45 protein-coding genes and 1 rRNA gene are annotated in these 40,993 nt (G+C 71.0%); 30 read left to right on the plus strand and 16 right to left on the minus strand.

The features are described 5' to 3' along the window. The 4 genes from ABZ562_RS37615 to ABZ562_RS37630 all read left to right on the plus strand — a co-directional run. The coding region (locus ABZ562_RS37615) for a hypothetical protein (RefSeq protein WP_361489025.1) at positions 1–300 on the plus strand (300 nt) is incomplete at its 5' end. A 51-nt stretch (positions 301–351) separates the two neighbouring features. Next, positions 352–915, plus strand: coding sequence for an FABP family protein (locus ABZ562_RS37620; protein ID WP_055557284.1), 564 nt, complete (start codon positions 352–354; stop codon positions 913–915). Positions 916–985: 70 nt separating this feature from the next. Then, the gene (locus ABZ562_RS37625; RefSeq protein ID WP_361488932.1) at positions 986–1,447 is read left to right on the plus strand and encodes a transcriptional repressor; all 462 of its coding nucleotides are present in this window, start codon (positions 986–988) and stop codon (positions 1,445–1,447) included. A 10-nt stretch (positions 1,448–1,457) separates the two neighbouring features. Then, a complete protein-coding gene (locus tag ABZ562_RS37630) occupies positions 1,458–2,423 on the plus strand; it encodes a glycine cleavage T C-terminal barrel domain-containing protein (protein ID WP_361488934.1) in 966 nt (321 codons plus the stop codon). A gap of 10 nt (positions 2,424–2,433) precedes the next feature. On the opposite strand, the gene dtd is transcribed toward ABZ562_RS37630, so the two are convergent. Then, a complete protein-coding gene (gene dtd / locus ABZ562_RS37635; protein WP_358631985.1) occupies positions 2,434–2,859 on the minus strand; it encodes a D-aminoacyl-tRNA deacylase in 426 nt (141 codons plus the stop codon). Positions 2,860–3,004: 145 nt separating this feature from the next. On the opposite strand from dtd, the gene ABZ562_RS37640 reads away from it, so the two are divergent. Both ABZ562_RS37640 and ABZ562_RS37645 read left to right on the plus strand, forming a co-directional pair. Then, a complete protein-coding gene (locus tag ABZ562_RS37640; RefSeq protein ID WP_361488937.1) occupies positions 3,005–3,670 on the plus strand; it encodes an ABC transporter substrate-binding protein in 666 nt (221 codons plus the stop codon). 89 nt (positions 3,671–3,759) lie between these two features. Continuing rightward, positions 3,760–5,010 carry a GNAT family N-acetyltransferase gene (locus ABZ562_RS37645; protein WP_361488939.1) on the plus strand — a complete coding sequence of 417 codons (1,251 nt, stop codon included), beginning with the start codon at positions 3,760–3,762 and terminating at the stop codon, positions 5,008–5,010. A 4-nt stretch (positions 5,011–5,014) separates the two neighbouring features. Here the strand turns inward: ABZ562_RS37645 and ABZ562_RS37650 are convergent, their stop codons facing one another. Then, positions 5,015–5,596, minus strand: coding sequence for a TetR/AcrR family transcriptional regulator (locus ABZ562_RS37650; protein WP_361488942.1), 582 nt, complete (start codon positions 5,594–5,596; stop codon positions 5,015–5,017). Positions 5,597–5,697: 101 nt separating this feature from the next. Between ABZ562_RS37650 and ABZ562_RS37655 the strand changes: the two genes are divergently transcribed. From ABZ562_RS37655 to ABZ562_RS37665, 3 genes are read left to right on the plus strand one after another with little or no spacing between them, the layout of a single operon-like run. After that, a complete protein-coding gene (locus ABZ562_RS37655) occupies positions 5,698–6,630 on the plus strand; it encodes a zinc-binding dehydrogenase (RefSeq protein WP_361488944.1) in 933 nt (310 codons plus the stop codon). Positions 6,631–6,635: 5 nt separating this feature from the next. Then, positions 6,636–6,869, plus strand: a complete 234-nt coding sequence (locus ABZ562_RS37660; protein ID WP_361489027.1) for a hypothetical protein — start codon at positions 6,636–6,638, stop codon at positions 6,867–6,869. Beyond that, complete coding sequence (locus tag ABZ562_RS37665) at positions 6,866–7,543, plus strand: LLM class flavin-dependent oxidoreductase (RefSeq protein ID WP_361489020.1); 678 nt, start codon at positions 6,866–6,868, stop codon at positions 7,541–7,543. The genes ABZ562_RS37660 and ABZ562_RS37665 overlap by 4 nt, the downstream gene beginning before the upstream one ends. On the opposite strand, the gene soxR is transcribed toward ABZ562_RS37665, so the two are convergent. Continuing rightward, the gene (soxR, locus tag ABZ562_RS37670; RefSeq protein WP_361488947.1) at positions 7,527–7,988 is read right to left on the minus strand and encodes a redox-sensitive transcriptional activator SoxR; all 462 of its coding nucleotides are present in this window, start codon (positions 7,986–7,988) and stop codon (positions 7,527–7,529) included. The two genes, ABZ562_RS37665 and soxR, sit on opposite strands and share 17 nt — an antisense overlap. A gap of 52 nt (positions 7,989–8,040) precedes the next feature. On the opposite strand from soxR, the gene ABZ562_RS37675 reads away from it, so the two are divergent. Both ABZ562_RS37675 and ABZ562_RS37680 read left to right on the plus strand, forming a co-directional pair. Beyond that, positions 8,041–8,646, plus strand: coding sequence for an NAD(P)H-dependent oxidoreductase (locus tag ABZ562_RS37675; protein WP_361488949.1), 606 nt, complete (start codon positions 8,041–8,043; stop codon positions 8,644–8,646). 98 nt (positions 8,647–8,744) lie between these two features. After that, positions 8,745–9,536 (plus strand): NAD(P)H-dependent oxidoreductase, encoded by a 792-nt coding sequence (locus ABZ562_RS37680; protein ID WP_361488951.1) that lies wholly within the window; start codon positions 8,745–8,747, stop codon positions 9,534–9,536. On the opposite strand, the gene ABZ562_RS37685 is transcribed toward ABZ562_RS37680, so the two are convergent. The 3 genes from ABZ562_RS37685 to ABZ562_RS37695 all read right to left on the minus strand — a co-directional run bounded on the left by ABZ562_RS37685 (position 9,469) and on the right by ABZ562_RS37695 (position 11,600). Further along, positions 9,469–9,984 carry a GNAT family N-acetyltransferase gene (locus tag ABZ562_RS37685; RefSeq protein WP_361489022.1) on the minus strand — a complete coding sequence of 172 codons (516 nt, stop codon included), beginning with the start codon at positions 9,982–9,984 and terminating at the stop codon, positions 9,469–9,471. The genes ABZ562_RS37680 and ABZ562_RS37685 overlap by 68 nt on opposite strands. Positions 9,985–10,377: 393 nt before the next feature. Next, entirely contained in the window at positions 10,378–10,977 is a 600-nt protein-coding gene (locus tag ABZ562_RS37690) for a carboxymuconolactone decarboxylase (protein WP_361488954.1), read from the minus strand. Positions 10,978–11,009: 32 nt separating this feature from the next. Further along, positions 11,010–11,600 (minus strand): hypothetical protein, encoded by a 591-nt coding sequence (locus ABZ562_RS37695; RefSeq protein ID WP_361488956.1) that lies wholly within the window; start codon positions 11,598–11,600, stop codon positions 11,010–11,012. Between the two features lie 248 nt (positions 11,601–11,848). On the opposite strand from ABZ562_RS37695, the gene ABZ562_RS37700 reads away from it, so the two are divergent. Beyond that, positions 11,849–12,820 (plus strand): MBL fold metallo-hydrolase, encoded by a 972-nt coding sequence (locus ABZ562_RS37700; protein WP_361488959.1) that lies wholly within the window; start codon positions 11,849–11,851, stop codon positions 12,818–12,820. 118 nt (positions 12,821–12,938) lie between these two features. Continuing rightward, entirely contained in the window at positions 12,939–14,606 is a 1,668-nt protein-coding gene (locus ABZ562_RS37705; protein ID WP_361488961.1) for a thiamine pyrophosphate-binding protein, read from the plus strand. Positions 14,607–14,989: 383 nt separating this feature from the next. Here ABZ562_RS37705 and ABZ562_RS37710 read toward each other — a convergent pair whose 3' ends face one another. Further along, positions 14,990–15,580, minus strand: coding sequence for a TetR/AcrR family transcriptional regulator (locus ABZ562_RS37710; protein WP_361488963.1), 591 nt, complete (start codon positions 15,578–15,580; stop codon positions 14,990–14,992). A 275-nt stretch (positions 15,581–15,855) separates the two neighbouring features. Here ABZ562_RS37710 and ABZ562_RS37715 point away from each other — a divergent pair, with 275 nt between their 5' ends. The 3 genes from ABZ562_RS37715 (at position 15,856) to ABZ562_RS37725 (ending at position 17,369) form a co-directional block, all read left to right on the plus strand. Next, positions 15,856–16,275, plus strand: a complete 420-nt coding sequence (locus tag ABZ562_RS37715) for a helix-turn-helix transcriptional regulator (protein ID WP_361488965.1) — start codon at positions 15,856–15,858, stop codon at positions 16,273–16,275. Positions 16,276–16,294: 19 nt separating this feature from the next. Continuing rightward, positions 16,295–16,894, plus strand: coding sequence for a hypothetical protein (locus tag ABZ562_RS37720; RefSeq protein WP_361488967.1), 600 nt, complete (start codon positions 16,295–16,297; stop codon positions 16,892–16,894). A 127-nt stretch (positions 16,895–17,021) separates the two neighbouring features. Next, positions 17,022–17,369 (plus strand): DUF2516 family protein, encoded by a 348-nt coding sequence (locus ABZ562_RS37725; protein WP_361488970.1) that lies wholly within the window; start codon positions 17,022–17,024, stop codon positions 17,367–17,369. A 46-nt stretch (positions 17,370–17,415) separates the two neighbouring features. On the opposite strand, the gene ABZ562_RS37730 is transcribed toward ABZ562_RS37725, so the two are convergent. Then, positions 17,416–18,648 carry a fused response regulator/phosphatase gene (locus ABZ562_RS37730; RefSeq protein WP_361488973.1) on the minus strand — a complete coding sequence of 411 codons (1,233 nt, stop codon included), beginning with the start codon at positions 18,646–18,648 and terminating at the stop codon, positions 17,416–17,418. A 356-nt stretch (positions 18,649–19,004) separates the two neighbouring features. Next, a complete protein-coding gene (locus ABZ562_RS37735; RefSeq protein ID WP_361488976.1) occupies positions 19,005–20,096 on the minus strand; it encodes an NlpC/P60 family protein in 1,092 nt (363 codons plus the stop codon). Positions 20,097–20,522: 426 nt separating this feature from the next. Between ABZ562_RS37735 and pstS the strand changes: the two genes are divergently transcribed. The 4 genes from pstS to pstB all read left to right on the plus strand — a co-directional run bounded on the left by pstS (position 20,523) and on the right by pstB (position 24,610). Further along, on the plus strand, positions 20,523–21,638 hold the full coding sequence (gene pstS / locus ABZ562_RS37740) for a phosphate ABC transporter substrate-binding protein PstS (protein ID WP_361488978.1): 1,116 nt from the start codon (positions 20,523–20,525) through the stop codon (positions 21,636–21,638). A 118-nt stretch (positions 21,639–21,756) separates the two neighbouring features. Then, entirely contained in the window at positions 21,757–22,746 is a 990-nt protein-coding gene (gene pstC / locus ABZ562_RS37745; protein ID WP_361488981.1) for a phosphate ABC transporter permease subunit PstC, read from the plus strand. After that, positions 22,743–23,807, plus strand: coding sequence for a phosphate ABC transporter permease PstA (pstA, locus tag ABZ562_RS37750; RefSeq protein ID WP_361488984.1), 1,065 nt, complete (start codon positions 22,743–22,745; stop codon positions 23,805–23,807). The genes pstC and pstA overlap by 4 nt, the downstream gene beginning before the upstream one ends. A gap of 26 nt (positions 23,808–23,833) precedes the next feature. After that, on the plus strand, positions 23,834–24,610 hold the full coding sequence (gene pstB / locus ABZ562_RS37755; RefSeq protein WP_055557300.1) for a phosphate ABC transporter ATP-binding protein PstB: 777 nt from the start codon (positions 23,834–23,836) through the stop codon (positions 24,608–24,610). A gap of 131 nt (positions 24,611–24,741) precedes the next feature. Here the strand turns inward: pstB and ABZ562_RS37760 are convergent, their stop codons facing one another. Next, complete coding sequence (locus ABZ562_RS37760) at positions 24,742–25,740, minus strand: inorganic phosphate transporter (protein ID WP_361488987.1); 999 nt, start codon at positions 25,738–25,740, stop codon at positions 24,742–24,744. A gap of 8 nt (positions 25,741–25,748) precedes the next feature. Continuing rightward, positions 25,749–26,369 (minus strand): DUF47 family protein, encoded by a 621-nt coding sequence (locus tag ABZ562_RS37765; RefSeq protein WP_055557302.1) that lies wholly within the window; start codon positions 26,367–26,369, stop codon positions 25,749–25,751. Positions 26,370–26,561: 192 nt separating this feature from the next. Here ABZ562_RS37765 and ABZ562_RS37770 point away from each other — a divergent pair, with 192 nt between their 5' ends. Continuing rightward, positions 26,562–26,951 (plus strand): metal-sensitive transcriptional regulator, encoded by a 390-nt coding sequence (locus tag ABZ562_RS37770; RefSeq protein WP_361488990.1) that lies wholly within the window; start codon positions 26,562–26,564, stop codon positions 26,949–26,951. Between the two features lie 57 nt (positions 26,952–27,008). Here the strand turns inward: ABZ562_RS37770 and ABZ562_RS37775 are convergent, their stop codons facing one another. Both ABZ562_RS37775 and ABZ562_RS37780 read right to left on the minus strand, forming a co-directional pair. Further along, positions 27,009–27,248: a hypothetical protein gene (locus ABZ562_RS37775; protein ID WP_361489029.1), complete on the minus strand. Its 240-nt coding sequence runs from the start codon at positions 27,246–27,248 to the stop codon at positions 27,009–27,011. 153 nt (positions 27,249–27,401) lie between these two features. Then, the gene (locus tag ABZ562_RS37780; RefSeq protein WP_361488992.1) at positions 27,402–28,304 is read right to left on the minus strand and encodes a hypothetical protein; all 903 of its coding nucleotides are present in this window, start codon (positions 28,302–28,304) and stop codon (positions 27,402–27,404) included. Between the two features lie 97 nt (positions 28,305–28,401). Here ABZ562_RS37780 and ABZ562_RS37785 point away from each other — a divergent pair, with 97 nt between their 5' ends. Further along, positions 28,402–28,635 (plus strand): hypothetical protein, encoded by a 234-nt coding sequence (locus ABZ562_RS37785; RefSeq protein WP_361488994.1) that lies wholly within the window; start codon positions 28,402–28,404, stop codon positions 28,633–28,635. Positions 28,636–28,689: 54 nt separating this feature from the next. Next, positions 28,690–30,279 (plus strand): FAD-binding oxidoreductase, encoded by a 1,590-nt coding sequence (locus ABZ562_RS37790; RefSeq protein ID WP_361488997.1) that lies wholly within the window; start codon positions 28,690–28,692, stop codon positions 30,277–30,279. A gap of 119 nt (positions 30,280–30,398) precedes the next feature. Here the strand turns inward: ABZ562_RS37790 and ABZ562_RS37795 are convergent, their stop codons facing one another. After that, positions 30,399–31,112, minus strand: a complete 714-nt coding sequence (locus ABZ562_RS37795; RefSeq protein WP_361489000.1) for a phosphatase PAP2 family protein — start codon at positions 31,110–31,112, stop codon at positions 30,399–30,401. Positions 31,113–31,326: 214 nt separating this feature from the next. Beyond that, positions 31,327–32,334 carry a bifunctional lytic transglycosylase/C40 family peptidase gene (locus ABZ562_RS37800; RefSeq protein WP_361489002.1) on the minus strand — a complete coding sequence of 336 codons (1,008 nt, stop codon included), beginning with the start codon at positions 32,332–32,334 and terminating at the stop codon, positions 31,327–31,329. Positions 32,335–32,528: 194 nt separating this feature from the next. Here ABZ562_RS37800 and ABZ562_RS37805 point away from each other — a divergent pair, with 194 nt between their 5' ends. From ABZ562_RS37805 to ABZ562_RS37835, 7 genes are all read left to right on the plus strand, one after another. Beyond that, positions 32,529–32,747 (plus strand): DUF397 domain-containing protein, encoded by a 219-nt coding sequence (locus ABZ562_RS37805; RefSeq protein ID WP_361489005.1) that lies wholly within the window; start codon positions 32,529–32,531, stop codon positions 32,745–32,747. A 240-nt stretch (positions 32,748–32,987) separates the two neighbouring features. Then, complete coding sequence (locus ABZ562_RS37810) at positions 32,988–33,296, plus strand: hypothetical protein (RefSeq protein WP_009716148.1); 309 nt, start codon at positions 32,988–32,990, stop codon at positions 33,294–33,296. Positions 33,297–33,597: 301 nt separating this feature from the next. Continuing rightward, positions 33,598–34,494 carry a hypothetical protein gene (locus ABZ562_RS37815; protein ID WP_361489008.1) on the plus strand — a complete coding sequence of 299 codons (897 nt, stop codon included), beginning with the start codon at positions 33,598–33,600 and terminating at the stop codon, positions 34,492–34,494. After that, positions 34,484–35,827: a hypothetical protein gene (locus ABZ562_RS37820; protein WP_361489009.1), complete on the plus strand. Its 1,344-nt coding sequence runs from the start codon at positions 34,484–34,486 to the stop codon at positions 35,825–35,827. The genes ABZ562_RS37815 and ABZ562_RS37820 overlap by 11 nt, the downstream gene beginning before the upstream one ends. Then, on the plus strand, positions 35,824–37,386 hold the full coding sequence (locus ABZ562_RS37825; RefSeq protein ID WP_361489011.1) for an SCO6880 family protein: 1,563 nt from the start codon (positions 35,824–35,826) through the stop codon (positions 37,384–37,386). The genes ABZ562_RS37820 and ABZ562_RS37825 overlap by 4 nt, the downstream gene beginning before the upstream one ends. A gap of 73 nt (positions 37,387–37,459) precedes the next feature. Next, entirely contained in the window at positions 37,460–38,878 is a 1,419-nt protein-coding gene (locus ABZ562_RS37830; RefSeq protein WP_361489014.1) for an ATP-binding protein, read from the plus strand. A 1-nt stretch (position 38,879) separates the two neighbouring features. Next, positions 38,880–40,787, plus strand: a complete 1,908-nt coding sequence (locus ABZ562_RS37835) for a hypothetical protein (RefSeq protein ID WP_361489017.1) — start codon at positions 38,880–38,882, stop codon at positions 40,785–40,787. Positions 40,788–40,905: 118 nt separating this feature from the next. On the opposite strand, the gene rrf is transcribed toward ABZ562_RS37835, so the two are convergent. Further along, positions 40,906–40,993 (minus strand): 5S ribosomal RNA (gene rrf, locus ABZ562_RS37840); the annotation flags it as partial.

Genomic DNA, 40,993 nt, shown 5'->3' on the forward strand with positions numbered 1-40,993 from the left:
GACGAGCGCGGGGCCGCGAGGTGCCGCCCGCCGCGGCAGCGGCTGATGTCACAGCGGCGTCGGGAGCCCGGCATGATCGGCAAGACACCCCCTGGGCATGCCGCCGCGCCGAACGACGCGGAGCCGCCCGCCGGACCGGCGGCCGGGACCGGCTACTACACTCGGGTGCGGTCCGTCATCCTTTACGAGGAGCAGCTCGTGCTTGAGGCAGTCTTCACCACCCTGTTGATCCTGGTCATCGTGGCCAGCCTCGGTTTCGTCGGGCTGACCTGGAAGAAGCTCTACCAGGGCCAGCGCTGAGCGCTCCCGCCCCCTCGCCCCAGCCCGCCTAGCGACGGATCGTCTGAACCCATGATCGAGATTCCCTCCGACCTCCACCCGGACCTGGTGCCGCTGGCCTTCCTCCTGGGCAACTGGGAAGGCGCCGGCGTATCGGACTTCCCCGGCGCCGAGAAGTGCAACTTCGGGCAGGAAGCGACCTTCACCCACGACGGCCGCGACTTCATCGAGTACATCTCGCACACCTGGGTGCTGGACTCCGAGGGCAAGAAGGTCCGCCCGCTGGAATCCGAGTCCGGATACTGGCGGATCGACAAGGACCGCAAGGTCGAGGTCGTGATGATCCGCGACCAGGGCGTCGTCGAGGTCTGGTACGGCGAGCTGGCCGACGGCAAGCCGCAGATCGACCTGGCGACCGACGCCGTGGCGCGCACCTCCGCCTCGGGCCCGTACTCGGGCGGCAAGCGGCTGTACGGCTACGTCAACAGCGACCTGATGTGGGTCGGCGAGAAGGCCACCCCCGAGGTCGAGCTGCGCCCGTACATGTCCGCGCACCTGAAGAAGGTCGTCGACCCGCGCGAGTGGGCCAAGGACCTCAAGGACCTGCCGGACGACGGGATCGCCTTCTTCCGCTGAGGCCCCCGCTCCCCGGCCGCTCCGGCCGAGCACGACCGCGCCCCGGTGCCGCGCCGCCTACACTGGCACCGTGGCGACCACCGACTGGAAGACCGATCTGCGGGAGCGCGGCTACCGACTGACCCCGCAGCGCCAGCTCGTGCTCGAAGCCGTCGACCGCCTGGAGCACGCCACTCCGGACGACATCCTCACCGAGGTGCGCCGCACCGCGAGCGGGGTGAACATCTCCACCGTCTACCGCACGCTGGAGCTGCTGGAGGAGCTGGGCCTGGTCAGCCATGCCCATCTCGGGCACGGCGCCCCCACGTACCACCTGGCCGACCGGCACCACCACCTCCATCTGGTGTGCCGGGACTGCACGGAGGTCATCGAGGCCGACGTCTCGGTCGCCGAGTCCTTCACCCGGCAGCTGCGGGCGTCCTTCGGCTTCGACACCGACATGAAGCATTTCGCCATCTTCGGCCGCTGCGCCCGGTGTTCCGCCGCCGACTCCGCGGAGGACGCCGCCGGGGGCCGGGCGGCCACGTCGTAGGGTGAAGCGCATGAAGAGCCCTTTGCTGTCGCTGCCCGGCGCCGTCCCCGGCGAGGGCCCCGACGAAGGTGTCGCCGCCCACTACGGCGACCTGTTCCGCGAGCAGCGCGCGCTCGCCGACGGCACCGGATTCGTGGACCTCTCGCACCGCGGAGTGGTCACGGTCACCGGTGCCGACCGGCTGAGCTGGCTGCATCTATTGCTCACCCAGCACGTCAGCGAGCTTCCCGCCGGTGAGGCCACCGAGGCGCTGATCCTGTCCGCGCACGGCCACATCGAACACGCGCTCTACCTCGTCGACGACGGCGAGACCACCTGGGCCCATGTGGAGCCCGGCAGCCAGGGCGATCTGATCGCGTACCTGGAGAGCATGAAGTTCTTCTACCGGGTCGAGATCGCCGACCGCACCGAGGAGTACGCGGTCGTCCACCTCCCGGCCGGCAGCATCGCCGAGACCCCCGAGGGCGCCGTCGCCCGCGAGACCGCGCACGGCCGCGACCTGTTCCTGCCGCGCGCCGACCTGGAGTCCTTCGCGGCGGCGAGCGGCCCGCCGATCGGCGTCCTGGCGTACGAGGCACTGCGCGTCGAGGCGCACCGGCCGCGGCTCGGCCTGGAGACCGACCACCGGACGATCCCGCACGAGCTGGGCTGGATCGGTACCGCCGTCCATCTGCAGAAGGGGTGCTACCGCGGCCAGGAGACGGTCGCCCGGGTGCACAACCTGGGCAAGCCGCCGCGGCGGCTGGTCTTCCTGCACCTCGACGGCAGCGAGGTGAAGCTGCCGGGCCACGGCGCGCCCATACGGCTCGCGGCGGACGGCGAGGAGGGCCGCCAGCTCGGCTTCGTCACCTCCTCGGCCCGCCACCACGAGCTGGGCCCGATCGCGCTCGCGCTGGTCAAGCGCAACGTACCGGTGGACGCGGCGCTGATCGCGGACACCACGGCCGCCTCGCAGGAGACGGTCGTCGAGCCGTAGGGCGTGTCCCTCAGACCTCGACGATCACCGTGAACGGGCCGTCGTTCGTGAGCGAGACCTTCATGTCCGCTCCGAACCGGCCCGTCTCCACCTGGGCGCCCAGCTCCCGCAGCCGCGCCACCACCTCGTCCACCAGCGGTTCGGCGACATCGCCGGGCGCCGCCGCGTTCCAGGTGGGGCGGCGGCCCTTGCGGGCGTCCCCGTACAGCGTGAACTGGCTGATGACGAGCAGCGGGGCGCCCAGGTCCGAGCAGGACTTCTCGCCGGGCAGGATGCGCACCGACCACAGCTTGCGGGCCAGCTGGGCCGCCTTCTCCGGGGTGTCGTCGTGCGTCACCCCTACCAGGACGCACAGCCCCTGACCGACGATCTCCCCCGTCGTCTCGCCGTCCACGACGACGCTCGCCCCGTCCACTCTCTGTACCACAGCACGCATACGCACCATCATGCCCTGCGCCCATCGGGGCCGATCGGGTGGACGGCCGCTGCACAGGGGCCATTCGGGGTGGCACGATGCGTGCAGGCGGTGCAGGTGGGCAGGAACTGCGGGAATGACGCATCGCTGGAGGGGACGGACAAGCATGATCACACCGGGCACCGAGCGGCCCATGGCCACCGAGAGCCCGCTGCCGGCGCGGCCGCCGAGCCAGCGCGGCGGCCGGCTGGCCGACGCCGAGGCCGTGCCGTCGGCGGCGGGGGCGGCGGCAGGGGCGGGAGCGGGGACGGGGGCGGCTCCGGCCGCGATGGGCGGGCTGCGGCTGGCGGAGCTGCGCGCGCTGCGCCGCTCCGCGCAGCGCGAGGAGGCGGACCTGAGCTACGTACGCAGACTGCTGCACGGCCGGATCGACATCCTCCGCGCCGAGCTGGCCCGCCGCCGCGCGCCGGGCCCCCCGATGACGCCGGGCGGCCCGTCGGCGGAGCCCGTGGAGCTGGTGGAGCTGCTGCCCGAGATCCTGGCGGACGTACCGTCCCGGCACCGCACCTCCGCCCGCCATGTGACGCTCGGCACCCCGCACAGCGCGGAGTGCGAGCGGCTGGCCGAGGAGATGCTGGCCGAGGTCGGCCTGTCGGACCTTCCGGCGCGTACGGACGAGGAGCTGCACGGCGCGATGGGCCGCCTGGAGGGGTTCGAGCAGCAGGTGTCCCGGCGGCGGCAGGGACTCCAGCGCACCGCCGACCGGTGCAGTGCCGAGATCGCCCGCCGGTACCGCGAGGGCGAGGCCCAGGTCGACGACCTGCTCTCGTAGAACACTTCCTGGAACGCGCGCCGGATATCCACAGGCTGGGGATAAATATTCGCGTGCACCCGGTGTCCGCGGCCGCCTAGCGTGGCCGCATGACCGCCCACATCCGCACTTCCCTCGACGCCTCCGACGTCCCCGCCTGGATCCGCGCGAAGCACGTGGGCTTCCTGATGTCGCCGGACGTCTCCAAGGAAGAGCTGGAGGTGCGGCGGGCGAGCATCGACCTGGACCGCACCCAGGGGGCGTTCGAGGGAGACCGCTGCGTCGCCACCTTCCGCAGCTTCGCGCAGCGGCTGACGGCGGTCGGCGGGGCCGACGTACCGGCCGATGCGATCACCAATGTCACCGTCTCGCCCACCCACCGCCGCCGGGGCCTGCTCAGCCGGATGATGGAGCACGACCTGCGGGCGGCCAAGGAGCGGGGGGACGCGGTGGCCTCGCTGCTCGCCGCCGAGTACCCGATCTACGGGCGGTACGGCTTCGGCCCGGCCACCTGGGTCACCGAGTGGATGGTGGACGTCGCCCGCGCCGGTCTCGACCCGCGCTACGCCGGACCCACGGACGGCGGCCGGGTCGACTACGCCGACGCCGACGAGATACGGGAGCTGGGCCCCGCCCTGCACGAGCGGCTGCGCGCCCGGCAACACGGCGTCGTCGACCGCACCGAGCGCTGGTGGCGGCTCAACACCGGCCAGCTCCGCTTCCCGGGCGACGGCTGGACCGCCGAACCGTTCCACGCCCTCTACCGCTCCCCCGAGGGCTCGGTCGACGGCCTGCTCTCCTTCACCGTCGACGACCGCTGGGAGGGCAACAAGCGGCCGCACAACACCGCCACCGTCCTCAGCCTCTTCGGCGTCAGCCCGGCCGCCGAGCGGGCGCTGTGGCACTTCCTGTGCTCCATCGACTGGGTCCTGCACATCGCCGCCGGCCGACGCGCCCCGGACGATCTGCTCCCCCTGCTCCTCGCCGACCCGCGGGCGGCCCGCCCCACCACGTACGCCGACTTCCTGTGGCTGCGCCCGCTCGACGTACCCGTCCTGCTGGAGACCCGTACGTACCCGGCGTCCGGCTCCCTCGTCCTCGATCTGCGCGACCCGGCCGGGCTGGCGGGCGGCCGCTTCCTGCTGGACGCGAGCCCGGACGGCGCCACCTGCGGCCCCACCACCCGCCCGGCCGATCTGGCCATGGACATCGGCGCGTTGGGCACCGTGTGGCTGGGCGACGAGTCCATGGTCCGTCTCACCGCCCTGGGCCGCGCCGAGGAGGAGCGCCCCGGAGCCGCCGCCCTGGCCGACACCCTGCTGCGCACCCCGCGCCGCCCGTGGTGCCCCGACATGTTCTGAGGCGTCACGGGTCCCGCGGGCCCAGCATCAGTTCCGCCATGCCCCGCACCGACTGCCGGTAGCGCGGCCAGTCCCCGTCCGCCGTCAGCTGCCGCACCAGCTCTCCGTAGAAAGCGGCCAGCAGCATGTGGGCCAGGAAGTCGGCGTCCAGGCCGGGCCGGATCTGCCGCATGAGATCGCGCACATGGGCGTGCCACCCCTGGTAGGTGGGGTCGTCGAACTTGCCCTCGCCGCAGGCGCGTTCATGCGCGGCGATCAGGGACAGATGACGGTGGGAGAGGTCGGCGAGGGCGTCGAGGAAGGCCATCAGCCGTTCGTACGGCGGCAGGTCGGTACCCAGCGGAGGTCCGGGCTGGTCGATGTCGTGGAGCAACTGGGCCGCGCGCTCGGCCAGCAGCGCCTGAAACAGCCCTGTACGGCTGCCGAATCGGCGGAAGACGGTCCCCTTGCCGACCCCGGCGGCAGCCGCGACCCGGTCCAGTGAGACGGGTTCGGCGCCGCAGGTCGTCAGCAACTCCTCGGCGGCGCGCAGGATCGCCCGGCGATTGCGCGCGGCGTCGGCACGCTCTGCTCCGGCCTCCGTCACGACACCTCCCTGCGGGGGTTGTAAGCGGACCAGGAGTCCCCATAGTATCCGTCCACGGAAGCGGACTATCAGTCCGCTTGTCTTCTCGTGGGGAGTCAGCAATGAGTGCCGTACGCGCGCTGCTCGTCGATCCGGAAGCGCCCAGGTCACTGCGGTTCGGGGAGGTCCTCGAACCCGAGCCCGGCCCCGGCGAGGCCCTGGTCGAGGTGCGCCACGCCTCGATGAACTACGGAGAGCTGCGCTGGGCCCTGCACCGGCCGATCGGTGCCGTGCTCGGCTACGACGTGGCGGGAGTCGTGCTGCGCGCGGCGGCCGACGGCTCCGGCCCCGCCGCCGGAACACGCGTCGTCGCCTTCTCCAACGGCACCTGGGCCGAACGCATCGCCGTCGCCACCGACGCCCTCGCCGAGGTGCCCGACGCCGTCCCCCTGGCCGACGCCGCCGCGCTCCCGGTGGTCGGCATCACCGCCCTGCGGACGCTGCGCGCGGCGGGCAGCGTGCTGGGGAAGCGGGTACTGATCACGGGTGCGTCCGGCGGGGTGGGCCGGGCGGCGATCCAACTGGCGCGGCGCGGCGGTGCGTACGTCATCGCCTCGGTGGGCGGAGCCGCCCGCGGCGAGGGGCTGAAGGAGCTGGGCGCGGACGAGGTGGTGATCGGCCTGGACACGGTCGACCAGCCCGTGGACGTCGTCCTGGAGAACGTGGGCGGGCCGCACCTCGTGGCCTCCTGGAACCTCCTCGCCCCCGGCGGCACGCTCCAGCAGATCGGCTGGGCAGCCCATGACCAGCCCGCCGTCTTCCCGCCCAACAGCATCTACTCCCCGGGTCCCGCGAGGTCGCTGCACTCGTTCGCGGACATGTCGCACCCCGGCCCGGACCTGGCGGTCCTCGTCTCCCTCGCCGCCCGCGGCGAGCTGTCGGCCGAGGTCGGCTGGCGCGGATCCTGGGAACGGGTGGAGGAAGCGGCGGACGCCCTGCTCGGCCGCCGGATCCCGGGCAAGGCCGTCCTCGACATCGCCCCGGAAGGCCGTTGAGGAGCATGCGGATCGGGCTGCTGCTGAACGCTTTCGGCACCCGCCTGGACACGGTCGCGGAGGAGGCCCGCGAGGCCGTGCGCACGGGCCTGACCACCGGCTGGCTGTCCGAACAGGGCGGCCGGGACGCACCGACCACGGCCGCGGCTCTCGGCCCCCAGGTGCCCGGCCTGGCCCGGGGCACCTCCGTGGTCCCCACGTACTCCGCCACCCGCTGGCCCTGGCCGCGCAGGCGCTGACCGTCCAGGCGGCGACCGGCAACTGCCTGACGCTTTGGGTCGGGGTGAGCCACCGCCACGTCGTCGAGGACCAGTTCGGCTACTCCTTCGACCGGCCCGCCCGTCATCCGCGCTCCTACCTGTCCGTTCTCGTTCCGCTCCTGCGCGGCGAGAGCGTCCGTCACGAGGGCGAGACCCTGAGGGCGGTCGGCTCGGTGACGGCCCCGGGTGCCGAAGCGCCGCCGGTGCTGGTCGGCGCGCTGGGACCGTCGATGCTGCGGGTCGCGGGAGAGCTGGCCGACGGCACCGTCTCGGTCTGGGCGGGCCCGACCGCAGTCGCCCGCCACATCGTGCCCACCCTCACCCGGGCCGCCGAGGGGGCGGGACGGCCCGCGCCGCGCGTCGTCGCCTTCTTCCTCGCAGGAGTGACCGCGGAGCCCGAGGCCCGGCGGACAGAGCTGAGCGAGCGGTTCACCCAGGTCCAGCGGATTCCCAGCTATCGGGCGGTACTCGACCGCGATGGCGCGGCGGGACCGGCGGACACCGCCGTGCTCGGCGAGGAGGCGACCGTGGAGCGCGCGCTGCGGGCGCTGGCCGAGGCCGGGGCCACCGAGCTGGTCACCTCGCCGGTCGGCACCCCCGAGGAGCAGAGCCGTACGAAAGAGCTGCCGGCCGCGCTCAGCAGGAGGACTTGAGCAGCCGCCGGGCGCCCGCGCCCTGCTCGCCCAGCTTGTCGTAGGGGTTGGCCAGCGCGCACTTGTCGATCGACAGACAGCCGCAGCCGATGCAGTCGGTCAGATGGTCACGGAGGTTCTCCAGCTGCTCGATGCGCTCGCTGAGGTCCGTGCGCCAGCACTCGGAGATCCGCGCCCAGTCCTCCTTGGTCAGGACGTGGTCCTCGGGGAAGAGCGACAGCACCTCCCGGATCCTTGACAGCGGGATGCCGACCCGCTGCGAGGAGCGCACGAAGGCCACCCGGCGGAGCGTGTCGCGGGTGTACCGGCGCTGGTTGCCGGAGGTGCGGCGGCTGTGGATGAGCCCCTCGCGCTCGTAGAACCGCAGCGCGGAGGCGGGGACTCCGCTGCGCTGGGCCAGCTCGCCGACCGTCAGTTCATGGGTCTTCCAGGTGAGGTGCGTCATGCTGCCGAGGGTAGCTTGACTTCAACCTTTGTTTAAGTCCGAGTCTCTTCCCATGACTACCGCAACCGCCGTCTCCACCGGCGCCCCCATCCGTCTCGCCGTCATCGTCGGCAGCACCCGCGAGGGCCGCTTCGGACCCAAGGTCGCCAACTGGTTCACCGGCCGCGCCGCGCTGCGCGAGGACATGAGCGTGGACGTCGTCGACCTGGCCGACACCCCGCTCCCGGCCTCCCTCACCCACCGGCCCGGCCCCGAGGAGGCCAAGGCCCTGGAGGCCGTGACGCCCCGCCTGGACGCGGCGGACGCGTTCGCCGTCGTCACCCCCGAGTACAACCACAGCTACCCCGCCCCGCTGAAGAACGCGATCGACTGGCACCACAGCCAGTGGCAGGCGAAGCCCGTCGGCTTCGTCTCCTACGGCGGCATCTCGGGCGGCCTGCGCGCGGTCGAGCACCTGCGGCCCGTCTTCGCCGAGGTCCACGCGGTCACCGTGCGCGACACGGTCAGCTTCCACGGCGCCTGGGACGCCTTCGGCCCGGACGGCCGCCCCACCGACCCCACGGGCCCCGACACCGCCGCCACGGCCATGCTCGACCAGCTCTCCTGGTGGGCCGAAGCCCTCCGCGCCGCCCGCGCGGCCCGCCCGTACGGAACCTGAGCCCACCCTGGGCCCCCGGAGCGCGGTGGCCAGATCCTCACACATCCTGGCCATCCGGCCACTCGTCGCCCGGCGGGCACGTTGCGACGCTGGCCGGTATGAACGTGCTGTGGATATTCGCCCACCCCGAACCGCGCTCGCTGAGCGGCTCCCTGCGCGACGAGGGCCTGCGCGCCCTGCGGGAGCTGGGCCATGAGTGCCGGGTGTCCGACCTCTACGCCATGCGCTGGAACCCGGTCGTGGACGGCGCCGACTTCCGGCATGACGGCGGCGAACGCCTGGTCGTCGGCGCCTCCTCGCACGACGCCTACGCCGCCGGGACGCTGAGCGAGGACATCCGCGCCGAGCAGGAGAAGATCGCCTGGGCCGATGCGCTGATCGTCCAGTTCCCGCTGTGGTGGTACGGGATGCCCGCCATCCTCAAGGGCTGGTTCGACCGCGTCTTCGTGAAGGGCTTCGCCTTCGGCGTCACCGGCCCCGACGGCCGCACCCTGCGCTACGGGGACGGCAAGCTGGCCGGAAAGCGCGCCATGGTCCTGCTCACCGCCGGCACCCCCGAGGCCGCGGCCGGTCCGCGCGGCGTCAACGGCGACATCGAGCATCTGCTGTTCCCCCTCCAGCACGGGACGCTCTGGTACAGCGGCATGTCCGTCCTGCCGCCGCACGTCGTCTACGGCGCGGACCGGCTCTCCGCCGAGGAGTACCGGGGCTACGCCGCCGCGCTGCGGGAGCGGCTCGCCGCCCTGCCGACCGCCGACCCGATCCCCTTCCGCCGCCAGAACGGCGGGGACTACGACGAGAATCTGGTGCTGCGCCCCGACGTCATGCCGGGCCACTCCGGCCTGGCGGTGCACTACGCAGCTCCAGCCGCCAGTCGTTGCACCGCATGAGGGAGCCGGGTGGATACTCGACGTCACACTCGCCGAGCAGCGTGAACCCGGCCTTGCGGCACACCCCGTTCGACGCGGGGTGGCCGACGGACGGATAGGCGTGCAGCCTTCGGTGGACGCCCTCAGCGGCCGCGGCCCGCGCCACCTCCCGGGCGGCCGCGACCGTGATCCCCCGGTCCTGATACGGCGGCAGCACGCCCCAGCCCGTCTCGTACACGGTCTCCCCGCGCCACTCCCGCTCCCAGAAGCCGATCGCGCCCACCACCTCGGCCTCCCGCGCCGGCACGATCCGGTACATCCGGCCCTCACCCCGCCCGGGCAGCCCCGCATAGCGCCGATGCCGCGCCAGCAGCTGCTCCTCGGTCTCCGGCCCGCCCAGGTGCTTCATCATCTCCGGGCGGTTGTTGCGCCGCAGCAGCTGAATGCGGGGCGGGGTGCCCTGGACCAGTCCGACGGCTGGGCGGACCGGTGGGCTGCGGCGTGGAGGTACACCGGGGACGAGCTGACGGGCCCGGTTCGTCACCTGGGACGGATTCCGGTGGCGAGTCGCGGCCCGATGCGGGGTTTCACCTGGCGGCGGGGGCAGCGGCACCGGCCTGGTTCGGGCCCGTTGCCGGCGACGGTGCGGCTGCATGGGCTCGAGAGCCTCGAAAGGGTCCCACAGGTGACAGGCGCAACCTTGAAGCTTCCCGCGATGTCGGCCAGTGCGCTCACATGCGCCGAGCGCACCTCCGCCGCCAGTCCGCGGTGCCCGGCCAGCACGACCGGACTGCCCAGCCGGACGGCATCCAGTTCCAGCATTTCGGCGACGGTGGGAACCATGGAAAAGCCTTGCTGCGGCCTACTGCTTCAGGCCGACCGCGTTCGACGGAACGTCGAACGCGGCCAGGGTCAGCGACACGCCGGTGAACCAGCCCATCAGCACGGTCAGGTCGACGATGCCCTTGTCGCCGATGGTCTCCTGGGCTCGCTTGAAGAGGCCGACCGGAACCACGCGAGGCTGGGCGAGGGTTGACGCGAGTTCGTAGACGAGTTGCTGCCGAGGGTCATCGAAGGAGGTCGGCAGGCCGGCGATCAGGGCTTCGACCTTGCACGGCTCAAGACCGCCCAGCGCCACACCGATCTTCTCGTGCTCGTAGTTGGCGTAGGCCGCGAGCCAGCGACCGGTGATGACGTTCGTGACGATCTCGATCTCCGCCTTCGACAGCGACGAGTCCTTCTGGAAGTACGCTCCCGTCGGCACGATCGCCTTGAGCAGGGCCGGGTTGGCCAGCCAGATCTTGTGCGGACCCGGCACCAGACCGCGCAGTTTCAGGGTGCACTCGTAGGCGCTGCGCATCTCCGGAGGCATCTCGTCGACCGGGACCTCTACGTATCGGCCGAAGGTCCCGAAGTCCTCAGGGTCGTCGAACATGGCAAGCTCCTTCTTCTCGTTGCTCACTTCACGTCCCGCCATCTCCAGACCGCGGCACTTCAGGCGGCGTGGGTGACCGGCGCGACCGGACCTCCGGCCGGCACGTCGTAGGCGTTGAGGATGGTGCTGATCGCCAGGTAGTGGATGGTCACGAACACCATCGTGTCGAAGGCTTCCTGCCCGAGCTTCTCGACGACGGCGGTGTACAGCGGTCCCGGCAACGGACCTCCGTCGAGCAGGGCGCCGGCGACGTCCGCCGCGAGCACCTCCTCCTCGGTGAGGTCGCTCGGGCGCCTGCCCGCGCACAGCGCCGCCACCTGGTCCGGTCGCAGCCCGGCCCGTGAGGCCAGTGCGGCGTGCGCGTACATCTCGTAGGCGACGTTGAAGCGCCCTCCGAGGGTCAGGATGACGACCTGCCGGGCCCGCTCGGAGAGCCCGGACATCTGCTGGGCAAGGTCGATGAACCGGCCGAGAGGCTGGGCCAGGTCGGGGAAGTGGAGCATCACACCCCACGGCCCGACGAAGGCACCGTCGGCGTTGCGCACTTCGAAGCCGGTGTATTCGTCGGCCTGCACCATCGCATCGAAGGCGTCGTAGAGGGCTCGCTGCCTGGGAGTCAGTTCGTCCGGAGGGATCAACGGGAGTCGCATAGGGTCACCCCAATAAAAGCGAACGATGGATCGTTTTCTTGGCCAGAGTAGATCGACTCCACCGACCGCGCAAGCAGAAAAGCGATCGATCGCTCTCCTTGACAGCCTCCCTGCACGGGTGGACCATAAAAGCAACGATCGTTCGCTTTTTATATAGGTCGCGGGAGACCTGCCTCAGCGCCCCCTCAAGCGGCCGCTCCCTCCTTGAGCGGCCACCACACAGCAACGACAGCCAAGGAGTCCGCATCGTGAAGAAATGGCCCCTCGTGGCCGCGGCCGCGGTGCCCGCCGTGCGCCTGGTCCGCCGGCTCGGCTCACCGGCGCTTCCGCCGCCCGCCCCACTGCCCCCGTCGACTCCGGTCCCTGAGGCGAAACCACCGGCGGACATGGACCTGGTCGCGGTCCCCACCGGCGTCAACAACAGGGTCGCCGCGTACGCGTACAGCGGCGGATCCCTCTTCGACCGGCGGGACTTCTACATCGGCGCCGCGCTCATCAAGCACCCCCAGGGTGACCTTCTGGTCGACTCCGGCTTCGGACGCGACATCGCCCGGCAGTTCGCCACGATGCCCCGCCTGTTCCAGAGGATGACCAAGTACCAGGTCTGGAAGCCCGCCGTCGAGCAACTCGAGGCGGCCGACTACGACTTCGGCCGGCTGTCCGGCATCCTGCTCACCCACGCGCACTGGGACCACATGAGCGGCATCCCCGACTTCCCCGACCTGCCGGTCCTGGTCTCCGCGCGCGACCGCGCCGCGTTCTACAGCCCGGAGATGTTCGGCAACTTCCGCGGCTACTTCCGGGACACGCCGTTCAACTGGCAGGAGTTCGGCTTCGAGGGCGGCCCCTACCTCGGCTTCCCGCGCCACCACGACGTGTACGGGGACGGCTCGATCGTCTGCGTACCCGCTCCCGGACACACGCCGGGCAGCGTCATCGTCTTCGTGACTCTGCCGAACCAGGTGCGCTACGCCCTGGTAGGTGATCTGGTGTGGCAGCGCGAGGGACTCACCCGCCGCCTGGAGCGCCCCTTCCTCATCAGGCGCCTGGGCGACTTCGACGCCGAGGGCAACCGCCAGAACATCCTGCGCATGGCGGCCGTCATGCAGCGCATCCCCGATCTGATCGTCGTCCCCGCGCACGACCAGCGCGCGTTCGCCGAAATGAGCCAACTCCCGAACGTCACGACCCGGGGCCTGACCCTCTCCCCCAGCCTCTGACGCGACAACGAGCCGACACCGCGCGCACCACAAGAAAGGGACGATTGTGACTGAAGTGAAGACGGGTACGGCGTCAGGCCAACCCCCCGCGTCCGCCACCGTCAGAGCCGCATACGCGGTGGCCCGAGCTCTGAAGGACAACGGCATCGACCGCATCTTCCTCGTCACCGGCGGCGACCTGCTGCTGTGGCGGGCGCTGCGGGATCACGGCATCGCCATGCACCTCGTCCGCAGCGAAGCCGCGTCGGTCGTGATGGCCGACGCCTACGCCCGCGTGACCGGCAAGCCCGCGGTCGTGTACGGGCAGTGGGGGCCCGGCGCGGCGAACGTCGCGGCGGCGCTGGCGGACGCCTGGTGGGCGCGCAGCCCGGTGGTCGCCCTCACCAGCACCGTATCGACGAAAGTGGAGTACAAGTTCGAGTACCAGGAACTGGACCAGCCTCCGATGTTCCAGCCGGTCACGAAGTGGCAGGCTCGCGTCACTCGCGCCGAGCGGGCCGGCGAACTCGTCGCCCAGGCCTTGCGGAACGCGGCCGCGGGCCCGCCCGGCCCCGTGCACCTCGACATCCCGAGCGACATCCTGCTGGAGGAGACCGCGGGAACCCCGGCCGGACGCATGCCCGCCGTCACACCGGCACCCCCGGCTCCGTCGGCCGCAGCCGTGGACGATGTCGTCAGCCGCCTGGCGCGCAGCCGGCAACCGGTGATCCTCGCCGGAAACGGGGTGCTGCTCGCCGGTGCCGCGCCCGACCTCACCACGCTCGCGGAGACCGCGGCCGTGCCCGTCCTGACGACGCTCGGCGGCAAAGGCTCGATCGCCGAGAACCATCCATTGTCGGTGGGCGTGGCCGGGCGGTACTCGACCAAGGTCGCCAACGAGATCGCGCGCGACTCGGACTTCGTGCTGGCGATCGGCACGGACCTCGGCGCGCTCGCCACCGACACCTACACACTGCCCTCGCCCCACGCCGAGGTGGTCCAGATCGACCTCGCGGCCGAGCGCATCGGTGCGACCGTGCCTGTCCAGGCGGGCGTGGTCGCAGATGCCGGCGAGGCGTGCCGGGCCCTGACGGCGGCGCTGGCCGCGGAACCGGACAATCCGGACCGCGGCACGCGCCGCGCGTGGTGCGAGGGGGTCCGGACGCGGTGCGACACCTGGCAGGCAGCGTTTCAGGTGCTGGCGCGCCGCCCCGCAGCCGGCCATGTGCGGCCCGAGGCCATCGTCGCGATCCTGCGCGAACTCGCCGACGACCGCGACCTGCTCGTGGCGGACACGGGGTTCATGGGGGCCTGGGGCGGCGCCCTGTTCCCCGTGCACGCTCCGGGCCGGACCTTCCTGCGGGCCGCCGGCACGCTCGGCTGGGCCTTCCCCGCCGTTCTCGGTGCCCAACTCGCGGCGCCGGCCGGCCGGCGCGCGTTCGCGCTCGTCGGCGACGGCGGCTTCGGCTACAACGTCGGAGACCTGGAGACCGCGATGCGGCTGGACATACCGGCCGTGACCATCGTCCTGAACAACGCGAGCCTCGCCTACGAGCACGTCGGGTTCAAGCACGCGCTCGGCGGCGACGTGGTGAAGGAGGTCTGCGACTTCATCGACGTTGACCACGCCGGTGTCGCAAGCACCTATGGCCTGTTCACCGCCCGGGTCGACTCCGCGGACGACTTCCGGAACGCGCTCAAGGGCGCGATCGCCGGCGAACGCCCGGCCTTGATCGACGTCGTCGTCAGCAAGGAACGGGTCGCCCCGGTCACCACGTTCGACGCATGCCTCGACCGCGATGTGTGAGGCCATGCCGAATCTCGCCGCCGATCTCGCGGCAGCCGCCCGCATCCACGGCGTCCGGCCCGCGGTCCGACTGGACGACCAGGTGCTCGACCATCCCACATGGACTCGGCGGCACGGGCTGTGGCCCCTGGCCTACGGCTGGGACGGCGGTGGCAGCGCCGTGCACGGGGCTGCCACCGCGATCGGCATCCCCAGCGTGACCGTGAGAGCGACGGGGCCGGAAGGGCTCGCGGGCGAGCCGCCGACCGCACCGGCTGCGCGCGGCATTACGGACACCGCCGTCATCCTCTCCACGTCGGGGACGACGGGAGCCCCGAAGGTGCCGGCTGACGCACCGCAACCTCGACAGCAACGCGCGCACCGTGGCCGAGGCTGCTGTGCTGTCAGTCCGGCCACAGAGCGCGGACGGCGCCCGGAAGCCCTTCCACCACCGCAGGGCCGAGCGTGGCCAGTTGCAGGATGTAGCCCGGGACACTCGCGACGATCACCTGGGTCAGCTGACCGGCGGGGATCTCGGCGGGGAGGCCGCCGCTCTCCTGGCGCTCCCGGACTATGCCCGCCAGTTCCGCGGTCACGTCGGTGAGCGTGCCCTTGATCCGCTCGGCGAGGGCCGGGTCGCGCAGGCACTCCGCCCACACCAGCAGGGCGATGGCGGCGAAGCCGTCTTCCTCGTGCTTCGCCTTGATCATCTGGAAGATGCGGGCGAGCAGCTCGCCGATGCTGACGGCGGGCTCGGCTGCGGTCATCCGGCGGACCTCGCCTGTCACCTCCGCGAGGTTCTCCTCGGCGATGGCGATGATCATGTCCTGCTTGCCGGGAAAGTACCGGTAGACCGCCCCCGAGGACAGGCCCACCTCGGCCAGCAGATCCTGCATGGACGTGCCATGGAAGCCGTCACGCACGAAGCAGCGCCTGGCGGCGGCGAGGATCTCGGCGCGGCGGGCGTCCCGGTACTGCTGACTCACTTTCGGCATACCTCCAAGATACACCAAAAACGATTAATCGTTCTCCTTTTTCCGCGTCGCCTCCCGCACCGGAGCGCACCCAGGGTGACTCACCGGCGCGGGCGGGCGCCTCGACGGCGGACCGCCGCCAGAGTTCCACTGGAGGGCCGGGACGCAACTCGCACGACAGACGTCCCGCACATACGACACCTATCGCGCTCAGCTCATCGAGCATGGGTGGCACGCGCCACTCCTGCAAGCACCTTGCTTGCAAAAGTTAGCACTCCTGGTGCAGCATCGAAGGCATGGCATCACTGAACGTCGGCAACCTCGGCGACTTCCTGCGGGAGCAGCGGCGCAGCGCCCAGCTCTCGCTGCGGCAGCTGGCCGACGCCGCCGGGGTGTCCAATCCGTACCTCAGCCAGATCGAGCGCGGGCTGCGCAAGCCGAGCGCCGAGATCCTGCAGCAGCTCGCGAAGGCGCTGCGGATATCCGCCGAGACCCTGTACGTCCAGGCGGGGATCCTCGATGAGCGCGATCGGGACGAAACCGAGGTGCGCAGCGTGATACTCGCCGATCCCACGATCAACGAGCGGCAGAAGCAGGTGCTGCTCCAGATCTACGAGTCCTTCCGCAAGGAGAACGGACACGGGACCGACGCGGACGGGACCGCCTCGGACGACACCCCCACCGCCGACGCCGACGTCGCCACACCCTCGAACTGATCCGGGAGGACCAGCAGCCATGGCCATCACCGACGACGTACGCAAGACCCTCACCGACCCGACCCCGCTCTACTTCGTGGCGGGCACGGCCGACCTCGCGGCCCAGAAGCTCAAGGAGGTGCCGACGCTGGTCGAGAAGATCGTCGCGGAGGCCCCCGAGCGCTTCAACGCGGTGCGCAACACCGACCCGAAGGCCGTCCAGGACCGGGTCACCCAGCAGGCGAAGGGCGCCCAGGGCAAGCTCAACGAGGTGCTGGGTTCCCTGGACACCGACCTCAAGCGGCTCCGTGACTCGGCGCAGGACCTCGCCCTGCAGGGCGTCGGCCGCGCCGCCGAGCTGGCCGTCAAGGCGCGGGAGCGGTACGACGAGGTCGCCGAGCACGGCCAGGAGGTCGTGAAGACCTGGCGCGGCGAGGCGGCCGACGAGGTCGTCGACATCGCCTCCGCGATCGAGCCCCACGAGGAGAAGAGCGCGCCGAAGGCGCCGGCGCGGCCGGTCGCGGTGGACTCCGCCAAGGAGACGCCGAAGGCCTCGGCCAAGCCGGCCACCCCGGCGAAGAAGGCCCCGGCCCGCAAGCCCGCCCCCGTGAAGAAGCCCGACTCGAAGCCGAACAGCTGACGGACGGGCGCCACCGCGAGCGCAGGGGCCGGGTACGCGACGGCGTGCCCGGCCCCGTCAGCGGGTACGGTGGCCCGTAACGCTCATCCCTCTACTCTCTTAGTGTCTCTTCTAGGCGGTGGACAGCGTGCTGGTGCAAGGTTTCGGCGAGTTGCTGTACTGGGTCTCCTGGGGCCTTCTCCTCTTCAGCCTGTTCGCCTTCGTCGACTCCGCGATCCGCCGCGAGGACGCCTACCGGGCCGCGGACAAGCAGAACAAGTGGTTCTGGATGATCATCCTGGGGCTCGCGGCCCTGGTGAACTTCTTCATGGGCATCATGAGCTTCCTGCCGATCATCGGGCTGATCGCGACGATCGTGTACATGGTCGACGTACGCCCGGCGGTGCGGCAGATCTCCGGCGGCGGCCGTGGCTGGCCACGGGGGCGCGGCTCCAGCTCCGACGGTCCGTACGGGCCCTACAACGGCGGCCGGTAGCGCGCTCGGGGGCGCGAGCGGCACCCCTTAAGCGGCCTCAGCGGCCTCAGCAGCGGTCGAGCAGGAGCACCGCGAGGTCGTCGGTCAGCTCGCCGCCGTTCAGCGCCCGCACCTCGGTGACCGTGGCGTCCAGCAGCTCCTCGCCGCGCAGCCCGGTCGCCATCTGGCGGGCGACGATCTCGACCATCCCCTCCTGACCGAGCCGCTGCACCCCGGCCCCGACGCGGCCCTCGATCAGCCCGTCGGTGTACATCATCAGGCTCCAGGCGCCGCCCAGCTCGACCTGGCGGCGCGGCCAGCGGGCGTTCGGCAGCAGGCCGAGCGCGGGGCCGTTCTCGTCCGTGGGCAGCAGCCGGGGCGCCATTCCGGGCCGCACCGCCAGCGGCGAGGGGTGCCCGGCGAGGCAGACCCCGGCCCGGCGGCCGTCCGGGGCGATGTCGACGGTGCACAGGGTCGCGAAGATCTCGTCGTCCGGGCGTTCGTTCTCCAGCACCTGCTGGAGGGTGCCGAGCAGCTGGTCGCCGCAGAGCCCGGCGAAGGTCAGGGCGCGCCAGGCGATCCGCAGCTCCACGCCGAGGGCGGCCTCGTCGGGGCCGTGGCCGCAGACGTCGCCGATCATCGCGTGCACGGTGCCGTCCGGGGTGCGGACGGTGTCGTAGAAGTCGCCGCCGAGCAGGGCCCGGCTGCGGCCGGGCCGGTAGCGGGCGGCGAAGTGCAGTCCGGAACCCTGGAGCAGCGGGGTGGGCAGGAGCCCGCGCTCCAGCCGGGCGTTCTCCTGGGCGCGCAGCCGGGACTCGGTGAGCTGGCGCTGGGCGAGGTCGGAGCGTTTTCGCTCGACCGCGTACCGGATGGCGCGGCTGAGGATGCGGCCGTCCAGCTCGTCGCGGAAGAGGAAGTCCTGCGCCCCGACCCGGACCGCCTCGGCGGCGCGCTCGGCGTCGTCCTCGGCGGTGAGGACGAGGACGGCCTGGGTGGGCGCGAGCTTCAGTACGGAGCGCAGCGTGTCGAGCGCGTCCTCCGCCTCGTGCTCGGGGCCGGGCAGGGCCAGGTCGAGCAGGATGCACTGCACCCCGTCGGTGAGCAGCCGGGCGGCCTCGGTGAGGTTACGGGCCGTACGGATACGGACCCGGTTGCCCTCGGTGTCCAGCATCTCGGGGATGTTGAAGGCGCCGGCCGGATCGTCCTCGATCACCAGCAGGGTGAGCCCGCTGTCGGGCAGGGCGGCCGGCCGGGCCTCGGTGGCCAGTGCCTCCCGCTGCCTCGGCACGGGTACGGACATCGCTCGATTCCTTCCCTCCCCCCGAGGGCGCGGCGCCCGCCGCCGACCGGCGGACCGCACGAACCGGCTCACACACCGACTGGTCGGTTTCAGGGCGTGGAAGCCGGATACTGCCAGCCGACTTTAGCGCTCGGTCCGGGCCCCGTGGAATGACCTCTCGGACTCCACTTTTGTCATATGCCCTACGCCCTGGGCGACTTGGCGGAATCCGGACAGGGGACCGAATGACAAAGGTCACGCGAACTCGTCGCCCATTTGTGGAACCGAACACGGATGGTGCGATTCACGCCCCAACCACACCGGGGCGAGGCGGACATACCAGCCGAATCGCGCCCTTGGCGTGAAATCGGCCCGAATCAGGTGGCGTCCGGGCGCACCACGCCCAGGATCGGCATCGAACCCGCCCCGGCCAAGGTGATCTGACGGCCCGGGCGCGGGGCGTGGACGATCGCGCCGTCGCCCACGTAGATCCCCACATGGCTGGCGTCCTTGAAGTAGATGACCAGGTCACCGGGGCGCATGCGCGCGGTGTCCACCTTCGGCAGCAGCCGCCACTGCTCCTGCGAGGTCCGCGGGATGACTCGCCCGGCCGAGGCCCAGGCCCGCTGGGTCAGCCCCGAGCAGTCGTAGGCGTCCGGGCCCACGGCGCCCCAAACGTACGCCTTGCCGATCTGGGCCGTCGCGAAGTCGATCGCGCGCCGCCCCACCGAGCTGGAGCGTCCGCCGACCTCCCGCAGTATGCCGGTCTTGAGCCACTTCGCCTGGGACGCCCGGTCCCGCTCCTCCTGGAGCTGCCGCAGCCGGTCCCGCTCCGTGGCCTCCAGCCGCGATTCCAGCCGCCGGGCCCGGGCGAGCTTTTCGGTGATCTCCTTCTTGGCGGCCGCCTTGCGCGCCCGGCTGCGGTCGAGCCGTTCCCACTCGCGGGAGGCGGAGTCGGCGTAGCGGTCGAGCGCCGTCCGGGTGTGCTCCAGCCGGTTCATCAGCCCGCGGGCCGCCTTCTCGCCCTTGCGCGCGAGAGCGAAGTCGTCGAGGAAGCCGCCGGGGTCGCCGCCCAGCAGCAGCCGTGCCTCGGCCGGCATCCCGCCGCCGCGGTACTGGGCCCGCGCCAGCGCCCCGGCGCGCTCCCGCAGCCCGGCCATCTCCTTCCGTGTCCTCACCACGGCCCGCGCGATCCCCAGGATCGACTTCTCCTGGCGCGTCTGTTTCTCCCGCGCGAGGTTGTACGCGTCGGTGGCTGATTCCGCTTGCCGGTAGAGGCGGTCCACGTGCGAGCGGACCTCCTCCAGCCGCCCGGCGCCGGACGCGGTGCCGCCGGCGCGGCCCCGGGCCGGCTCCGGTTCGCCGGGCGCCGCGTACGCCGGGCCGGGCGCGGCCGACGTTCCCAGCGCGCAGACGAGCGCGGCGGCCGCGGCGACGCCCGTACCCCTCCCTCTTCCGTCCCGCCTCACCCGACCGGCCTCCTCTCCTCGAAGTAGGGACGGATAGTGACATGCCGTACCGCAATCCGACAGAGCCACGCGCCGGTCGGCCGTACACCCGACGCGATCCGGGGTCATGAGAGGACAGAAGTAGACGAGAGCGAGCGGGAACGGCCGGAAGCGGACGCAAGGCGCGGTAAAGGGGAGAAGCGGGCGGAAACCGGACCGCGACCGCGCTGTGACCCGGCCGTTATGCGGCCACCACACTGACGGCCGAGGTTCACCACTCGTTAACTCGCGCCCATTGGTCGCTTCACCTGATCTGCCTAATTTCAGCCCTACTGAGGCGCAGACCGAGCCCCCATGCCCGGACTCGCGCCCGGCGTACATCCATCCCTGCGCACCACTAGTTCGCGCGCCGTCCCCACCGGCGGCTTCTGGAAGGAATCCCCGAAAGTGAAGCTTCAGCGCAACAACCGGCTTCGCGCCATCGCCGCCGGTGCCCTCGCCCTGTCCGGCGCCTTCGCCCTCACCGCCTGCGGTTCGGACAACAACTCCGGCGGCGGCAGCGCCAAAGCCACCGGCGACATCAAGTGCGAAGGCAAGGGTCAGCTCCTGGCCTCCGGCTCGTCCGCGCAGAAGAACGCCATGGACCTGTGGACGAAGAACTACGGCGGCGCGTGCAAGGACGTCAAGCTCAACTACAAGGCCACCGGTTCGGGCGCGGGCATCCAGGAGTGGCTGCAGGGCAAGACCGCCTTCGCGGGCTCCGACTCGGCGCTCAAGCCCGAGGAGGTCGCCTCCTCGAAGAAGATGTGCAAGGGCGGCCAGGGCATCAACCTGCCGATGGTCGGCGGCCCGATCGCGGTCGGCTTCAACGTCCCCGGCGTGGACAAGCTGACCCTCAACGCCGATGTCCTCGCCAAGATCTTCAACTCGGACATCACCAAGTGGGACGACCCCGCGATCAAGGCGCTCAACAAGGGCGTGAAGCTTCCGAGCCTCAAGATCCAGGCGTTCCACCGCTCGGACGAGTCCGGCACCACCGACAACTTCACCAAGTACCTCAAGGCCGCCGCCCCGAAGGCGTGGCCGCACGAGCCGGGCAAGGCGTGGGAGGGCAAGGGCGGCCAGTCCGCCGACGGTTCCTCCGGCGTCTCCTCGCAGGTCAAGCAGGTCTCCGGCGCGATCTCGTACTTCGAGCTGTCGTACGCGACCGCCAACAGCATCAAGACCGTCGACCTGGACACCGGCGCCTCGGCCCCGGTCCAGGCCACCGTCGAGAACGCCTCCAAGGCCATCGCCGAGGCCAAGCCCGCGGGCACCGGCAAGGACCAGGCCCTGGACCTTGCCTACGACACCAAGGCGGCCGGCGCCTACCCGATCACGCTGGTCACCTACGAGATCGCCTGCGACAAGGGCAACAAGCCCAGCACGCTCAAGGCCACCAAGTCCTTCCTGAACTACGCGGCGAGCGAGGGCGGCCAGTCCGCTCTGAAGGAGCTGGGCTACGCCCCGCTGCCCGACTCGATCGCCAAGAAGGTCCGCGAGAGCATTTCCAGCCTCTCCTGACCTGACCTGTGCGGCCTGTTCCGCTCCGGCCGACCGCCGGGGCGGAGCAGGCCGCACGTCCGGTGCACCGCCGCACCAGGAGCCTCACCCCCATCCGGCTCCGCAGACCGGAGAACCCATGAAAACGGATATAGAACCCACTTCCACATCCGCCGGGTCACAGCCCTTGGTCTCGACCCGCTCCACCGGCCGGGCCGGTGACAAGATCTTCCTCGGCCTCTCCCGGGGCTCCGGGATCGCCCTCCTGGTGATCATGGCGGCCATCGCGGTCTTCCTCGCGTACCGCGCCGCCATCGCGATCTCCAAGGACGAGGCCAACTTCCTCACCGCCTTCGAGTGGAGCACCGGCTCGACCCCGATGCGCTTCGGCATCGCGGTCCTCGCCTTCGGCACGGTCGTCAGCTCGATCATCGCGATGGTGCTCGCGGTCCCGATCGCCGTCGGCATCGCGCTCTTCATCTCGCACTACGCCCCGCGGCGGCTGGCCACCCCGGTCGCGTACGTGATCGACCTGCTCGCCGCGGTCCCCAGCATCGTCTACGGCCTGTGGGGCGCGCTCTTCCTGGTGCCGCACCTGACGGGTCTGTACACCTGGATGGACGACACCCTGGGCTGGACCAAGGTCCTGTCGTACCAGGGCGGCGCCGCGCGCTCGCTGTTCACCGTCGGCATCCTGCTGGCGATCATGATCCTGCCGATCGTCACCAGCGTGACCCGCGAGGTGTTCCGGCAGGTCCCGAAGATGCACGAGGAGGCCGCGCTGGCGCTCGGCGCGACCCGCTGGGAAGTCGTCCGGATGTCGGTCCTCCCCTTCGGCCGCTCCGGCATCATCAGCGCCTCGATGCTGGGCCTCGGCCGCGCGCTGGGCGAGACCATGGCGGTCGCCACCGTGCTGTCCCCCAGCTACCTGATCAACGCCAGCCTGCTGGACCCGGGCGGCGGCACCTTCGCGCAGAACATCGCCAGCCACTTCAAGGAGGCCAACGGCAACGGGCGTGACGCGCTCATCGCCTCCGGTCTGGTCCTGTTCGTCATCACCCTGCTGGTGAACGGCGCCGCGCGAATGATCATCGCCCGCCGCAAGGAGTACTCGGGGACCGCAGCATGAGCGACACGACCATCGACACCAGCACGCCGCGCGCGTCCGCCCTCGCCCAGGCACGACTGCCCCGCTGGGCCCCGCTGGGGCTGGCCGCCGTCTCGATCGCCGCGGGCGTCGGCATCGGCAGCGCGGCGGGCCTGGGCAACCCCTTCCAGTGGGGGCTGATCGCGGCCCTGCTCTTCGTCGTCCTCTCCTACGGCGTCACGGCCGCGGTCGAGGGCGGCCGGCAGGCCAAGAACCAGCTGGCCACCAGCCTGGTGTGGCTCTGCTTCCTGATCGCGGTCGTCCCGCTGTTCTCGCTGCTCTTCGAGACCATCAACCGCGGCAAGACCGTGCTCGACGGCTACTTCCTCAGCCACTCCATGGACGGCGTCCAGACCATCCTGCCCGGCGGCGGCGCGTACCACGCGATCCTCGGCACCCTGGAGCAGGTCGGCATCGCCACCGTCATCGCGGCCCCCATCGGCCTGCTGACCGCCATCTACCTGGTCGAGTACGGGCGCGGGCGGCTCGCGAAGGCCGTGACCTTCTTCGTCGACGTCATGACCGGCATCCCGTCCATCGTGGCCGGTCTGTTCATCCTCAGCTTCTGGATCATCATCCTGGGCTTCGACTACTCCGGATTCGCCGGTGCCATGGCGCTGGCCATCCTGATGATGCCGGTCGTGGTCCGTTCCACCGAGGAGATGCTCAAGCTCGTCCCGGACGAGCTGCGCGAGGCATCGCTCGCGCTGGGCGTGCCCAAGTGGCGCACCATCCTCAAGGTGGTGCTGCCCACCTCGATCGGCGGGATCACCACGGGTGTGATGCTCGCGGTCGCCCGTATCGCCGGTGAGTCCGCCCCCATCGTGCTGCTGGTCTTCGGCTCCCAGGCGATCAACCCGAACCCCTTCGAAGGCGCCCAGTCGTCGCTGCCGTACTACATCTACGAGCAGTGGCAGCTCGGCAACGAGGCGTCGTTCAACCGCGCCTGGGCCGCGGCGCTCGTACTCATCGCCTTCGTCATGATCCTGAACCTGGTGGCCCGCGGCATCGCCCGCTGGAAGGCCCCGAAGACCGGCCGCTGAGGCCAAGAAGAAGAGAAGTGATTCACATGGCCAAGCGCATCGACGTCAGCGGGCTGACCGCCTACTACGGCAGCCACAAGGCCATCGAGGACATCTCGATGACCGTCGAGCCCCGCTCGGTGACCGCCTTCATCGGCCCCTCCGGCTGCGGCAAGTCGACCTTCCTGCGCACCCTCAACCGGATGCACGAGGTCACCCCCGGCGGCCGGGTAGAGGGCAAGGTGATGCTCGACGACGAGAACCTGTACGCCTCCGGCATCGACCCCGTCTCCGTACGGCGCACGGTCGGCATGGTCTTCCAGCGCCCCAACCCGTTCCCGACGATGTCCATCTTCGAGAACGTCGCGGCCGGGCTGAAGCTCAACGGCTCGTACAAGAAGAGCGAGCTGCAGGACGTCGTCGAGAAGTCCCTCAAGGGCGCCAACCTGTGGAACGAGGTCAAGGACCGGCTGAACAAGCCGGGTGCCGGGCTCTCCGGCGGTCAGCAGCAGCGGCTGTGCATCGCCCGCGCCATCGCGGTCGCGCCCGACGTGCTGCTGATGGACGAGCCCTGCTCGGCGCTGGACCCGATCTCGACCCTCGCCATCGAGGACCTGATCGGTGAGCTGAAGGAGCGGTTCACGATCGTCATCGTGACCCACAACATGCAGCAGGCGGCGCGCGTCTCGGACCGTACGGCCTTCTTCAACCTGGCCGGCGTCGGCCAGCCCGGCAAGCTCATCGAGATCGACGAGACCGAGCGGATCTTCTCCAACCCGTCCGTCCAGGCCACCGAGGACTACATCTCCGGCCGCTTCGGCTGACGGATCAAGCCCCTCGCCCCCGGGCGAGGACCGGCGTCCTGCGGTGCTGCATGGCGGTGCCACCGCACGACGAAAGGGCCCGCCCCTGGCTCCCGGGGGCGGGCCCGCTTTTCGTATCCGTGCCGCGTGGGTCAGCCGAAGGCCAGGTCGACGATCCAGTAGCTGAGGGCGGCGACTCCGGCCGCCGCGGGCATGGTGATGAACCAGCCGAGGATGATGTTCTTCGCGACCCCCCAGCGCACGGCGTTCACGCGCTTGGTCGCCCCCACACCCATGATCGCCGAGGTGATGACATGGGTCGTCGAGATCGGCGCCTGGAACATGAACGACGCGGTGTACATGACCGAGGCCGCCGTCGTCTCGGCGGCGAAGCCCTGCGGCGGGTCCAGTTCGATGATCCGGCGGCCCAGGGTGCGCATGATGCGCCAGCCACCCGCGTACGTGCCGAGCGAGAGCATCGCGGCGCAGGCGATCTTCACCCACACCGGGATCGCGTCCCCCTGATCCTCGACACCGCCGATGACCAGGGCCATCACGACCACACCCATGGTCTTCTGGGCATCTTGCAGACCGTGTCCGAGCGCCATGGCGGCGGCCGACACGGTCTGTGCTATCCGGAAGCCGCGCTTGGCCTTGTGCGGGTTGGACTTACGGAACATCCAGAGGATGACCACCATGACGAAGTAGCCCAGCACCAGGCCGATGACGGGCGAGATGACCATGGGGAGGACGACCTTCTCCACCACCCCGCTCCAGTGAACGGTGCTGGCACCGGCGAGCGCGGCGCCCACCAGGCCGCCGAACAGGGCGTGCGAGGAGGAGGACGGCAGGCCGTAGTACCAGGTGATCATGTTCCAGGCGATCGCGCCGATCAGCGCGGAAAACAGGATGATCATGCCCTGTTTGCCGGTCGGGGTGGCGATCAGTCCCTCACTGACCGTCTTGGCGACCCCGCTGCCCAGGAAGGCACCCGCGAGGTTCATCACCGCGGCCATCGCGAGCGCGGCCCGCGGGGTCAGGGCCCGGGTGGAGACCGAGGTGGCGATGGCGTTCGCCGAGTCGTGGAAGCCGTTGGTGTAGGTGAAGAAGAGCGCGACCGCGATGGTCACGACGAGCGCGAAGGTGTCCATGCCGGGGCTCAGGACTCCTTGACGGCGATGGTCTCGACCGTGTTGGCCACATGCTCGAAGGCGTCGGCCGCCTCTTCCAGCACATCCACGATCTGCTTGAGCTTGAGCACCTCCATCGCGTCGTACTTGCCGTTGAAGAGGTGGGCCAGCAGCTTGCGGTGGATCTGGTCGGCCTGGTTCTCCAGCCGGTTGACCTCGATCCAGTACTCCGTGAGGTTCGTCATGGTGCGCAGGTTCGGCATGGCCTCGGCGGTCAGCTCGGCCGCCCGCGCCAGCACCTCGATCTGCTGCTCGACGCCCTTGGGCAGCTCGTCGACCTGATAGAGGACGACCAGGTCGACGGCCTCCTCCATGAAGTCCATGATGTCGTCCAGGGACGAAGCGAGGGAGTAGATGTCCTCGCGGTCGAACGGCGTGATGAAGGAGGAGTTCAGCTGATGGAAGATCGCGTGCGTGGCGTCGTCCCCCGCATGCTCCGCGGCCCTCATCCGCTCGGCGATCTCGGAACGAGCGGCGGAGTCCGCCCCGAGCAGTTCCATCAGGAGCTTGGAGCCGGTCACGATGTTGTCCGCGGAGGCGGCGAACATGTCGTAGAAGCTCGTCTCCCTGGGGGTCAGACGAAAGCGCACTGGGGATCCTCGGGATGCGGCGGATGGGGACTCGACGATGCTAGGCGCATCTTCCGGCCACGGTAACCGGCGTCCCCAGTGTCGCCCATCGGGCAGGGTGCTCTTCACAGGGGCCCTGTTTGGCCGGAAAAGCCGTTACCATATACCCACTGGGGGTATATGTGCACCGATAGTGAACAACGGGAGGACGCCATGACCACCACGGCAGCCGGCACCACCGCGCCCACCGGCGACCAGCGGGGCCAGGCGTCCGGCCAGGCTTCGTCTACCCACGGCGGCCACGGGTACGCCCACCAGAAGGACCAGCACCTGAAGCGGCTGCGCCGGATCGAGGGCCAGATCCGGGGTCTGCAGCGGATGGTCGAGGAGGATGTCTACTGCATCGACATACTCACCCAGGTCTCCGCGAGCACCAAGGCCCTGCAGTCCTTCGCCCTTCAGCTGCTCGAAGAGCACCTGCGGCACTGCGTCGCCAGCGCGGCCGTCGAGAGCGCCGCCAAGGAGGGCGGCGAAGGAGGGGACGAGGTGGACGCCAAGGTCGCCGAGGCGACGGCGGCCATCGCCCGGCTGCTGCGCACCTGAGGACGTCCGCGGATCCGAGGTCACCCCCCGGACCTGACGCCGCCCCGGGGGGCGGGCCTATCGGGCGTCCGGACCGCCGGTTCCGGGCAGTTCGGTTTCCGGACGGTCGGCCTTCCGCGCCGTCGAGCGGTCGGCCGAATCTGATCGCTCTGATGACCGGCCGGATGACCGGCCGGCGGATCGGTCGGCCTCCACCCGGAGCACTTCGTCGATGCGGTCCGGACTGAGCCTGTCCTCGTCCGCGCTCGCTGCAGCGATCATCAATTCACCGTAGAGATCGATCTCGACGAGGGCCACGGGGTCCGGGCCCGGAGAGCCGCGACGCGCAACCACGTGTTTCACCTCCTCCTGCGAGCACCTTCGAGCAGCAGCTTCCCAGGGTAGGGATCGGTACACACTCCGCGCATGGCACGGATGGGCCATTTCGAAGGGCAGAGCGGGCCCCTCCGACTACTTCTGAGGCGATCCGACCTTTCCTGCGTAGATATCCGCGGGCTTGGGGAGCTGGACGGCGGCCGCCACCCCGAAGTCGTACAGCTCCGTCGTCGAGGCGACCCCCACCGCCCGCCGCCCGTCCGCGCTCCCGGGAGGCCGCGTACCGCTCGCCCTGCTGGTCACCGTGAAACGGTGCCGCACCTCGCGCAGCCGCCCCAGCCCGTCCAGATACGCGTCGAAGGGCACCAGCGGATCGGTGAACCCCTTCGCCGCGGCCCGCAACGGCCCCCGTACACCGCGGGAGGCCACCTGGGCCGCCCGGCCGATGTCCGTGGTGCCGCGGTAGTGCCGCACCAGGGCGCCGTCCAGCCCCTCCCGCCCGACCAGGCTCGCCCGCCGTACGCCGCGCAGCAGTTCGGCGGCGGTCAGCGGATCGGTCGCCCCGCCGGTGACCAGATTGCCGTCCGGAATGCCCGCCGTGTCCACCTGCACCCATTTGTCGCTGGGGATGCCCGCGCCGCGGTTGCGCATGAAGAGCGCACCGGACGCCAGCAGTTCGGTGATCGGCCCGTGCTCGGCCGCGCCCGTCGCGTCCCTCGGCAGCACCAGCCGCAGCCGCCCCCGCCGCTGCTCGAAGTCGTACGCCCCGCGGCCCTCGATCGACACCCGGGTGCCGCCGGTCGCCGTCTCCAGGGTCGTCCGCACCCGTGAACTCCCCGAGCTCACCAGCACATCCGCGGCCTGCCGCAGCACGGCGACCGCGGCCGCCGCCCCGGGGGCACCGCCCGGGCGCTCGTCCGTCACCGTCTGGGACGAGCAGCCGCTGACGGTCGCCAGCAGCCCGGCCAGCAGACCACCCGCCACGCACCCGGCGACCGCCCTCGCCCGTCTCCTTCCACCGCGCCGCTGAACCACCATCGACCGTCGACCCCCTGGCCACGCTCGTCCACGCCTTGATACTTGTTCGTTTAACGACCCGTTCCGGCCGCCCGTCACGGCCCGGTAGCGTGGTCATGTGCTCGACTCAGGTGACACAGGCCCCGGCCAAGCCCGCACCACCACCGTGGAGAAGGGGGCCTTCTGCCTCGCCCGATGCACCTGCGGCTGGACCGGTCCGGCCCGCCGCGCCCGGTCCATGGCCCGCGACGACGCCAGTGCTCATACGACGGACCGTCATTCTTCCGCCACAAACGGAACCCCGCCGCCCGGCATGCCCTCTGACCAGGAGACCGGGCGGCGAACGCGGTAACGGCGGTGGCCCGGTCGACCGGAGGGGCAAGGTCGACAGGGAGGGGACACCGTCATGGACCGGCGGAAACTGCTGGCAGCGAGCGCGGGGCTGGCGTCCACGGCCACCTGGGCCGCGGCATGCAGCAGCAGCAACACGACGGGACACGCCGCCGGCGGCGTGACGTCCCTCGACGCCGTCTCGACCAGCCGGTTCACGGCGCGCGACGGCAAGCCGAGGGCCGCGGACTGGACCGCGCTCGGCAAGGCGCTGCACGGCGACCTGGTGCGCCCCGGCGACGCCGACTACACCTCCGCGAGCCGCCTGTACAACACCCGCTTCGACCGTCTGCGGCCCGCCGGTGTCGCCTATATAGGCAATACATCTGACATCACCGCATGTCTGGACTTCGCCCGGCGCCATGGCACCCCCGTCGCCATCCGCAACGGCGGCCACAGCTACGCGGGTTATTCCAGCGGCGACGGCCGCCTGGTCATCGACGTCTCAGCGCTCGACTCCATCCGCACCACCACGGGCGAGGCCCGCATCGGCGGCGGCGCCAAGCTCATCGACGTCTACACCCGGCTCGGCGCCCACGGCGTCACCGTCCCCGGCGGCTCCTGCCCGACCGTCGGCATCTCCGGGCTCACCCTGGGCGGCGGCCACGGCGTGGTCTCCCGGGCGTACGGGCTCACCTCCGACCACCTCACCGGCGCGACCCTCGTCACCGCCGCGGGCAAGACCCTCCAGGTCTCCGAGGACAGCGAACCCGACCTCTTCTGGGCGCTGCGCGGCGCGGGCGGCGGCAACTTCGGCGTCGTCACCGAGCTGCGCTTCCGTACCCGCAAGCCCGGCGACGGCGTGACCGCCTATATGTCCTGGCCCTGGTCGAAGGCGGCCAAGGTGCTTCAGTCCTGGCAGAAGTGGGGCCCCGACCAGCCCGACGAGATCTGGTCGGCGCTGCACCTGTCGGCCGCCCCCGGCCACACCCCCACCGTCTCCATCAGCTGCTTCTCGCTCGGCACCTACGGCGACCTGCAGAACGCGGTGGACCGGCTCGCCGACGGCCCCGGCGGCCCCGGCCCCGCTTCCCGGGTGACCCTGCGCCGCCGGGGATACGTCGACGCGATGCGCATGTACGCGGGATGCGGCGACACCTCGACCACCCGCTGCCATCTGCCCGGCGACAAGCCCGGCCGCAGCGCCGACGGGGCGCTGAAGCGGGAGACGTACGCGGCGCGGTCCGACTTCTTCGACCGCTCGCTGAGCCAGGCGGGGGTGCGCGCGATGCTCGACCAGGTCGAGCGCTTCGGGCGGCGCACCAGCGGCGGCGGCGCGGTCAGCGTCGCGCTCACCGCGCTCGGCGGCGCCGTGAACCGCGTCGACCCGAAGGCCACCGCGTTCGTCCACCGCCGCTCGCGGTTCCTCGCGCAGTACACCGCGTCCTGGGCGGCGGGCGGCGCGGGCGCCCCGCAGAACGCCTGGCTGGACCAGGCGCACACGGCGATGCGGCGCTACGCCTCCGGGGCGGCGTACCAGAACTACACCGACGCCACGCTCAAGAACTGGCGCTCGGCGTACTACGGATCCGGCGCGGACCGGCTGGCGGCGCTGAAGAAGCGTTACGACCCGAACCGGCTCTTCGACTTCCCACAGGCACTGTGACCGGGCGGGCCCGGTAGCCCCCCGTCCCCTTTTACGCCCCGTTTTACGCCCCCGCTTTCGCACCCCCTATGACCGACGGGCGGCCCGGCCTGATGCCGTGCCGCCCGTCGACAGGTGTGTCAGGCCGCGAGGTCCTTGCTGCCGCGCCCCGAGCCCGGCGACCGGGCCTCGGGGAACTCCGGGACCTCCTCGCCCGCCGTGGCGGCCGGAGCGGGGCGCCCGGCCCGTATCAGCCAGGAGGCCCGCGACCCGGCGATGGTGGTGGTGAGCGGCGTCAGCAGCATCATCGCGAGCGGCGCGAGCAGCAGCGCGACCGCGGTTCCCAGCGCGAACCCGCCGACCACGTCGGTCGGATAGTGCACGCCCATGTAGACGCGGCAGAAGCCCTCGAGCAGCGCGAGCCCGATCGCGGCCAGCCCGTACCGCCGGTGGGCCATGAAGATGCCCACGGCGAGCCCCATGGTCAGCGTCGCGTGGTCGCTGACGAAGGAGAAGTCGGTCTTGCCCGCCACCAGGACGTCGAGCCCCTGATGGTCCCGGAACGGCCGCGGGCGCTGGACGAAGCCGCGGATCGGGATGTTGGCGATCAGCGCGAGCCCGGCTGCCAGCGGCGCCCACATCAGCCCGGCGACGGCCGACGGCGCGTCCTGCGAGCGCTTGCGCACGCTCCACCAGGCGCCGAGGCCCACCAGGGCGAGCCCGATGATGATCCCGTACTCGCCGACGAACTCCATCACGCGGTCGAACCAGTGCGGGGCGTCCTTGGCGAGCCCGTTGATGTCGTAGAGAAGGCTGACATCGGGGTTCGACCCGTCCAGTGCGAGTCCAGCCATGTGCCGCGGCCCCTTATCTCTCACCTGTCGCTACGTACAGCTGCCGACCCCCGTGATTCCCCACGACCGGCGGTCCCGGCGTGCGATTGCCGAGCGGTGTGCGCCGATCCACTTCCAGGAAACGCCCTTATTCCGCCAGGCGTTCCGTTCGCTACCCAACGATCACCGGGACGTTATCGAAGGGTGACCCATCGCCGCAGCTCAGAGGGAATCCTCAGGCCGTGCCGGGCTCGGGCAGCGCTTTTGCGCCATCCTGCGTCACCCGCGTCGCCCCGATGTAGTCCGGGGAGTCGATGGGGTCGAAACGGATCACCGCACCAGTGTAGGGCGCGTTGATCATCTTCCCGCCGCCCACATAGATCCCCACGTGGTGAATGGATCTCGGGTCGTTCAGGTCGTACGCGAAGAAGACCAGATCCCCCGGGAGCAGCTCGTCGCGCTTGGGATGCGGCCCGGCGTTCCACTGGTCGTTGGCGACGCGCGGCAGCTCGATCCCCACCGTCTTGTACGCCGCCTTCGTCAGCCCCGAGCAGTCGAACCGCCCGTCCTGGTCCGGGGTGCCGTTACCGCCCCACAGATAGGGCTTCCCGAGCTGCTTCTGCGCGAAGTAGATCGCCGCGGCCGACTGCCGCGACGGCTGCACGGTCCGCGTGGGCGCCTCGAAGCTCTTGGCCAGGGTGGTGATGGTCTTCACGTAGTTCTGGGTCTCGCGGTACGGCGGCACGCCGTTGTACTTGATCACGGCGTACGCGCCCGCGTTGTAGGACGCCAGCATGTTGTGCGTCAGATTGCCCGGTACGTCCTTCACGTACTTCGCGAGGGAGCAGTCGTAGGCGGCCGCGGACGGAATCGCGTCGTTCGGATTCCAGATGTCCCGCTTGCCGTCCTTGTCGCCGTCCACCCCGTGCGACGCCCAGGTGGCGGGAATGAACTGGGCCAGCCCCTTGGCGTTGGCCGGGCTCTGCGCCTTCGCGTTCCAGCCGCTCTCCTGGTAGAGCTGCGCGGCGAGCAGGGCCGGGTTGAGCGCCGGGCAGGAGTTCCCGTACCGCTGGATCAGCGGCGCATACGAGGCCGGGACGGCGCCCTTCGCCAGACCGACGCTGGTGCCGCCGCCACCGCCCGCGAGATTCGCGGCGACCAAGTAGGTGCCGAGAACGAGCAGGACGACGAAGGAAAAACAGACTCCGATACCGACACTGACACCCAGCCAGACCTTACGCACCCGGCCATCCTCCCCCATCAGCCCGCGGTACGAACGCGTTTCCGTACGCACGGCGAAAATCAGCCGCTCGCCAGCCGAAACCCTACGGCCGACCGCCGCCGCGTGCTCCCTGCGCCCCCTCCGCGCGCCCCGTGGAACGCGTAAAGTCCGGCCCGTCCGAGCACCTGACACCCCATGAACCCCGAGGAACACGGATGACGCAGCTGGACTGGCAGCGGGCCTCGACCGACGAGGACGAGGAGGCGGGCGCCTACCTGGAGGTGGCCGCGGGCCCCGACGGCCGGATCTACATGCGCGAGAGCAACGACCCGGAGACCGTCGTCGTCACCACCCAGGCCAAGTGGGAGGCGTTCCTCAAGGGGGTCAAGGCGGGCGAGTTCGACGACTTCGCGGAGGAGCCCGCGGAGGAATGAAGGGTTTGGCTACCGATCGTTGCCCGGCGCCCACCCGCGTGATACACAGAGTAACCAAAGGGCGCCTGATGGACACGACTCGTCCTCCTGCCAGGTCACCGTGGTCCACAACACGTACGAGATCCGCCAAGAAATGCCGCCCAGTCGACATGCGGAAGCGGGTTCGTCAGCGAAGATAGAGACTGACCCACGCCGGCTCGGCGGGGCACACAACTACCCATAAGGGGCGGTGAGTTCACTATGTTTCTAGCGGCCGAAAAGGGCGACATCAACACCATCATCGGCGGAATCGCCCCAGACTGGGGCCCCTTCGGAAGCCTGGGCAGCGAGGCCCGCGTCATGATCGAGGTCGTCATGGCCGTCGCGCTGCTGCTGTGCTTCGGCATCGCGATCTGGGGGGCGGCCAAGCAGCGCATCGGCGCGACCGCGCTGCGCGACACCTTCAGCGCGGAGCAGGGCAAGGGCCTGATCGTCGCGGGACTGACCGGCGTGTTCATCATCGGCTCGCTGGGCACGCTCTTCACGATCGTGTACGGCATGGCCATCTAGCCACGCCCCCGCACCACCCCGGCCCGCGCCCCCGCGCACCGGAGCCGCCCCCCGCGCGCGGCGCGCGCCCCCGCCCCCGAGCCTCCGCCCCCGATCCCCCCTACCGGCCCCACCCTCCGTACCCGAGGCTGCTTCCTGATGCCCGCACCCGCCGCTCCCGTCGCCGAGGTCGTGTCAGTCTGATGTCCACTCACACCACCACGCCCACACGTCGGTCCACGCCGCTACCGTCGTACCAGCGTGGCGGAACAGCGGCCACGGACGGCGGCAGTGTCGGCACGGTTGAAGGGGCGAGCACGCGATGAGTCTCGGCGGCGACGGCGGCTACGGCGGTGACTACGACTACGACGGCCACGACACCGGCCGCACCCGCGGCACGGCCTCCGGCGGCCACCTGACGCGCACGCGCCTACCGGAAGGCGACGAGGACCCCTACGGCCCGCCCCGCCGCGGCCCCGGCCGGGCGGGCAAGCCGAGCCGCAACCTGATCACGGTCGTCGGGGTCGTCGTCCTGCTCCTCGCCGCCATCGCCTTCGTCAACCGCGGCGGCCAGGGCGACGGCGGCTCGTCCGACGCGGACTCCGGCGGCACCAACGCCGACGCCCAGCCCACCGCCCCCACCGGCACCCGCCCGGTCACCGGCAAGAACGGCACGACGGGCATCGCGTCGGGCTTCGCGAGGTCCCAGCAGGGGGCGCAGAGCGCGGCGGCGAACTACGCGGTGGCGCTGGGGTCCGCCGACATGCTCAGCCGCGAGCAGCGCCACGAGATCGTTCCGCAGATTTTCACGGCCACGGCCGCAAACCCGCTCCAGACCAAGCTCGACAAGGCATACTCCGCCAATTCTCTGGAGAAGATCGGGCTGGACGCGAACGGCAAGGCGCCCGACGGCATGACCTACATCTCGCGTACCGCCCCTTTGGGCACCAAGATCGCAAAGTTCACGAACACCACGGCGACGGTGGCGGTGTGGTGCACCGGAGTATTCGGTACGGCGGGCGAGGGTTCCAAGAATCCGGTCACCAACGACTGGTTCACCATGACGCTCAAGCTGCGGTGGGCGGACAACGACTGGAAGGCCGAGAGCTACTCCCAGAAGAGCGGTCCCGCCCCCGTCAACAGCGACAACACCGCCTCCACGGCCGATGAGATCGCCAAGGCAGTCGAGCAGTACGGAGGGTTCACCTATGCCCGCTAGCCCGAGCCGTCGCGCTCTCACGCTCACGGGCGTTCTGGCGGCCGTTCAAACGGCCGCCGTCCTTCTTGCGACCCGAGCGGCCGCTGCCCCTTCGCCCACACCGAGCCCGTCCGGCAGCGAGGACGATTGCAGCGCGCTCCTCGGCCAGGTCCGCGAAAACTGTGAAAAGGGCGGTGGCGGTGGCGGCTCAGGCGCCCCCTCCGACCCGTCGAACCCCCTCGACCCCGCCGCCTCCCTCGCCCGCGGCTGCGCCGACGCCGCCTCATGGCTCGTCGGCAAGCTCTCGAAGCTCGTCAAGGAGACGGCGAACGTCGACTTCACCAACGAGGCCTTTCTCCGCCAGTACGCCGTCGTCTTCGCCGCCTCGACCGTCCTGACCCTCGTCCTCTGGCTCCTCGCCGTCGCCAAGCGCGCCATCCGCGGCGTCCCGCTCGGCGAGGCGCTCTCCGAGGCCATCGGCTTCCTGTGGCTGACGGTCCTGGCCTCCGCCTTCACCCCGCTCATCCTCTATACGGTCGTCACCGCCACCGACGCCGTCACGGACGCCATCGCCTCCGGCACCGGTGCCGACAACGACGCCTTCTTCGGATCGTTCGCCCAGGCCCTCAAGCGGGACGAGGACATCGGCGGCGGCCCCATCATGCTCATCGTCGTGTCGCTCGTGACGATCCTCGCCGCCGGTGTGCTCTGCCTGGAACTGGTCATCCGCGCGGCCCTGCTCTACGTCGGCGCCCTGCTCGGCACGGCCGTCTACGCGGGCCTGGTCGACAAGAACATGTGGGGGCACGTCCGCCGCTGGGCCGGGATCATGATCGCGGTGATTCTCGTCAAGCCGGTCATCGTGATAGTCCTCGCCCTGGCCGGCGCGCTCTCGACCTCCGGTAACGAGCCCGGAGCCTTCTCGGCCGTCGTCTCGGGCCTCTCGATCATCATCCTCGCCATCTTCGCCAGCGCGATGATCTACCGCTTCGTGCCCGGTTTCGGCGACGAGATCGTCAAGGCCCGCAGCGCCAGCGCCGACCCCGCCTCCCGCCAGGCCGCCGCGGTCATCAGCTCGCCCGCGGCCCTGGTGAAGCAGGGCATCAACACCCACAGCGCCCGCGGCGGGGGCGACGGCGGAGGCGGCGGCGGTGCCCGCCCGGGCCAGGCCAAGCCCGCCAACCCCGTATCGGGCGGCGTCGCCGCGCACAGCTCCCGCGGCGGCGGGGGCGGCAGCGGCGGGGGTGCCTCCGGCGCCAGCCGCACCGGCAACTCCGGAGGCGGCGGGTCCGCTCCCGCCCCCCGTTCGCAGAACAACAGCTCAGGCAACAACCCGGGAGGTGACCGGCGGTGACGGTCGATGCCCAGTCCCACGCCATCGCACCGCGCCGCACATATCTGATCGGCCGTGCCCGTCCCAACGCGATCGTCGGCAAGAACCGCGAGACCGGTGAGATCGCGCTGATCATCGCGGGCGCGTTCATCGGGATGATGTGCGGGCTGCTGGTGCCGATGCTGACGCTGCGCATCGTCGCCCTGGTCGGCTTCCCGACCCTCGCGCTGGCCGCCGTGTACGTGCCGTACAACGGGCGCACGTTCTACCGCTGGTTCGAGATCAACCGTTCGTACCGGCGCAGCGTCCGCAAGGGCACCACCGGCTACCGCTCCGCCGCCGCCGAGGCCGGCACCCGGCTCGACGGCCGCGAGGTGGAGGTCGGCCCGCCCCCCGGCATCGGCCGGATCAACTGGCTGGCCGCGCCGTTCGGCCCGGACGAGATCGCCGTCCTGCTGCACGCCGACCGCCGCACGGTCACCGCCGCGATCGAGATCGAGGGCCCGGGCGTGGGCCTGCGGGACAGCGAGGACCAGGAGGCCCTGGTCGACCGGTTCGGCACGCTGCTCAAGCATGTGGCCAACGGCGACGGCTTCGTGACCCGGCTGCAGATGCTGGCCCGCACCCTCCCCGCCGACCCGGACGCGCACGCCAAGGACGTCGAGCGGCGCGGCGACAACGGCGCCCCGGGCTGGCTCAAGGACTCGTACGACCAGCTGCAGTCGATGGTGTCCACCTCCTCCGAGCAGCACCGCGCCTACCTCGTCGCCTGCATGCACTACACCCGCGACCTGGCCGCCGAGGCGCAGGCCATCGCACGCGCCACCCGGCGCAGCGGCGGCGGCCGCCGGATCGACAAGGACGCGGGCCTGGCCGTGATCATGGCGCGCGAGCTGACCGACATCTGCGCGCGGCTCGCCGAGGCCGACATCCGGGTGCGCCAGCCCCTCGGGCAGGGCCGGCTGGCCTCGCTCATCCACTCCATGTACGACCCGGACCACCCCATCGACCACATCCAGGCGATGACCAAGCGCAACGCCTGGCCCGCCGAGCTGGACGCGATGGAGCCCACCTACCTCCAGGCGAAGACCCGCGAGTCCAGCACCCGCGAGCCCTGGTGCCACGCCACCGCATGGGTGAAGGAATGGCCCATGACGCCGGTCGGGGTGAACTTCCTCGCCCCGCTGCTCGTCCACACCCCCGATGTCATTCGTACGGTCGCCGTCTGCATGGACCTGGAGCCCACGGAGATCGCGATCGAGCGGATGCTGACCGAAAAGGTCAACGACGAGGCCGAGGCCAGCCGCGCCGCGAAGATGAACCGTACGGTGGACCCGCGCGACATCGCCGCGCACGGCCGGCTCGACCAGCGGGGCGAGGACCTGGCCAGCGGCGCCGCGGGCGTCAACCTGGTCGGCTACATCACCGTCTCCTCCCGCTCACCGGAGGGGCTCGCCCGCGACAAGCGGACCATCCGGGCCTCGGCGGGGAAGAGCTATCTCAAGCTGGAGTGGTGCGACCGTGAGCACCACCGGGCGTTTGTGAACACGCTGCCGTTCGCGACCGGTATCCGCCGTTAGCCGACCGCATCTGATCGATAGCCGTCAGAGACGACCTTGAGACGACTGGGACTGGGACGATAGGGGCTCCGCCGTGGCCGATCCGATGACCGCCGTCACCGACGCGTTCACCAGCTTTCTGTTCGGGAAGGTGGAGACGACTCGGCTGCCGGTCCGTACGTCCACGGGGCAGGCGCAGGCCGTCTACCTCCCGACCGCGGCCCCCGGCCTCGGCGACTCGGGCGTCATTATCGGGCGCGAGGTGTACTCCGGGAAGGGCTACATCTACGACCCGTTCCAGCTGTACGGCCAGCAGCTGCCCGCCCCGCACTGGCTGGTGCTCGGGGAGTCCGGCAACGGCAAGTCGGCCCTGGAGAAGACATACGTACTGCGTCAGCTCCGGTTCCGCGACCGCCAGGTGGTCGTGCTGGACGCGCAGGGCGAGGACGGCGTCGGCGAGTGGAACCTGATCGCCCAGGAGCTGGGGATAACGCCCATCCGGCTCGACCCGATGGCGGCCCTGGACGGCGGCATCCGGCTCAACCCCCTGGACCCGTCGATCACGACGACCGGTCAGCTGGCCCTGCTCCGCACGATCATCGAGGTCGCGATGGGGCACGGGCTCGACGAGCGCTCCGGATTCGCCCTCAAGGTCGCGCACGCCTACGTCAACGAGACCATCACCGACCGCCAGCCGGTGCTGACCGACATCGTCGAACAGCTGCGCCACCCGGAGCCGGAGTCGGCGGAGGCGATGAACGTCGACCTGGACGACGTACGGGCCTGGGGCCTGGACGTCGCCCTGGTGCTGGACCGGCTGGTCGACGGTGACCTGCGCGGCATGTTCGACGGTCCGACCACGGCCGGAATCGATCTCGACGCGCCGCTCATCGTCTTCGACCTGTCCCACATCGACCGCAACTCGATCGCGATGCCGATCCTCATGGCCATCGTGGGCGTCTGGCTGGAGCACACCTGGATCCGGCCCGACCGCAAGAAGCGCATCTTCCTGGTCGAAGAGGCCTGGCACATCATCAACTCGCCCTTCGTCGCCCAGCTCTTCCAGCGGCTGCTGAAGTTCGGCCGGCGGCTCGGACTGTCCTTCGTCGCCGTCGTCCACCATCTGTCCGACGTGGTCGACGGCGCCGCGGCACGCGAGGCCGCGGCGATCCTCAAGATGGCCTCGACCCGGACGATCTACGCCCAGAAGGCGGACGAGGCCCGGGCCACCGGGCGGGTGCTGGGCCTGCCCCGCTGGGCGGTGGAGATCATTCCGACGCTCTCGCCCGGTATCGCGGTCTGGGACGTCAACGGCAACGTACAGGTCGTCAAACACCTGATCACCGAGGCCGAGCGTCCTCTCGTCTACACCGACCGGGCGATGACCGAGGACGGGATCGCCGTCCAGCTGGCCGCCGAGGCGGAGGCCGAGGAGCGAGCGGCGGCGGCGGTCGAGGCCGCGGCGGAGGCGGAGCCCTACGGCGGTCCGTCGTACGGCTCCACGGTGGCCTGACATGGCGGCGGGGCAGTACCGCGGCGGACCCGCGGAGCACGGAGGTCACGGCGGTCACGGAGGCCACGGAAGACCGCCGTCCCCCCAGGGCGGCATTCCGGACGGGCTGCTGCTCGGGCTCATCGCCTTTCTGCTGGGGCTGACCGTGCTGATCTGGTCGGCGACCGGCCTGTCCGCACTCTTCGCGCACGGCGCCTGGCCGGACGGCCTCAGCTTCCTGCATACGCCCCTGGCGCTGCGCCACCTGGTGGAGGAGCCGCACGACCTGGCGGCGGCCTGGCCCGCCACGCCGAAGGCCCAGCTGTCCGGGTACGGACTGTTCTGGGGCGTCTTCATCAGCGAGCTGATGGTGCTGATCGTGCTCGCGGTCTTCGCGATCGGCACGCTGACCCGCTACCGGCTGGTCCGCGCCAGGCGCCGCGCCGCCCGGGCCCGGGCCGCACCCGGCGTCGCCGGCATCGCCGACGTCGCGGACGCAACCGACGGCACGGGTACGGAGCGGGCTCCCGGACCCGCGTACGCCCCCGAGGGCACCGCGTACCGCAAAGCGCCCCCGGAAGCCTCCCACCCGCCCGTCCACGGGACGGCGACGGGCCACGGCAGACCGGGGCACGACCACATCCCGGCCGCCCGGCCCGAGAGGGCCCCCGCGCCCGGCGCCCCCGGCGCTCGCGACGCGGTCACGGCGCACGGCACCGGCGCCCACCACCACGGACCCCCGGTCGAGGCCGTCGCCCCCGGCGCCGAGGGGCCGGTCGGCCGGCCGGTCGCCGCGTACGAGACGGCCCCCGGCCCCGGCCCGGTCACCCGGGAACCCGCCGAGCCGGCCGCCCCGGCCTCGCCCGCCCCCGGCGGCCCCCAGGATCCCGCCGCGCCGCCACAGCCCGTCTCCGCCCCCGCCCCCGCCCCCGCCTCCGCCTCCGCCCCCGGCACCGGCCTCGCCGCCGGGCTGTTCGGCCCCGGCGGGGAACCGGCCCGGTCCCGCGTCCTCTTCGGCACCGAGCGCGGCGAAGCCGCCGCCCAGGCCATCCTGGAGGCGGTCGGCCCGGTTCTCGCCGTCACCAGCGATCCCGGCCTGTGGGCCGCGACGAAGGACGCCCGCGCCAAGTTCGGGCCCACCCATGTCTTCGACCCGTCCCACCTCCTCGACACCCCCGCCCGGCTGCGCTGGAACCCGGCGGACGACTGCGCTTCCCGCGAGGTCGCGGCCGCCCGCGCCGTCGCCCTGCTGGCCCCCGTGCGCCCCGCGCACGCGATGGACCAGCCCATGGCACAGGCCGCGGAGACGATGCTGCGCTGCTGGCTGCACGCGGCCGCGGTGGACGGCCGTCCCTTCCGCCACGTACACCGCTGGGCCCAGGGCAACTCGGCGCATGAGCCGGTACGGATCCTCCGTACGCATCCCAAGGCGGCGGGCGGCACGGCAGGCGAGCTGGAAGCCACCCTCACCGCGCACCCCGAACGCCGCGACATGGCCCAGGAACTGACGGCACGTGCGCTGGGCGCACTCTCGTCGATCCACATTCGGGACGCGTGCAATCCGGGGCGAGCCGACGCGCTCGCTCTGGAGTCATTCATCGGTGAAGGGGGAACCCTCTATCTGATGGGGGAATCCATCGAGGATCCCCGATCCCAGCCGGGTGCGATGCCCTTGTTGACCGCACTCGCCTCGCACGTGGTCGAGCACGGCCGGCGCATGGCCGAACGGTCATCCTCCGGTCGGCTCGACCCACCACTGACCCTGGTGCTGGACGACGTGGCCGCCGTGGCGCCGCTTCCGGCCCTGCCGGACCTGCTGGCCCAGGGCGGCGCCTTGGGCCTGCCCACGCTGGCCCTGATGCGCTCGCAGGAGCAGGCACGAGCCCGTTGGCCGCACCACACGCTGGCCGCCGGGCAGAAGCCGGGATAACCGCACACCGCACCGGAGGCGATGCCCGGGGTCCGGGACAGCGCTCAACATGGAAGTGCTCCAACGCAAAAATGCCTCGGTCCCGAGCATGTAATGCTCGGGACCGAGGCTAAAAATTGTTCGGCGGCGTCCTACTCTCCCACAGGGTCCCCCCTGCAGTACCATCGGCGCTGAAAGGCTTAGCTTCCGGGTTCGGAATGTAACCG

The sequence above is a fragment of the Streptomyces sp. NPDC019937 genome, assembly GCF_040631655.1.
GTDB lineage: Bacteria > Actinomycetota > Actinomycetes > Streptomycetales > Streptomycetaceae > Streptomyces.

Excerpts from the sequence above, each read along its gene's own strand:
- ABZ562_RS37620 (WP_055557284.1), top strand. The coding sequence starts at position 352 with ATGATCGAGATTCCCTCCGACCTCCACCCGGACCTGGTGCCGCTGGCC.
- ABZ562_RS37630 (WP_361488934.1), top strand. The coding sequence starts at position 1,458 with ATGAAGAGCCCTTTGCTGTCGCTGCCCGGCGCCGTCCCCGGCGAGGGC.
- dtd (WP_358631985.1), bottom strand. The coding sequence starts at position 2,859 with ATGCGTGCTGTGGTACAGAGAGTGGACGGGGCGAGCGTCGTCGTGGAC.
- ABZ562_RS37640 (WP_361488937.1), top strand. The coding sequence starts at position 3,005 with ATGATCACACCGGGCACCGAGCGGCCCATGGCCACCGAGAGCCCGCTG.
- ABZ562_RS37645 (WP_361488939.1), top strand. The coding sequence starts at position 3,760 with ATGACCGCCCACATCCGCACTTCCCTCGACGCCTCCGACGTCCCCGCC.
- ABZ562_RS37655 (WP_361488944.1), top strand. The coding sequence starts at position 5,698 with ATGAGTGCCGTACGCGCGCTGCTCGTCGATCCGGAAGCGCCCAGGTCA.
- ABZ562_RS37660 (WP_361489027.1), top strand. The coding sequence starts at position 6,636 with ATGCGGATCGGGCTGCTGCTGAACGCTTTCGGCACCCGCCTGGACACG.
- soxR (WP_361488947.1), bottom strand. The coding sequence starts at position 7,988 with ATGACGCACCTCACCTGGAAGACCCATGAACTGACGGTCGGCGAGCTG.
- ABZ562_RS37675 (WP_361488949.1), top strand. The coding sequence starts at position 8,041 with ATGACTACCGCAACCGCCGTCTCCACCGGCGCCCCCATCCGTCTCGCC.
- ABZ562_RS37680 (WP_361488951.1), top strand. The coding sequence starts at position 8,745 with ATGAACGTGCTGTGGATATTCGCCCACCCCGAACCGCGCTCGCTGAGC.
- ABZ562_RS37695 (WP_361488956.1), bottom strand. The coding sequence starts at position 11,600 with ATGCGACTCCCGTTGATCCCTCCGGACGAACTGACTCCCAGGCAGCGA.
- ABZ562_RS37710 (WP_361488963.1), bottom strand. The coding sequence starts at position 15,580 with ATGCCGAAAGTGAGTCAGCAGTACCGGGACGCCCGCCGCGCCGAGATC.
- ABZ562_RS37715 (WP_361488965.1), top strand. The coding sequence starts at position 15,856 with ATGGCATCACTGAACGTCGGCAACCTCGGCGACTTCCTGCGGGAGCAG.
- ABZ562_RS37720 (WP_361488967.1), top strand. The coding sequence starts at position 16,295 with ATGGCCATCACCGACGACGTACGCAAGACCCTCACCGACCCGACCCCG.
- ABZ562_RS37730 (WP_361488973.1), bottom strand. The coding sequence starts at position 18,648 with ATGTCCGTACCCGTGCCGAGGCAGCGGGAGGCACTGGCCACCGAGGCC.
- pstC (WP_361488981.1), top strand. The coding sequence starts at position 21,757 with ATGAAAACGGATATAGAACCCACTTCCACATCCGCCGGGTCACAGCCC.
- pstA (WP_361488984.1), top strand. The coding sequence starts at position 22,743 with ATGAGCGACACGACCATCGACACCAGCACGCCGCGCGCGTCCGCCCTC.
- pstB (WP_055557300.1), top strand. The coding sequence starts at position 23,834 with ATGGCCAAGCGCATCGACGTCAGCGGGCTGACCGCCTACTACGGCAGC.
- ABZ562_RS37760 (WP_361488987.1), bottom strand. The coding sequence starts at position 25,740 with ATGGACACCTTCGCGCTCGTCGTGACCATCGCGGTCGCGCTCTTCTTC.
- ABZ562_RS37770 (WP_361488990.1), top strand. The coding sequence starts at position 26,562 with ATGACCACCACGGCAGCCGGCACCACCGCGCCCACCGGCGACCAGCGG.
- ABZ562_RS37780 (WP_361488992.1), bottom strand. The coding sequence starts at position 28,304 with ATGGTGGTTCAGCGGCGCGGTGGAAGGAGACGGGCGAGGGCGGTCGCC.
- ABZ562_RS37790 (WP_361488997.1), top strand. The coding sequence starts at position 28,690 with ATGGACCGGCGGAAACTGCTGGCAGCGAGCGCGGGGCTGGCGTCCACG.
- ABZ562_RS37795 (WP_361489000.1), bottom strand. The coding sequence starts at position 31,112 with ATGGCTGGACTCGCACTGGACGGGTCGAACCCCGATGTCAGCCTTCTC.
- ABZ562_RS37805 (WP_361489005.1), top strand. The coding sequence starts at position 32,529 with ATGACGCAGCTGGACTGGCAGCGGGCCTCGACCGACGAGGACGAGGAG.
- ABZ562_RS37810 (WP_009716148.1), top strand. The coding sequence starts at position 32,988 with ATGTTTCTAGCGGCCGAAAAGGGCGACATCAACACCATCATCGGCGGA.
- ABZ562_RS37815 (WP_361489008.1), top strand. The coding sequence starts at position 33,598 with ATGAGTCTCGGCGGCGACGGCGGCTACGGCGGTGACTACGACTACGAC.
- ABZ562_RS37820 (WP_361489009.1), top strand. The coding sequence starts at position 34,484 with ATGCCCGCTAGCCCGAGCCGTCGCGCTCTCACGCTCACGGGCGTTCTG.
- ABZ562_RS37835 (WP_361489017.1), top strand. The coding sequence starts at position 38,880 with ATGGCGGCGGGGCAGTACCGCGGCGGACCCGCGGAGCACGGAGGTCAC.